Source organism: Oceaniovalibus guishaninsula JLT2003 (assembly GCF_000299575.1).
Classification (GTDB): Bacteria; Pseudomonadota; Alphaproteobacteria; order Rhodobacterales; family Rhodobacteraceae; genus Palleronia; species Palleronia guishaninsula.
In genome coordinates this window covers 1-53,379 of the sequence record NZ_AMGO01000054.1, presented here as the reverse complement: position 1 = coordinate 53,379, position 53,379 = coordinate 1, and the positions used below count along the sequence as shown (strand labels likewise).

At 66.9% G+C, this 53,379-nt stretch carries 64 protein-coding genes (1 of these 64 only partly in view); 18 read left to right on the top strand and 46 right to left on the bottom strand.

Features of this window, described 5'->3' with window-relative positions:
* Positions 1–564, bottom strand: the start of a protein-coding gene (locus tag OCGS_RS12645; protein ID WP_007427645.1) for an RsmB/NOP family class I SAM-dependent RNA methyltransferase. It extends 702 nt beyond the left edge of the window; 564 of the gene's 1,266 nt are visible here — the first part of the coding sequence; its start codon is at positions 562–564; its stop codon lies off the left edge, out of view.
* A gap of 84 nt (positions 565–648) precedes the next feature.
* On the opposite strand from OCGS_RS12645, the gene OCGS_RS12640 reads away from it, so the two are divergent.
* Complete coding sequence (locus OCGS_RS12640) at positions 649–825, top strand: DUF1674 domain-containing protein (protein WP_007427644.1); 177 nt, start codon at positions 649–651, stop codon at positions 823–825.
* Positions 826–832: 7 nt separating this feature from the next.
* On the opposite strand, the gene OCGS_RS12635 is transcribed toward OCGS_RS12640, so the two are convergent.
* Together OCGS_RS12635 and OCGS_RS12630 are read right to left on the bottom strand one after the other, a co-directional pair.
* Positions 833–1,840: a YcjF family protein gene (locus OCGS_RS12635; protein ID WP_007427643.1), complete on the bottom strand. Its 1,008-nt coding sequence runs from the start codon at positions 1,838–1,840 to the stop codon at positions 833–835.
* Positions 1,841–1,882: 42 nt separating this feature from the next.
* Complete coding sequence (locus OCGS_RS12630; protein WP_007427642.1) at positions 1,883–3,292, bottom strand: YcjX family GTP-binding protein; 1,410 nt, start codon at positions 3,290–3,292, stop codon at positions 1,883–1,885.
* A gap of 78 nt (positions 3,293–3,370) precedes the next feature.
* On the opposite strand from OCGS_RS12630, the gene truA reads away from it, so the two are divergent.
* On the top strand, positions 3,371–4,132 hold the full coding sequence (truA, locus tag OCGS_RS12625; protein ID WP_007427641.1) for a tRNA pseudouridine(38-40) synthase TruA: 762 nt from the start codon (positions 3,371–3,373) through the stop codon (positions 4,130–4,132).
* Here the strand turns inward: truA and OCGS_RS12620 are convergent.
* On the bottom strand, positions 4,102–5,487 hold the full coding sequence (locus OCGS_RS12620) for an MATE family efflux transporter (RefSeq protein WP_007427640.1): 1,386 nt from the start codon (positions 5,485–5,487) through the stop codon (positions 4,102–4,104). The two genes, truA and OCGS_RS12620, sit on opposite strands and share 31 nt — an antisense overlap.
* Positions 5,488–5,611: 124 nt before the next feature.
* Here OCGS_RS12620 and parE point away from each other — a divergent pair, with 124 nt between their 5' ends.
* The 4 genes from parE (at position 5,612) to OCGS_RS12600 (ending at position 13,156) form a co-directional block, all read left to right on the top strand.
* Complete coding sequence (gene parE / locus OCGS_RS12615) at positions 5,612–7,561, top strand: DNA topoisomerase IV subunit B (RefSeq protein WP_007427639.1); 1,950 nt, start codon at positions 5,612–5,614, stop codon at positions 7,559–7,561.
* 237 nt (positions 7,562–7,798) lie between these two features.
* Positions 7,799–8,365 (top strand): hypothetical protein, encoded by a 567-nt coding sequence (locus OCGS_RS12610; RefSeq protein ID WP_238538259.1) that lies wholly within the window; start codon positions 7,799–7,801, stop codon positions 8,363–8,365.
* The gene (locus OCGS_RS12605; RefSeq protein WP_238538258.1) at positions 8,283–9,809 is read left to right on the top strand and encodes a Y-family DNA polymerase; all 1,527 of its coding nucleotides are present in this window, start codon (positions 8,283–8,285) and stop codon (positions 9,807–9,809) included. Before OCGS_RS12610 ends, OCGS_RS12605 begins: the two co-directional genes overlap by 83 nt.
* Positions 9,809–13,156, top strand: a complete 3,348-nt coding sequence (locus OCGS_RS12600; protein ID WP_007427636.1) for an error-prone DNA polymerase — start codon at positions 9,809–9,811, stop codon at positions 13,154–13,156. The genes OCGS_RS12605 and OCGS_RS12600 overlap by 1 nt, the downstream gene beginning before the upstream one ends.
* A 6-nt stretch (positions 13,157–13,162) precedes the next feature.
* Here OCGS_RS12600 and OCGS_RS12595 read toward each other — a convergent pair whose 3' ends face one another.
* Positions 13,163–14,395 carry a lytic murein transglycosylase gene (locus OCGS_RS12595; RefSeq protein ID WP_007427635.1) on the bottom strand — a complete coding sequence of 411 codons (1,233 nt, stop codon included), beginning with the start codon at positions 14,393–14,395 and terminating at the stop codon, positions 13,163–13,165.
* Positions 14,396–14,461: 66 nt separating this feature from the next.
* On the opposite strand from OCGS_RS12595, the gene OCGS_RS12590 reads away from it, so the two are divergent.
* On the top strand, positions 14,462–14,956 hold the full coding sequence (locus tag OCGS_RS12590; RefSeq protein ID WP_007427634.1) for a CIA30 family protein: 495 nt from the start codon (positions 14,462–14,464) through the stop codon (positions 14,954–14,956).
* A 3-nt stretch (positions 14,957–14,959) separates the two neighbouring features.
* Here the strand turns inward: OCGS_RS12590 and OCGS_RS12585 are convergent, their stop codons facing one another.
* The 4 genes from OCGS_RS12585 to OCGS_RS12570 form a co-directional block, all read right to left on the bottom strand.
* The gene (locus OCGS_RS12585; protein ID WP_007427633.1) at positions 14,960–16,171 is read right to left on the bottom strand and encodes an acyl-CoA dehydrogenase; all 1,212 of its coding nucleotides are present in this window, start codon (positions 16,169–16,171) and stop codon (positions 14,960–14,962) included.
* 87 nt (positions 16,172–16,258) lie between these two features.
* On the bottom strand, positions 16,259–17,653 hold the full coding sequence (locus OCGS_RS12580; protein ID WP_040611021.1) for a sensor histidine kinase: 1,395 nt from the start codon (positions 17,651–17,653) through the stop codon (positions 16,259–16,261).
* Between the two features lie 15 nt (positions 17,654–17,668).
* A complete protein-coding gene (locus tag OCGS_RS12575) occupies positions 17,669–19,081 on the bottom strand; it encodes a dihydrolipoyl dehydrogenase family protein (protein WP_007427631.1) in 1,413 nt (470 codons plus the stop codon).
* Entirely contained in the window at positions 19,081–19,836 is a 756-nt protein-coding gene (locus tag OCGS_RS12570) for a TVP38/TMEM64 family protein (RefSeq protein WP_007427630.1), read from the bottom strand. Before OCGS_RS12570 ends, OCGS_RS12575 begins: the two co-directional genes overlap by 1 nt.
* Positions 19,837–20,025: 189 nt before the next feature.
* On the opposite strand from OCGS_RS12570, the gene rpmH reads away from it, so the two are divergent.
* From rpmH to OCGS_RS12530, 8 genes are all read left to right on the top strand, one after another.
* Entirely contained in the window at positions 20,026–20,163 is a 138-nt protein-coding gene (gene rpmH, locus OCGS_RS12565) for a 50S ribosomal protein L34 (RefSeq protein WP_007427629.1), read from the top strand.
* A 10-nt stretch (positions 20,164–20,173) separates the two neighbouring features.
* Entirely contained in the window at positions 20,174–20,551 is a 378-nt protein-coding gene (rnpA, locus tag OCGS_RS12560) for a ribonuclease P protein component (RefSeq protein WP_007427628.1), read from the top strand.
* Entirely contained in the window at positions 20,548–20,772 is a 225-nt protein-coding gene (gene yidD, locus OCGS_RS12555) for a membrane protein insertion efficiency factor YidD (protein WP_007427627.1), read from the top strand. Before rnpA ends, yidD begins: the two co-directional genes overlap by 4 nt.
* A 69-nt stretch (positions 20,773–20,841) precedes the next feature.
* A complete protein-coding gene (ttcA, locus tag OCGS_RS12550) occupies positions 20,842–21,687 on the top strand; it encodes a tRNA 2-thiocytidine(32) synthetase TtcA (protein ID WP_007427626.1) in 846 nt (281 codons plus the stop codon).
* Positions 21,688–21,747: 60 nt separating this feature from the next.
* Positions 21,748–23,541, top strand: coding sequence for a membrane protein insertase YidC (gene yidC / locus OCGS_RS12545; RefSeq protein WP_007427625.1), 1,794 nt, complete (start codon positions 21,748–21,750; stop codon positions 23,539–23,541).
* 65 nt (positions 23,542–23,606) lie between these two features.
* Complete coding sequence (gene yihA, locus OCGS_RS12540; protein WP_007427624.1) at positions 23,607–24,251, top strand: ribosome biogenesis GTP-binding protein YihA/YsxC; 645 nt, start codon at positions 23,607–23,609, stop codon at positions 24,249–24,251.
* A 57-nt stretch (positions 24,252–24,308) separates the two neighbouring features.
* Positions 24,309–25,184 carry an acetylglutamate kinase gene (argB, locus tag OCGS_RS12535; protein WP_007427623.1) on the top strand — a complete coding sequence of 292 codons (876 nt, stop codon included), beginning with the start codon at positions 24,309–24,311 and terminating at the stop codon, positions 25,182–25,184.
* On the top strand, positions 25,181–25,684 hold the full coding sequence (locus OCGS_RS12530; RefSeq protein WP_007427622.1) for a SixA phosphatase family protein: 504 nt from the start codon (positions 25,181–25,183) through the stop codon (positions 25,682–25,684). The genes argB and OCGS_RS12530 overlap by 4 nt, the downstream gene beginning before the upstream one ends.
* 3 nt (positions 25,685–25,687) lie before the next feature.
* Here OCGS_RS12530 and OCGS_RS12525 read toward each other — a convergent pair whose 3' ends face one another.
* From OCGS_RS12525 to rplO, 17 genes are all read right to left on the bottom strand, one after another.
* Positions 25,688–26,476: an amino acid ABC transporter ATP-binding protein gene (locus OCGS_RS12525; protein ID WP_007427621.1), complete on the bottom strand. Its 789-nt coding sequence runs from the start codon at positions 26,474–26,476 to the stop codon at positions 25,688–25,690.
* A 13-nt stretch (positions 26,477–26,489) separates the two neighbouring features.
* Positions 26,490–27,785: an amino acid ABC transporter permease gene (locus tag OCGS_RS12520; protein ID WP_007427620.1), complete on the bottom strand. Its 1,296-nt coding sequence runs from the start codon at positions 27,783–27,785 to the stop codon at positions 26,490–26,492.
* Position 27,786: 1 nt separating this feature from the next.
* On the bottom strand, positions 27,787–28,998 hold the full coding sequence (locus OCGS_RS12515; protein ID WP_007427619.1) for an amino acid ABC transporter permease: 1,212 nt from the start codon (positions 28,996–28,998) through the stop codon (positions 27,787–27,789).
* Between the two features lie 111 nt (positions 28,999–29,109).
* Positions 29,110–30,129 (bottom strand): amino acid ABC transporter substrate-binding protein, encoded by a 1,020-nt coding sequence (locus OCGS_RS12510; RefSeq protein WP_040611018.1) that lies wholly within the window; start codon positions 30,127–30,129, stop codon positions 29,110–29,112.
* 195 nt (positions 30,130–30,324) lie between these two features.
* Positions 30,325–31,032 (bottom strand): ATP12 family chaperone protein, encoded by a 708-nt coding sequence (locus OCGS_RS12505; protein WP_007427617.1) that lies wholly within the window; start codon positions 31,030–31,032, stop codon positions 30,325–30,327.
* Positions 31,029–32,081 (bottom strand): RluA family pseudouridine synthase, encoded by a 1,053-nt coding sequence (locus tag OCGS_RS12500; RefSeq protein WP_007427616.1) that lies wholly within the window; start codon positions 32,079–32,081, stop codon positions 31,029–31,031. The genes OCGS_RS12505 and OCGS_RS12500 overlap by 4 nt, the downstream gene beginning before the upstream one ends.
* Complete coding sequence (crcB, locus tag OCGS_RS12495; protein WP_007427615.1) at positions 32,078–32,455, bottom strand: fluoride efflux transporter CrcB; 378 nt, start codon at positions 32,453–32,455, stop codon at positions 32,078–32,080. Before crcB ends, OCGS_RS12500 begins: the two co-directional genes overlap by 4 nt.
* Positions 32,456–32,486: 31 nt before the next feature.
* Complete coding sequence (locus tag OCGS_RS12490; RefSeq protein ID WP_007427614.1) at positions 32,487–33,809, bottom strand: replication-associated recombination protein A; 1,323 nt, start codon at positions 33,807–33,809, stop codon at positions 32,487–32,489.
* A 76-nt stretch (positions 33,810–33,885) separates the two neighbouring features.
* Positions 33,886–34,476, bottom strand: a complete 591-nt coding sequence (locus OCGS_RS12485) for an acyl-homoserine-lactone synthase (RefSeq protein ID WP_007427613.1) — start codon at positions 34,474–34,476, stop codon at positions 33,886–33,888.
* 97 nt (positions 34,477–34,573) lie between these two features.
* Complete coding sequence (locus tag OCGS_RS12480; protein WP_007427612.1) at positions 34,574–35,185, bottom strand: autoinducer binding domain-containing protein; 612 nt, start codon at positions 35,183–35,185, stop codon at positions 34,574–34,576.
* A gap of 132 nt (positions 35,186–35,317) precedes the next feature.
* Positions 35,318–35,737, bottom strand: coding sequence for a 50S ribosomal protein L17 (gene rplQ / locus OCGS_RS12475; protein WP_007427611.1), 420 nt, complete (start codon positions 35,735–35,737; stop codon positions 35,318–35,320).
* Positions 35,738–35,877: 140 nt separating this feature from the next.
* Positions 35,878–36,894 (bottom strand): DNA-directed RNA polymerase subunit alpha, encoded by a 1,017-nt coding sequence (locus tag OCGS_RS12470; protein WP_007427610.1) that lies wholly within the window; start codon positions 36,892–36,894, stop codon positions 35,878–35,880.
* 119 nt (positions 36,895–37,013) lie between these two features.
* Complete coding sequence (gene rpsK / locus OCGS_RS12465; protein WP_007427609.1) at positions 37,014–37,403, bottom strand: 30S ribosomal protein S11; 390 nt, start codon at positions 37,401–37,403, stop codon at positions 37,014–37,016.
* A 15-nt stretch (positions 37,404–37,418) separates the two neighbouring features.
* A complete protein-coding gene (gene rpsM / locus OCGS_RS12460; RefSeq protein WP_007427608.1) occupies positions 37,419–37,787 on the bottom strand; it encodes a 30S ribosomal protein S13 in 369 nt (122 codons plus the stop codon).
* 172 nt (positions 37,788–37,959) lie between these two features.
* Positions 37,960–38,625 (bottom strand): adenylate kinase, encoded by a 666-nt coding sequence (locus OCGS_RS12455; protein WP_007427607.1) that lies wholly within the window; start codon positions 38,623–38,625, stop codon positions 37,960–37,962.
* Positions 38,622–40,010 carry a preprotein translocase subunit SecY gene (gene secY / locus OCGS_RS12450; protein ID WP_007427606.1) on the bottom strand — a complete coding sequence of 463 codons (1,389 nt, stop codon included), beginning with the start codon at positions 40,008–40,010 and terminating at the stop codon, positions 38,622–38,624. The genes OCGS_RS12455 and secY overlap by 4 nt, the downstream gene beginning before the upstream one ends.
* 106 nt (positions 40,011–40,116) lie before the next feature.
* Positions 40,117–40,593 carry a 50S ribosomal protein L15 gene (gene rplO / locus OCGS_RS12445; RefSeq protein WP_007427605.1) on the bottom strand — a complete coding sequence of 159 codons (477 nt, stop codon included), beginning with the start codon at positions 40,591–40,593 and terminating at the stop codon, positions 40,117–40,119.
* A 267-nt stretch (positions 40,594–40,860) separates the two neighbouring features.
* Here rplO and OCGS_RS12440 point away from each other — a divergent pair, with 267 nt between their 5' ends.
* Both OCGS_RS12440 and OCGS_RS12435 read left to right on the top strand, forming a co-directional pair.
* Entirely contained in the window at positions 40,861–41,610 is a 750-nt protein-coding gene (locus tag OCGS_RS12440; protein ID WP_007427604.1) for a TylF/MycF/NovP-related O-methyltransferase, read from the top strand.
* Between the two features lie 108 nt (positions 41,611–41,718).
* Positions 41,719–42,777 (top strand): glycosyltransferase 61 family protein, encoded by a 1,059-nt coding sequence (locus OCGS_RS12435; protein ID WP_007427603.1) that lies wholly within the window; start codon positions 41,719–41,721, stop codon positions 42,775–42,777.
* Between the two features lie 54 nt (positions 42,778–42,831).
* On the opposite strand, the gene rpmD is transcribed toward OCGS_RS12435, so the two are convergent.
* From rpmD to rpmC, 11 genes are all read right to left on the bottom strand, one after another.
* Positions 42,832–43,017: a 50S ribosomal protein L30 gene (rpmD, locus tag OCGS_RS12430; protein ID WP_007427602.1), complete on the bottom strand. Its 186-nt coding sequence runs from the start codon at positions 43,015–43,017 to the stop codon at positions 42,832–42,834.
* 4 nt (positions 43,018–43,021) lie between these two features.
* Positions 43,022–43,600 carry a 30S ribosomal protein S5 gene (gene rpsE / locus OCGS_RS12425; protein ID WP_007427601.1) on the bottom strand — a complete coding sequence of 193 codons (579 nt, stop codon included), beginning with the start codon at positions 43,598–43,600 and terminating at the stop codon, positions 43,022–43,024.
* 141 nt (positions 43,601–43,741) lie between these two features.
* Complete coding sequence (gene rplR / locus OCGS_RS12420) at positions 43,742–44,101, bottom strand: 50S ribosomal protein L18 (protein WP_007427600.1); 360 nt, start codon at positions 44,099–44,101, stop codon at positions 43,742–43,744.
* A gap of 9 nt (positions 44,102–44,110) precedes the next feature.
* Positions 44,111–44,644 (bottom strand): 50S ribosomal protein L6, encoded by a 534-nt coding sequence (gene rplF / locus OCGS_RS12415; RefSeq protein ID WP_007427599.1) that lies wholly within the window; start codon positions 44,642–44,644, stop codon positions 44,111–44,113.
* A gap of 10 nt (positions 44,645–44,654) precedes the next feature.
* Positions 44,655–45,047, bottom strand: coding sequence for a 30S ribosomal protein S8 (gene rpsH, locus OCGS_RS12410; RefSeq protein ID WP_040611015.1), 393 nt, complete (start codon positions 45,045–45,047; stop codon positions 44,655–44,657).
* A 14-nt stretch (positions 45,048–45,061) separates the two neighbouring features.
* A complete protein-coding gene (gene rpsN, locus OCGS_RS12405) occupies positions 45,062–45,367 on the bottom strand; it encodes a 30S ribosomal protein S14 (RefSeq protein WP_007427597.1) in 306 nt (101 codons plus the stop codon).
* 13 nt (positions 45,368–45,380) lie between these two features.
* Complete coding sequence (gene rplE, locus OCGS_RS12400) at positions 45,381–45,944, bottom strand: 50S ribosomal protein L5 (RefSeq protein WP_007427596.1); 564 nt, start codon at positions 45,942–45,944, stop codon at positions 45,381–45,383.
* Positions 45,944–46,249 carry a 50S ribosomal protein L24 gene (gene rplX, locus OCGS_RS12395; RefSeq protein ID WP_007427595.1) on the bottom strand — a complete coding sequence of 102 codons (306 nt, stop codon included), beginning with the start codon at positions 46,247–46,249 and terminating at the stop codon, positions 45,944–45,946. The genes rplE and rplX overlap by 1 nt, the downstream gene beginning before the upstream one ends.
* A gap of 1 nt (position 46,250) precedes the next feature.
* Positions 46,251–46,619, bottom strand: a complete 369-nt coding sequence (gene rplN / locus OCGS_RS12390) for a 50S ribosomal protein L14 (protein ID WP_007427594.1) — start codon at positions 46,617–46,619, stop codon at positions 46,251–46,253.
* Between the two features lie 75 nt (positions 46,620–46,694).
* Entirely contained in the window at positions 46,695–46,925 is a 231-nt protein-coding gene (gene rpsQ, locus OCGS_RS12385; RefSeq protein ID WP_007427593.1) for a 30S ribosomal protein S17, read from the bottom strand.
* A gap of 3 nt (positions 46,926–46,928) precedes the next feature.
* Positions 46,929–47,141, bottom strand: a complete 213-nt coding sequence (gene rpmC, locus OCGS_RS12380) for a 50S ribosomal protein L29 (protein WP_007427592.1) — start codon at positions 47,139–47,141, stop codon at positions 46,929–46,931.
* A 217-nt stretch (positions 47,142–47,358) separates the two neighbouring features.
* Here rpmC and OCGS_RS12375 point away from each other — a divergent pair, with 217 nt between their 5' ends.
* Complete coding sequence (locus OCGS_RS12375) at positions 47,359–48,285, top strand: class I SAM-dependent methyltransferase (protein ID WP_007427591.1); 927 nt, start codon at positions 47,359–47,361, stop codon at positions 48,283–48,285.
* 67 nt (positions 48,286–48,352) lie between these two features.
* Here OCGS_RS12375 and rplP read toward each other — a convergent pair whose 3' ends face one another.
* The 9 genes from rplP to rpsJ form a co-directional block, all read right to left on the bottom strand.
* Positions 48,353–48,766, bottom strand: a complete 414-nt coding sequence (gene rplP, locus OCGS_RS12370; RefSeq protein ID WP_007427590.1) for a 50S ribosomal protein L16 — start codon at positions 48,764–48,766, stop codon at positions 48,353–48,355.
* A 12-nt stretch (positions 48,767–48,778) separates the two neighbouring features.
* Positions 48,779–49,501: a 30S ribosomal protein S3 gene (gene rpsC / locus OCGS_RS12365; RefSeq protein WP_007427589.1), complete on the bottom strand. Its 723-nt coding sequence runs from the start codon at positions 49,499–49,501 to the stop codon at positions 48,779–48,781.
* Positions 49,501–49,890: a 50S ribosomal protein L22 gene (gene rplV / locus OCGS_RS12360; protein WP_007427588.1), complete on the bottom strand. Its 390-nt coding sequence runs from the start codon at positions 49,888–49,890 to the stop codon at positions 49,501–49,503. The genes rpsC and rplV overlap by 1 nt, the downstream gene beginning before the upstream one ends.
* Positions 49,887–50,165: a 30S ribosomal protein S19 gene (gene rpsS, locus OCGS_RS12355; protein WP_007427587.1), complete on the bottom strand. Its 279-nt coding sequence runs from the start codon at positions 50,163–50,165 to the stop codon at positions 49,887–49,889. Before rpsS ends, rplV begins: the two co-directional genes overlap by 4 nt.
* A gap of 1 nt (position 50,166) precedes the next feature.
* Positions 50,167–51,009, bottom strand: a complete 843-nt coding sequence (rplB, locus tag OCGS_RS12350) for a 50S ribosomal protein L2 (RefSeq protein WP_007427586.1) — start codon at positions 51,007–51,009, stop codon at positions 50,167–50,169.
* Between the two features lie 123 nt (positions 51,010–51,132).
* Positions 51,133–51,429 (bottom strand): 50S ribosomal protein L23, encoded by a 297-nt coding sequence (locus OCGS_RS12345; protein WP_007427585.1) that lies wholly within the window; start codon positions 51,427–51,429, stop codon positions 51,133–51,135.
* A complete protein-coding gene (rplD, locus tag OCGS_RS12340) occupies positions 51,426–52,046 on the bottom strand; it encodes a 50S ribosomal protein L4 (protein WP_007427584.1) in 621 nt (206 codons plus the stop codon). The genes OCGS_RS12345 and rplD overlap by 4 nt, the downstream gene beginning before the upstream one ends.
* On the bottom strand, positions 52,043–52,918 hold the full coding sequence (rplC, locus tag OCGS_RS12335) for a 50S ribosomal protein L3 (protein WP_007427583.1): 876 nt from the start codon (positions 52,916–52,918) through the stop codon (positions 52,043–52,045). Before rplC ends, rplD begins: the two co-directional genes overlap by 4 nt.
* A gap of 4 nt (positions 52,919–52,922) precedes the next feature.
* Positions 52,923–53,243 (bottom strand): 30S ribosomal protein S10, encoded by a 321-nt coding sequence (gene rpsJ, locus OCGS_RS12330; RefSeq protein ID WP_007427582.1) that lies wholly within the window; start codon positions 53,241–53,243, stop codon positions 52,923–52,925.
* Between the last annotated feature and the right edge of the window lie 136 nt (positions 53,244–53,379).

The following is a 53,379-nucleotide window of genomic DNA, read 5'->3' as shown; positions in this document are numbered from 1 at the left end:
CGGCAAGACCGTGCCGCCAAGTCGCGCAGCCCAGCCGGCGGCATCCCGCCGCACCGTCAGATCGAGGGGCGCGCCCGCCGCGAACGCCGATTCCATATCGGCGACGACGCTTTTGCCGAAATCCGCGATCAGTGGCTTTCGCAGCCATTTGGGCAGTCGCGGCACCGGCAGCGTTTCCCATCCGTCCTGCCGCGCCACATTGCGCAGCACGGCATTGGTCAACCCTGCCTGCCCCTGCCCGCGCTCCATCCCGCGCACAAGGGTCACGGCCGCGTCCACCGCTCCGTAATGCGGCGTGCCTTCCACGAACATTTCATAGATTGCCAGACGCATCGCGTCATGCACACCGGGCCAAGGTTTCATCCGCAGATGCGGCCCCAATGCGCGGTCGGCGCGGTCCGCCCAGCGCAGCGTTCCCGTGGCCAGACGGAGCGCGCGCGCCCGGTCGGCCGCCCCCAGCGGCGCCAGAACGCGGTCTGCCACCTCGGACAACAGACGCCGTCCCTGCGTAACGAGGCCAATCAGATGCAGGGCGGCGGCGCGGGCGGGATCGGGATCGGCCACTGGCGGCTCCTGCGGACTAGCGGGGTTGAGCGGGACGGACGGCCGCATATATCAACCCCGTCAAGACCCGCAAGGACCGCTCCGATGACCGAACCCGCGACAGACCTGCCGCCCGCCGCCCGACGCGCCCTTGCCGAGGCCGAGGAACGGCGCGCCGCAGCCCGGCAAGCCGACCTTCCCGTCGAACTGGGCGGGCGTGACGGACCCGAACCCGTGCGTTTCGGCGATTGGGAACGCAAGGGCATCGCCATCGACTTCTGATGGGCGGTCAGCCGTCGCGTTTGGATTGCGGAAAAAGCCCGGTCAGCGCCCGTCCCACCAGCTTGTGAACCTGCGGTCGCGTCCCGCCCGCGAAGGGCAACGGGCGGCACACCTCGATCGCGGCGACGCCCACCCGCGCCGTTAGCGCGCCATTGACCACGCCTTCGCCGAAGCGCCGGCTGACGCGCGACAGCATGCTGCCGCCGGCGACGGATCCGATCAGATCGTCCCCCACCGCCACCGCGCCGGTCGCGACCAGATGCGTCAGCACCGCGCGCGTCAACCGCCAGGATCCCAGCGTCCCGGCCCGCCCGCCATAGATTTCGGCGATGCGGCGGATCATCCGCAAGTTGCCGGCCAGGGCCACCGCGACATCGGCGAAAGCCAGCGGCACGACCGCAGTGACAGCCGCAACCTGCCGCGCAGCGGCCTCCACCTCGATCCGCGCGGCGGCGTCGAGCGGCGCCAGAAGCTCGGCCTCGGTCAGACGGAAAAGCGCATCGGCATCCATCACGTCCTCGCGCCGCGCGGTCAGCCGCTCCAGATAAGGGTCCATCCCCGGCCTGCCCGCATAGATCGTCGTCAGCCGATCCGTCACGCTACGCGCCGCCCCGAGGTCGTCCGATGCCAACGCCTCGGCCGCCTCGCGGTGCAGCCGGCCCATCCGGTTCAGCCGCGCCAGCGCCGCCAGTTCGCGCAGGCAGATGCCGAACAGCGTCGCCGCGAATACCGCCAGCAGCACCGACGCAATCGTGCCCAGCAGCGCCGAGCGTTCCAGAAGCCCCGCCAGCGCCGACCACGCCATCAGGCCCAGCGTGAACGTCCCCAGCGCCGCGGCCGACCGCCAGAACCATCTGCCCAAAAAGGTCGGCGGGCGCGCGGCCAGTGCCGCGATCGTCTGCATCGCCTGTCCGCCGGTGCCGCCGGCATCGGCAACGGGCGGCGCGTCCGCGGGCGACAGGACCTGCGCCGCCACCGCGTCTTCTTCGATCAGGACGGGACCGCGGCGGCTCATGGGCCCGTTCCTTTCATCTTTCTCCAAATACCCATCCTGTCCCTACAACCTGTCGCCCAACAGAAATTGCGCGGCCCGGTCCAGGCGGATATGCGGCGGTCCGCTGCCCGGACGCAGGCTGCCCGCCTGCGGGGCGAAGCGCATGACATCCCAATCACCGTCCAGCCAGCGCGCCTGCCCCGCGCGCGCGGGCGCCAGCAATAGCGCCGGATCGTCCGGCAGATCGCCCGCATGCAGGGCGGCGCGGCGACCGCTGTCCTGAAGGACGCCCCTGACGACAGGCAAGGGCGCGCCGCCGTGTTCGACGGTATCCTCGGTCGTGGCGCGCAGGGAGGCGATGGCCATCGCCGTCGTCTTCGCCCCCGCGAAATCCGCCCGCCGGCGCGCGTCGTCCAGCAGCGCGGCGGTGATGGCCGCAAGCCGGGAATGCTGGGTGTGATGCAGGTGATCGGCCCGCGTCGCGGCGAATAGGATCCGCTCCACCTTTCTTCCGGGCAAAAGGCGCGTCAGCCATGCATTGCGGCCCGGACGGAACGCACCCAGTATCTCGGCCATCGCGCGGCGCATATCCTCGACCGCGGGGGGGCCGGCATGGATGGCGCCCAGAACATCGACTAGCACCGCCTGCCGTTCGATGCGGGAAAAGTGATCGCGAAAGAACGGCGTCACGACCTGCCGCTTGTAGGCGTCAAAGCGGCGGGCCATCTCGCGCCCCAGGGATCCGCGGCTGAAATCCGTGCCCGGCACCGGCGCGAAGGTCAGCACCGGCGATCCGGCCAGATCGCCGGGCAGCAGGAACCGCCCCGGCGTGCAATCCGACCAGCCCGCCGCGCGCGCCGCTTGCAGGTAGGCGGTGAAAGCCTCGGCCAGCGCCTGAGCGCGCCGTTCGTCCAGGCGCTGTGCCGGATCGGTCTGCTCCAGCAGCGCGCCATAGGCGGCCGCTTCGGGACGGTCGCGGATACGCGCCAGCGTGTCGCCGGCCCAGGTTGCATAGTCCCGCCCCATCAGACCCAGATCCAGCAACCATTCGCCGGGGTAATCGACGATATCGACATGCACCGTCCGCAAGCCGCGCAGACCGCCGATCAGCCCGGCGGACTGCACGCGCAACGACACGCGCAGTTCGGATATGGCGCGCGTGCTTTCGGGCCAGCGGGGATCGGGGCCGGTCATGGCGGCCAGATGATCCTCGAATGCGAAGCGCGGCAGCGTGTCGTCGGGCTGCGGTTGGAGCCAGGCGGCCCTGATGCTTCCGTCGGCGGCCGCGGCCAGCCCCGGCATGCGTCCGCGATCCAGCAGATTGGCCACAAGCGAGGTGATGAACACGGTCTTGCCCGCGCGGCTGAGGCCCGTCACGCCCAGCCGCACCGAAGGTTCGGCCAGGCCCGTGACGGCCGCGCCCACACGTTCGGCGCGTCGCAGCACCCCGTCGGCAATATCCCCGATGATCACGCTGGCGCCCCCTTGCTGGCGGCAACATAGGCGGGGGCGGCCGTTGCTTCCACCCCGTCCGGCGGCTAAGTGCGGCGCATGCCCCGCTATGCCCTTCGCGTCGAATACGACGGCACCCCGTTTTCCGGCTGGCAGCGGCAAAGGGACCGGCCATCGGTGCAGGCGACGGTCGAAGCGGCGCTGCGGCGCTTGCAGCCCGATTGTCCCGGTATCGCCGCGGCGGGGCGCACCGATGCGGGGGTGCATGCGCTGGGGCAGGTCGCGCAGGCCGACATGGCCCGCGACTGGGATCCGTTCCGCCTGTCCGAAGCGCTGAACCACCACCTGCGGCCCGATCCGGTGGCGATCACCGCCTGCGCGCGTGTCGACGATGGCTGGCATGCCCGCTTTTCGGCGGTCGAGCGGCGCTATACCTATCGCCTGCTGGTGCGACGCGCGCCGCCGGTCCTGGCGCGCGGACAGGTCTGGCATATCCGGTTTCCGCTGGATGCGGGCGCGATGGCGGATGCGGCGCGGCATCTGGTGGGGCGGCACGATTTCACCACGTTCCGGTCCACGATGTGCCAGGCGAACTCGCCGCTGCGGACGCTGGACGAACTGCGGATTGAACGGACGGACGCCGAGATCCGTGTTCATGCCCGCGCACGGTCGTTCCTGCACAATCAGGTCCGCAGCATCGTCGGCACTTTGGAACGGGTCGGTGCGGGGGCATGGTCGCCCGCGGATGTCGCCGCCGCATTGCAGGCCCGCGACCGCACGGCCTGCGGTCCGGTGGCCCCGGCGCAGGGCCTCTGCCTGACGGGCGTGCGCTATCCCGACTGTCCGTTCTCGACCGCATAGGCGGCCTGCCGCCAGAACCGCCAGGACAGTGCGGCGCCCGCCAGTCCCAGCCCCGCGCCCATGCCCAGCCAGATGCCGGCCCCGCCCAACCCCAGCGGGAAGCCCAGCACATAGGCCAGCGGCATGCCGACGATCCAGTAGCTGACTGCGGCCACGATCATCGGCACCCGCGTATCCTGCACGCCGCGCAGCAATCCCAGCGCCACCACCTGCGCGGAATCGGCCACGTTGAACAGCGCGGCCGCCGCCAGCAACCCGACGCCGATGGCCATGACCTGCGGCAGATCGGGATCGGCGGGGTCGAGGAACGCGGCGATCAGCAGACGCGGCGCGCTTAACAGCAGCACGACGGAAAAGGCGGCGAACCCCAGCGACAGCGCCACGACCACCGCCGCGCCGCGCCGCAGGTCGGTCCCGTCGGCGCGGCCATAGGCGTTGCCTGCGCGGATGGTCGCCACATTGCTCAGCCCGATCTGCACCATGAACAGCACGCTGATGATCTGCATCGCGATGCCGTGCGCGGCCAGCGGCACGGCGCCCAGCCACCCGATCATCACCGCCGATCCGGCGAACAGCCCCACCTCGGCCAGCGATGTCAGGCCGATCGGCCAGCCCAGCCGGAAGACGCGGGCGAACGCGCCGCCGTCGAACTTCCACAGCCGGAAGAAGATCGCGTGCTCGGGCGTCGCCCGCCATGAATAGAGGATCAGTCCGATCGCCGCGACCAGCGTGGATCCCAGCGACGCCAGCGCCGCACCGACGATGCCCAGCTCCGGCGCGCCCAGATTGCCGAAGATGAAGACCCAGTTGAACAGCGCGTTCGCCGCCGCCGATGCGACCGTCACCCACAGCACCACCTGCGTGCGCTCCAGCGCGGCCAGATAGCTTTTCAGCACCATGACGATCAGCGCCGGGAAGATCGACCAACCCTGGATCACAAGATACAGCGCCGCCAGACGCGCGACCTCGGGATCCTGGCCCATCGCCACCAGGATCGGCCGCGCGAACAGAAAGAGCGGCATCGCCAGCGCCGCGAAGATCGTCACCAGCCACATCGCCATGCGCGTCACGCGCCGCACCTCGCGCTCTTGCCCCGACGCGGCGGCACTGGCGACGATGGGCATCACGGCCCAGGCAAATCCCGACCCCATCAGGAACAGCACGAAGAAGATCGTGCCGCCCAGCACCTGACCGGCCAGCACGGTCACGTCGTACCAGCCCAGCATGATCGTATCGGTCAACTGGATCGCGAACTGCGCCAGATGACTGCCCACCAGCGGCAGCCCCAGCACCGCGATACGGCGGACATGCTGGCCTATCGGGGGGCTGGCCTCTATATGGACGGTCTGGGTCATCCCCTTCCCCTATCCGGGCGGCGATGACCGGGCAAGCGCGCGCCGCAGGGTCGCGTCTTGTCCCCGCCCGCCTTTGCCGCCAGACTGTCCTGCCCGCGACAAGGCCCGACCGATGGAAAGACCGATGCCCGACGATCTGCTGACCGGAACCGCCGCACCCGCCTATGACGCCTCGTCGATCGAGGTGCTGGAGGGGCTGGAGCCGGTGCGCAAGCGGCCGGGCATGTATATCGGCGGCACCGACGAACGCGCGCTGCATCATCTGGTGGCCGAGGTTCTGGACAATTCCATGGACGAGGCCGTGGCGGGCCATGCCAGCCGGATCGAGGTCGAGCTGCACGATGACGGCGCCTGCACGGTGCGCGACAACGGCCGCGGCATCCCCGTCGATCCGCATCCAAAGTTTCCGGGCAAATCCGCGCTGGAAGTCATCCTCTGCACGCTGCATGCGGGCGGCAAGTTCGGCGGCAAGGCGTATCAGACCAGCGGCGGTCTGCACGGGGTCGGCGCGTCGGTCGTCAACGCCTTGTCAGACAGCATGGTCGTTCAGGTCGCCCGCGACCGCCAGCTTTGGGAGCAGCGGTTCGCGCGCGGCATCCCGCAGGGCCCCGCCGCCCGCATCGGCGCCGCCCCCAACCGGCGCGGCACCACCGTCACCTTCCACCCCGACGCGCAGATCTTCGGGGCGCTGACGCTGAAGCCCGCGCGACTGATGAAGATGGTGCGGTCCAAGGCCTATTTGTTCTCGGGGGTCGAGATTCGCTGGAAGACAGCCATCGACGACGGCGAGACGCCGGCCGAGGCGGTGTTCCACTTTCCCGGCGGTCTGGCCGACTATCTGGCCGAGACGCTGGGCACCGCCCCCGTCTATGCCGACCGCCCCTTTGCCGGCACGGTCGATTTCCGCGACGTGCCCGGCAAGGTGGAATGGGCGATCAACTGGACGCCCGCGCGCGACGGCTTCACTCAGTCCTATTGCAACACCGTTCCCACCCCCGAGGGCGGCACGCACGAGGCGGGGTTCTGGGCGGCGATCCTCAAGGGCATCCGCGCGCATGGCGAGCGTTCGGGCATCCGCAAGGCCCGCGACATCACCGGCGAGGATCTGCGCGCGGGCGGCTGCGCGCTGGTCAGCTGCTTCATCGCCGAACCTGAATTCGTCGGCCAGACCAAGGACCGTCTGGCCACCACCGCCGCGCAGAAGCTGGTGGAAAACGCCGTGCGCGACCATTTCGACAACTGGCTGGCGGCGGATACCAAGGCGGCGGGCGCCATCCTCGATTATCTTGTGCTGCGGGCCGAGGAACGGATGCGCCGCCGCGCCGAGAAGGAAACGCAACGCAAGTCCGCGACCAAGAAGCTGCGCCTTCCCGGCAAGCTGGTCGATTGTTCGGCCACCGCCCGCGACGGGACCGAGCTGTTCATCGTCGAGGGCGACAGCGCCGGCGGCAGCGCCAAGATGGCGCGCGAACGGCGCAGCCAGGCCCTGTTGCCCCTGCGCGGCAAGATCCTGAACGTGCTGGGGGCCGCCAGCGCCAAACTGGGCAGCAACGCCGAGATCTCGGATCTCTGCCAGGCGCTCGGCACCGGGATGGGAACGAAGTTCAACCTGGACGATCTGCGCTACGACAAGATCATCATCATGACCGACGCCGATGTGGACGGCGCACATATCGCGTCGCTGCTGATGACGTTCTTCTTCACCCAGATGCGCCCGATGATCGACGCGGGCCATCTCTATCTGGCTTGCCCGCCGCTGTTCCGGCTGACGCAGGGGGCAAGGCGCGTCTATTGTCTGGACGAGGCGGAAAAGGACGCGTGGCTTGCCCGCGGGCTGGGCGGCAAGGGCAAGATCGACGTCAGCCGCTTCAAGGGCCTGGGCGAGATGGACGCCAAGGATCTCAAGGACACGACGATGAACCCCGAGACGCGCAAGCTGATCCGCGTGCGCATCGACGACGACGTGCCCGGCGAAACCGGCGATCTGGTCGAGCGGTTGATGGGCAAGAAGCCCGAACTGCGGTTCGAATATATCACCGCCAATGCGCAATTCGTGGAAGAACTGGACGTCTGATTTCGCGCGTGTCGGCCCGAAAGACCGGGGATGACAACCGGAACATAACGTGAACAAATGGTGTCGTGCATGTCTGTCGATTCGACATATGGACGGGTCATCCGCCTGCCGGGAAACCGGAAATCCCCTGCTTCGGGGGGTGCGGAACCGGCTGCATCCTTTCCCGCCAACAACAGGCCGACCCTGCGCGAAGCCTTGCCGCAAAGGGCGTTCGACCCTTCGGCGACGGCCCTAGTCGTGTCGTTGCTGGCGGGTCGCGCGCGTCCTGTCCTGTGGGTGCAGGACCGCAGGTCGATCCGCGAGAACGGTCGGCTTCACCTTCAGGGCGCAACGCTGACGAAGACCCCCCTGTCCATCCTGCGGGTCGAGGTCGGCCATCCGCGCGACGTGCTCTGGGCGATGGAGGAAGGGGCGTCCTGCGCGGGTCTGGCCGCCGTGGTGGGCGAGATCCACGGCGCCCCGGCGGTTCTGGATTTCACCGCCACCAAGCGGCTTGCCATACGGTCCGAAGCGTCGGGCGTTCCCGTCTGGCTGATCCGTTCGGGCGATCCCGGAACGCTGAGTGCCGCGCGGGAACGATGGCGCATCGGCGTCCGCCCATCGCGGACGAACCCCGACGATACCGGCGCACCGGGAACGCCGCTATGGGAGGCGGACCTGTTTCGCGCGCGGGGCCGTGCGCCCGGCCGATGGGTGATCGCCCATGACCCGGACGCGGCGCATGGTTTCCGTCTGGTTTCCCCATCTGGCGATGGATCGGTGGCGCGCGACGGCGCGCCGCACAAGGACGCTGCCGGGCGCTGAGGTGCCCGTGGTGCTGGCGCGGAACGGAACGCACGGTCCTGTCGTCCATGCCATGTCGGCCGCCGCCGCCGCCCTCGGCATATCGGAAGGACGGCGCGTCGTGGATATCCGCGCCGTCCATCCCGACCTGCATGTCGAACCCGCCGACCCCGAAGGCGATACCGAAATGCTGGATCGCCTTGCCTTCTGGGCAAGGCGCTGGTGCCCCTGGACCGTGCGCGACGGAACGGACGGGATCGTGCTGGACGCGACCGGTGCCACGCATCTTTTCGGCGGCGAAACCGCGCTGCTGGCCGATATCCGCGAACGGTTCGCCATGCAGGGGATGGCGGCGCGGCCGGCGATGGCCCCGACCCGCGGGACGGCGCAGGCCCTGGCCCGATACGGGCCGCCCGACACGATCTGCGACATTGCCGACCTGTCTGACCGTCTTTCGCCGCTTCCCGTCGCCGCCTTGCGGCTTGAGCCTGAAACGGTGGGCCTGCTCGGCCGTCTTGGCCTCGGGACGATCGGCGCGCTGTCGGCGATGCCGCGCGCGGCGCTGATGCGGCGCTTCGCGGCCATGGCCCCCGACGCCAATCCGCTGATCCTTCTGGACAGGGCGACGGGGCGGCTGGCCGACCCCCTCGACGCGCCGCCCGACCCCCGGCGGCTTGTCGTCAGGTCGTGTCTGGCAGAGCCGGTGATGGATCCCGCGCCGCATCTGGCCGACCTTGCCGCGCGCCTTTGCGCCGATCTGGCGGGGGCCGGCCTTGGCGCGCGGCATCTGCGGCTGACGGTCTATCGCATCGACGGGGATTGGCGATCCGTCGATCTGGCGACGGCACGGGCGACAGGCGATCCGGCGCATATCGTCCGGCTTCTGCGCGGCAAGACCGACCGGATCGACCCCGGTTTCGGTTTCGACCTGCTGACGCTGGAATCGGTGCGCTCCGAACCGCTGGGGCCTGTGCAGGCGGATCTGGGCGGCGGGCGGGACCCGGATGCGGACGTGGCGCGGCTGATCGACCGGCTGACCGCCCGGCTGGGGCGCGACCGGGTGCGCCGGTCCGGCTGGCGCGAAAGCCATATGCCCGAACGCGTCGAGGTTCTCGTGCCGGCCATGACCGACGGGGCCGCCAAACCCGTGAAACTGCCCGCCGCCCCGCATGAAAGGCCGATCCGCCTGCTCGACCGGCCCGAAGAGGTGCAGGTGATCTATGCCGTTCCCGAAGGGCCGCCCGCCCGGTTCCGCTGGCGCGGCGTCGAACACCGCACCGCCCGTCATGCCGGCCCCGAACGGATCGCCCCGGAATGGTGGCGCGACAGGCCCGGCACGCGGGTGCGCGACTACTACAAGGTCGAGGTTCAGGATGGCCGCCGCTTCTGGCTTTACCGCGAAGGCATCGGCGGGGACGGCCGCGGGGGCGCGCCACGCTGGTTCCTGCACGGGTTCTTCGCCTGATGCCCTTGCAGGAAGGACATGCCCGCCGCACCCTGTCTGACGGCAACGGGTTTCGCTGGAACGATCCCGCCCCCTATGTCGAGCTTGGTCTGGCCAGTTGCTTTTCCTTCCTGCACGCCGCGTCCGATGCGTGCGATCTGATGGGGACGGCGAACCTTCTAGGCTATCGCAGCATCGGCATCGCCGACCGCAACACGCTGGCGGGCGTCGTGCGCATCCATACCGAAGCGGCGACCGCCTGTGTGCATCCCCTGATCGGCGCGCGGCTGGTCCTGGCCTGCGGGGCGGAACTGCTGGCCTATCCGCGCGACCGCCCGGCCTATGCGCGCCTGTCCACGCTTCTGTCCAAGGGCAAGATGGCCGATGCGGCGGGGGGTTGGCAGGCGAAGGGCGAAACGCATCTGACGCTCGACATGCTTGCCGACCATGCGCAGGGCCTGCATCTGATAGCGATGCCCGGCGACGATCTGGATGCGTTCGCGGCCGCCTTGCCGCGGCTGGCGCGCGCCTTGCCGGGCATGCGCCATATCGGGGCAAGCTGTCTTTATCGCGGCGACGACCGGGCGCGGATCAACCGGCTGGACCGCATGGCCCGGACGCATGGACGCGCGATCATGGCCACGAACGACGTGCTCTATCACGTGCCGGATCGCCGCCCGCTCCAGGATGTGATGACCTGCATCCGCAATGGCGTGACTGTCGCAAAGGCGGGATTCCGGCTGTTGCCCAATGCGGAACGGCATCTGAAATCCCCCGACGAGATGTGCCGCCTGTTCGCCGACTGGCCCCATGCCATCGCCGCCACCCGCACCATCGCCGACGACATCGTCTTTTCCCTGACCGATCTGAAATACGAATACCCGCACGAGATCGTCCCCGACGGATGCACCGCGCAGCAGGAACTGGAACGTCTGACATGGGACGGCGCGGCGCGGCGGTATCCCGGCGGCGTGCCCGACGGGGTCCGCGCCACCATCGCCAAGGAATTCGCGCTGATCGCGTCGAAGAAGATCGCGCGGTATTTCCTGACCATCCACGACATCGTCCGCTTCGCCCGCGAGGACGCGCAGCCGCCGATCCTGTGCCAGGGACGCGGGTCGGCGGCCAATTCGGCCGTCTGCTTCTGCCTTGGCATCACGTCGGTGGATCCCAACGTGCACGACCTTCTGTTCGAGCGTTTCTTGAGCGAGGAGCGCGACGAGCCGCCCGACATCGACGTGGATTTCGAGCACGAGCGGCGCGAGGAGGTGATCCAGTATATCTACCGAAAATACGGCCGCGAGCGGGCGGGTCTTTGCGCCACGGTCATCCATTACCGCCCCCGCTCGGCCATCCGCGAGGTCGGCAAGGCGATGGGCCTGTCCGAGGATGTCACGTCGAAACTGGCCGGAACGATCTGGGGCAGCTTCGAGGGCGAACTGGCCGAGGATCGCACGCGCGAGGCGGGTCTGGACCTGTCGGATCCCTATCTACGCATGGTTCTGAAACTGGCCGGACAGATGATCGGAATGCCGCGGCACCTGTCGCAGCATGTGGGCGGCTTCATCCTGACCGAACGGCCGCTGACCGAGATGGTCCCCATAGGCAACGGCGCCATGCCCGACCGCAGCTTCATCGAATGGGACAAGGACGACATCGACGCGCTGGGGATCTTCAAGGTGGACATCCTGGCGCTGGGGATGCTGACCTGCATCGCCAAATGCCTTGCGCTGATCGAGGTGCATCATGGCCGGGCGCTGGATCTCGCCACCGTCCCGGTCGAGGACGACGAACCGGACGACCGGCGCCCGACCTACGACATGCTGTGCCGCGGCGACAGCCTGGGGGTGTTCCAGGTCGAAAGCCGCGCGCAGATGGCCATGCTGCCCAAGCTGCGGCCAAGGCGGTTCTACGATCTGGTGATCGAGGTCGCCATCGTCCGGCCCGGTCCGATCCAGGGCGACATGGTGCATCCCTATCTGCGCCGCAGGCAAGGGATCGAACCCGTCGTCTACCCCGCGCCCGGACCGGAACATCCGCAGGACGAATTGCTGAAGATCCTGGGGCGGACGCTGGGCGTGCCGATCTTTCAGGAACAGGCGATGAAGATCGCGATGGATGCCGCGCGGTTCACGTCTGCCGAAAGCAACGAGCTGCGGCGCGCCATGGCGACCTTCCGGTCGCGCGGCACCATCGAGAAGTTGCAGGAAAAGATGGTCGGACGGATGACCGAACGGGGTTACGATCCGGTCTTCGCGCAACGCTGCTTCGATCAGATCAAGGGGTTCGGCGAATACGGCTTTCCCGAAAGCCATGCCGCCAGCTTTGCCAAGCTGGTCTATGTGTCGTCCTGGATGAAGTGCCACTATCCGGCGGCATTCGCCTGTGCGCTGCTCAATTCGCAGCCGATGGGGTTCTATGCCCCGGCCCAGATCGTGCGCGATGCGCGCGATCACGGGGTCGCGGTGCGGCCTGCGGATGTGAACCTGTCGGATCGCGACTGCACGCTGGAACCCGACGGGATGGGGGCGGACGGGCGGCCGCGTTACGCGCTGCGTCTGGGGTTGCGGCTGATCGACGGTCTGGGCGACGCGCCCGCCGATCGCATCGGCGCGGCACGCGACCGGCCCTTCGTCGACATGGCCGATCTGAAGGCGCGGGCCGGCCTGGATGCACGGACGCTGAGCCGCCTTGCCGCCGCGGATGCCTTGCGCTCGATGAAGCTGGACCGGCGCAAGGCGCTGTGGCAGGCGCAGGCGTTGAAGGACGCGCCCGTCCTGCCGATCTTCCAGCACGCCTCGGCACCCGCAACCGCGCCCGAGGCAGAGGTCGCCCTTCCCCCGATGCGCCGGGCCGAGAATGTCGTGGCCGACTACCAGACGCTACGCCTTTCGCTTAGGGCGCATCCGATGTCGTTCTTTCGCGCCAGCCTTCAGGCGCAGGGGTTCGTGGCGACATCCGACCTGCCCCGTCTGCGTTTCGGCGCGGCGGTGTCGCTGGCGGGGCTGGTGCTGGTGCGGCAGAAGCCCGGCAGCGCCAAGGGCGTCTGCTTCATCACCATCGAGGACGAGGCGGGCGTCGCCAATCTGGTTGTTTGGCCGGCTTTGTTCAAAGCGTTCCGGCCCGTCATCATGGCCGCGCGGCTGATGGTCGTGCATGGACGGGTGCAGACCGACGGGCGGGTGATCCATGTGGTCGCCGACCGGTTGGAGGATCGCAGCGACCGGCTGGACCTTTTGTCGGCGGGGCGTCTGCCCGCGCAGACGACGCGGGGCGACCATCCGACCCATCCCATTCCGGGCCAGGTCGCCAGCCGAAGTCACCCCCGCGATGCGCGTATCGTCTTGAAGTCACGTGACTTTCATTGAGGCTGCCTATCCCCGCAGCCGTTGCAGCAGCGTCAGCGAAGGCTCGCCCGTGGCAGGCAGGCCCGATGCCGTCTGATAGGCGGCGATGGCGCGGCGGCTGGCCGGACCGATCACGCCGTCGGTGCCTTCGGTGTCGAACCCGGCGCGGGTCAGGCGGGCCTGCAATTCGCGTCGGTCGGCAATCGTCAGCCCGGCCGCATCTGGCGGAAACGCCGCCCGGATCGGCCCGCCACCGGCGATGCGGTCGGCCAGATGCCCCACGCCGATGACATAGTTTTCCGAGTTGTTGTAACGGGTTATCACCGTGAAGTTGCGGAACACCATGAAGGCCGGACCGCTCGCCCCCTGCGGCGCCACGATCGAGGCGGGGCCGTGATCGGGCACGATCCGGCCGTCCATGTCGCGCACGCCGGCGGCGGCCCAGGCCGAGGGACTGCGGGTGGTGCCGCGTCCGAAGGGGCCGTTGAAACCGGCGGGCAGCCGCACCTCGACCCCCCAGGGCTGGCCGCGCACCCAGCCCGAGCGTTGCAGGTAGGCCGCCGTCGAAGCGAGCGCGTCGGTCGGGTCGTCCGACCAGATGTCGCGGCGCCCGTCGCCGGTGAAATCGACCGCAAAAATTTCGTAAGAACTCGGTATGAATTGCGTATGACCCATGGCGCCCGCCCAACTGCCGACCATGCGGTCGGGCGTGATGTCGCCGCGTTGCAGAATCCGCAGCGCGGCCAGAAGCTGCGCCTCGAAGAACGCGCCGCGCCGCCCGTCATAGGCCAGCGTCGAGAGCGACGACACGACCGGGATCACGCCGCGCCTGTCGCCATAGCTGCTTTCCAGCCCCCAGATCGCCGCAACGATGTGCGGCTCGACCCCGTAGCGCGCGGAAATGCGGCCCAACGTGTCCTGCTGGCGGGCATAGGCGGCGCGCCCGTTGCTTACCCGTTCGTCCGAAGCGGCGATGGCAAGGTAATCTTCGAGGGTGCGGGTGAACTCGGTCTGGTTGCGGTCCCGCTCGATCACGCCGGGCAGATAGCCCGCTTGCGCGAAGGCCCGGTCGAACACCCCCGCATCGACGCCCCGCGACAGCGCGCGGCCGCGAAAGGCGGCGACCCAGGCATCCCAGCCCGCGTTGGGCACCGCGATCATGGGCGTTTCGGCGCGGCGGGATACGGGCAATCCCGCGCCGCCGCAGGCCGTCAGCAGCGCCAGCGCGCCCCATCCCAGCATGGTCCGTCTTGCAATCATCCGCCTGTTCCCTTTCCGGGGGTTCGCGCCATGTTATCCATCGCCCGTCCCGACCGAAAGCCCGCCATGACCCGGACCATCGACGATTTCGACCGCGCCGCCGACCCTGCCGAGGTCGGCACGGACTGGGAACTGATCGCCGACCGGGTGATGGGCGGACGGTCGCTGGGCACGCTGGAGCGCGGCATCGTGCAAGGCCGCATGGCGTTGCGGATGATCGGCGATGTCAGTCTGGAGAATGACGGCGGCTTCGTGCAATTCGCCCGCGACGTGGCGCCGCCGCCCGAGGGCGCCGAAGGGCTGGAACTGGACGTGATCGGCAACGGCGAAACCTATAACGTCCACCTGCGTACCGGCGACGTGACGCGGCCCTGGCAAAGCTATCGGCAGAGCTTCGACGCCCCGCCGGACTGGCGCACGATCCGTCTGCCCTTCGCGGGGTTCCAGGCGCACCGCATCGACGCGCCGCTGGATCTGACGACGCTGCGGCGCATCGGGATCGTCGCCATCGGCCGGGCCTTCCGGGCCGATGTGGCGCTGGCGGCGATCCGGTATGTCTGAGCGTCAGAAGAACGCCTGCAACCCGGTCTGCGCGCGCCCCAGGATCAGCGCATGCACATCGTGCGTGCCTTCGTAGGTGTTGACGGTCTCCAGATTGATCATATGGCGCATCACCGGGAACGCGTCCGAGATGCCGTTGCCGCCATGCATGTCGCGGGCCAGCCGCGCGATGTCCAGCGCCTTGCCGCAATTGTTGCGCTTCATCAGGCTGATAAGCTCGGGCGAGGCGGTGCCTTCATCCATCATGCGGCCCAGCCGCAGCGAACCCTGAAGGCCCAGCGCGATTTCGGTCTGCATGTCGGCCAGTTTCTTCTGGAAAAGCTGGGTCTGCGCCAGCGGGCGCTTGAACTGCTTGCGGTCGAGACCATAGCTGCGCGCGGCGTGCCAGCAGCATTCGGCCGCCCCCATCACGCCCCAGGAAATGCCATAGCGCGCGCGGTTCAGACACCCGAACGGACCCTTGAGGCCCTGCACATCGGGCAGCAGCGCATCTTCGCCCACCTCGACATCCTGCATCACGATTTCGCCCGTGGTCGAGGCGCGCAAGCTGAGCTTGCCGGCGATCTTGGGGGCGCTGAGGCCCTTCATGCCCTTGTCCAGAACGAAGCCGCGGATCTTGCCGTCATGCGCGTCCGACTTGGCCCAGACGACGAACACATCGGCGAAGGGCGCGTTGCTGATCCACATCTTCGATCCGTTAAGCACATAGCCGCCATCGGTCTTGCGGGCGACGGTCTTCATGCCGGCGGGATCGGATCCGGCATCGGGTTCGGTCAGGCCGAAGCACCCGATCAGTTCGCCGCTGGCCAGCCCCGGCAGGTATTTACGGCGCTGATCCTCGGACCCGTAGGCATGGATCGGATACATCACCAGGCTGGATTGCACCGACATCATGCTGCGATAGCCCGAATCGATCCTCTCGACCTCGCGCGCGACAAGGCCGTAGGTGACATAGCTGGCGTCGAGGCCGCCATATTGTTCGGGAATGGTGACGCCCAGAAGCCCCGCCTGCCCCATCAGCGGGAAAAGGCCGGGATCGACGGTTTCCTCGCGATAGGCGTTCTGGACGCGGGGGGCCAGAACCTCGTCCGCAAAGGCGCGGGCGGCGTCGCGCAGCATGCGCTCGTCCTCGTCGAGCTGGCGTTCCAGCAGCATGGGATCGTCCCATTCGAACGTGCCGAGTTCGGGGCCGTGTCCGGCTGTGTCCTTGGGCATATCCATCTCCGTTACAGGGCCGCGGGCATCTGGGTGTCGCGGCGATCATAGCAGCGCGGCCGCCGGGCGCGACAGGGCAAAAGCGCGTCAGGCGGCATCGAGCCGCATGATCGTCTTGGGCAGCAGGATGCGGAACGCGGTGCCCCGCGCATCCGTGCGGGCCAGCGTCAGCGTGCCGCCGTGGCCGCGCACCAGTTCGGAGGCGATGGACAGGCCCAGCCCGGTGCCGCCCTTGCGCCCCGCGCCCTGGAACGGCTGGAACAGGTGTTCGCGCGCCTTGGGCGGCAGGCCGGGGCCGGTATCGGTGACGGTCACGATCCAGTCCTCGTCGGTTTCGGTGCCGGCGATGGCGATCTCGCCGGGGCGGCCGGTGGCGACGATGGCCTGGCGGGCGTTGCGGACGAGGTTCGACAGGACACGGTGCAATTGTTCGCCGTCCGCGCGCAGGGTCATGCCGGGCGGCACGTCTTCGGCAAAGCTGATGTCGTGGTCGCCGGCGGCCAGCCTTTCGCCGTCGATGACGTCCTGCACCAGATCGGCCAGCGCGATCCAGGCGAGGGCGGGCGGCGGTTCCTCGGCGCGACCGAAGGCCAGCGTGCCTTCGCAGATGCTGATGGCGCGGCGCAGCGATCCCAGCAGCTTGGGCAGGATGCGGGCGACGGCAGGATCGGTGCTGGTCTCGATCCGGTCGCCGAAAAGCTGGGCGGTGGTCAGCACGTTGCGCAGATCGTGGCTGATCTTGGCCACGGCGGCGCCGAGCTGCGCCAGACGTTCCTTCTGCCGCAGCGCCGCGGTCAACTGCATCTGCATGGATTGCAGGGCCAGTTCGGCGTTGCGCAGTTCACGAAGGCCGGCGGACGGTTCGATGATGCGGCGGGCATCCTCGGGGGCGGAGGCATAGCTGCGCATCGCATCGACGACGCCCTGGATGGGCACGACCAGAAACCGCCGCACGGCCAGAAAGAGCAGCAGCGCCGTGATGACCGAGATGACGGCGGACAGGATCAGCACCCGCAGCCCGTAATCGACCATCGCCGCCCGCAGGGGTGCCGTGGCCATCGTCACCTCGATCATGCGGCCTGCCTCGCGGACCGGGGTGCCGATGACGCGGATCACCCGGTCGCCGGGCCGGGCGAGGTTGGCCAGCGCACCGCGGATCAGTTCCAGCGGGGTCACGTCGCGCAGATCGTAGGTCGCGGCGATGGGGGCGGGTATGGGCGAGCTGAGGACAAGCTGGCGCACGTCGTCGCGCACCAGGACGACGTTGAAAACCTCGGCGTTCTCGAGCAGTTCGCGTTCAAGCGCGGCGTCGATGGGCGCATCGGCCAGCAGCGCCAGCGACGCGATCTGCGCGCGTTCCAGGCGGTCGTTCAGATAATCCTCGCGGAAGCGGGCGACCGAGGGCACGAAGATCAGCACCTCCGCGATGAACACGAAGATCGTCGTCAGGATCAGAAAGCGCCCCGACAGGGTATTCAGCATCATCCGCCCCGGCTTTCAGGGCAGGTATCGTTGGACCAGCCCCACCACACGCTTGACAATAGGGCTGTCGAACAGCTTTGGCGAGAAATAGGCGCCGGCGGCCTTCTTGTTCAGCTCGGACAGGGTCGGATAGGGCAGGACCGTGCCGGTCAGCGCAGTCATCCGCCGGCCGTCGGCAATGGCCATCGCCCACATGCCGATCAGTTCGCCCGCCTGCGCGCCGGCGATGGTGGCGCCCACGGGCTTGCCGCGCGCGACCATGACCTTGACCAGACCGCGCGTGTCGCCCGATGCCTGCGCGCGGTCGCTGTCGGCATAGGGCACGCGGATCACCGTCAGCCTGTCGCCGTGCCGGTCGCGCGCCTGCGCTTCGGTCAGGCCGACCTGGGCCAGTTCGGGATCGGTATACGTGACCCACGGGATATGATCCTGCCGCACCCTGGCGGGCAGGCCAAGGGCGATTTCGCGCACCGCGAGGCCACCGTGATACCCCGCGACATGGGTGAACTGCATCCGGCCGGCGGCATCGCCCACGGCATAGACACGCCGGTTGCCCCTGGCGCGCAGGCGGTCGTCCACCTCGATCCCGCGGTCGTGGGCGATGCCCGCAAGGTGCAGATCCAGCCCGTCGATATTGAGGCTGCGGCCCAGCGCCACCAGCAGATGCGTGCCCGAAAAGCTGGCCTTCTCCGTCTCGACCGTGATGTCGCCCGCATGGCCGCGAACGCGGCGGATGGGCGCCCCTTCGACGATGCGGACGCCTTCGGCGCGCACCGCGTCCAGCACGATCGCCGCCGCTTCGGGATCGTCCTTGCCCAGCGCCTGCGCGCCTTCGATCACGGTCACGTCGCAGCCCAGACGCCGATGCGCCTGCGCCATTTCCAGCCCGATGGGCCCGCCGCCGGCGATCAGCAGGTGCCGGGGCCTTTCGCGCAGATCGAACAGCGTCTCGTTGGTCAGATGGGGCACGTCCTTCAGCCCGTCGATATCGGGCACCAGCGGCGACGATCCGGTGGCGATCACGAACCGCCGGGCCGCGATGACGGTATTGCCGGCCTGCACCTCGGTCGGGGAAACGAAGCGGCCGTGTTCGCGGATGACATGGACGCCCAGCCCCTCGAACCGCTGCTGGCTGTCGATCGGGGCGATGGCGGCGATCACCTGGCGGACGTGATCCATGACGGCGGCGTAATCGACCTGCGGCTCGACCGGGGCGATGCCGAGGCCGGGTTCGCGCATGGTCTGCGCGCGATGCGCGGCGGCCAGCAGGGATTTCGACGGAACGCAGCCGTAATTCAGGCAATCGCCGCCCATCAGGCCGGATTCCAGCAGAACGGTGCGCGCGCCCATCTGCGCGCAGCCCGCCGCCACCGACAATCCGCCCGAGCCCGCGCCGATGATGCAGACATCCGTTTCGATCCGCCGCATCACAATCCCTTTCCGCCGCGCACGGCCTTCAATATCAGCGGAAGCGCCGCCAGCAAACAAAGCCCCAGGATCGGCAACAGGAAACGCGGCTGGAACATGACGCCAAGGTCGGGCGTGCCGCCCTGCGCGAAGACGGCCCCCAGCCCCGCCCCCACCGATGTCAGGATCACCGTTCCGGGGATGATCCCCAGAAAGGTGGTGATCGCGAACCGCGACAGCGGCACGCCGACCAGCGCCGGCACCAGGTTGGCCACGAAGAACGGCACGGCGGGCACCAGACGGATCAGGAACAGCATCGACCACTGGTTGTCGTCGATGCCGTCCTTGATGCGCCGCACCAGACCCTCGCCCGCCTTCATCCTTGCGGCCAGCCGTTCGCCCAGGCCCCAGCGCGCGGCCTGGAAGATGCCGATGCTGCCCAGAGTGGCGGCGCAGACGTTGAAGGCGGCGCCAGGAAAGGTGGAGAACAGAAAGCCCCCGGTCAGCGTCGCCACCGCGGCACCCGGCAGGGAAAAGACGACGATGGCGACATAGGCCGCCATGAACGCCGCCACGGTCGCGGCGTAATTGGCATCGCGGAAGGCGATCAGGCGGTCGCGGTTTTCGGCAAGGGTCTGGAACGACAGCGTGTCGCGGAAGGCGAAGATGCCGATGGCGGCGACCAGCGCGATGGCGATCAGGGGCAGCCGCCGCAGCCACGGCGATCGTGGCTGCGCGGCGGCATCGTCTGTCATCGGCTTGCCGGGCGGGATCATGCGCGACACCCTGATGCGGCGCGAAGCGGGCCGCCAGCCCCTTCACGCCGGGTTGACCGGCGCGACGATCCTGAAACACGACCCGCCCGCCCGGTTGACAGGTGCGGCGGCAGGCCATAAGCCCCGGACTTCAGACGCGACAGATTCCCGCCCGCAGACCTTGTGGCGCCGACCGACGGAGACGAGCACGTGACCAAGCGCACCTTCCAACCCTCGAACCTGGTTCGCAAGCACCGGCACGGCTTTCGCGCGCGAATGGCGACGAAGGCGGGACGCAAGATCCTGAATGCCCGCCGTGCCAAGGGCCGCAAGTCCCTCTGCGCCTGACGAACCGGCGATGACCGATGCGATGCCCGCCGTGGACCCCACGCGCGGGCCGATTGCGTTGGAGCGGTTGACGCAACGGTCCGATTTCGTGGCGATGTCGCGGGCCAAGGCCCGCCGCATGCCCGCCTTCGTCCTGCAAGGACGCAGGCGCGGCGACGACGGCAGCGATGCGGTGCGCGTGGGGTTCACCTGTTCGCGCAAGGTCGGCAACGCGGTCGCCCGCAACCGCGCCAAGCGGCGATTGCGCGAGGCCGCGCGCCTGACAATGCCCGAGGCGGGGCGGCCCGGTTGGGATTACGTTCTGATCGGGCGGCGCGACGCGACCGCAACGCGGCCCTTCGCAGCGTTGCTGGACGATCTGCGGCAGGCGCTGGATGCGCTGGAATGACGCCCGCGGCGCAAATCGCCGCGTTGCCGGTGCGGGCCTATCGGCTGATCTTCTCACCCTGGGTCGGGTTCAACTGCCGCTATCAGCCCACCTGTTCCGCCTATGCGCTGGAGGCGCTGGCCATCCACGGCGCGTTGCGCGGCGGATGGCTGGCGATGCGGCGGATCCTGCGCTGTCATCCGTGGGGCGGGGCGGGCATCGACAACGTGCCGCCGGGTTGAGGCGGAGCACCGTTGCCGCCGCCGGCGCCGGCGGGCATAGACGCGGCCTGCGACATATCGGGACATGCCATGCTTGACCGGACCGACATCCATCCGCTTTTCGACGGCGCGCCCGACAGCGTCAGTTTCCGCAAGCTGCGCAAGCGCATCGTGCGCGACACCCGCGCGGCCATCGCGGATTTCGGGATGGCGCGGAAGGGCGACCGCTGGCTGGTCTGCCTGTCGGGCGGCAAGGACAGCTATACGCTGCTGGCGGCGCTGACCGAGTTGCGGTGGCGCGGGCTGCTGCCGGTCGATCTGCTGGCGTGCAACCTCGACCAGGGGCAGCCGGGCTTTCCGGCGACGGTGCTGCCGGATTTCCTGTCGCGGATGGGGGTGCCGCACCGGATCGACTATCGCGACACCTATTCGGTCGTGATGGACAAGGTCCCGCAGGGGGCGACGATGTGCGCGCTGTGTTCGCGGCTGCGGCGCGGCAACCTCTATCGCATCGCGCGCGAGGAAGGATGCAGCACGGTTGTGCTGGGCCATCACCGCGACGACATCCTCGAGACGTTCTTTCTGAACCTCTTTCACGGCGGACGCCTGGCCGCGATGCCGCCCCGGCTGCTGAACGACGAGGGCGACCTGTTTGTCGCGCGGCCGCTGGCCTATATCTCCGAGGACGATTGCGGGCGGTTCGCGCAGGCCCTGGGCTATCCGATCATCCCGTGCGATCTGTGCGGATCGCAGGACGGTTTGCAGCGCCAGCAGGTCAAGCGGATGCTCGACCAGTGGGAGGCGGCGGATCCGGGACGGCGGCAACGGATGTTCCGGGCACTGACCTGCGCGGACCCGTCGCATCTGCTGGACGGGCGGAAATTCGACTTTGCGGGCCTGGCGGCCGGCGCGGCCCGCGGGGGCGATATGCCTTGACCTTTGCGGTCCCGCCCTGTTGAACCCCACCTGATTCCGAACAGACAGGGCGCAGTCCGCATGGACGATCAGAACAAGAATCTCATTCTTGCCACCGCGTTGAGCTTCCTTGTGATCCTGGGATGGTTTCTGCTGTTCCCGCCGGAGACGACCGACACCGATCCGAACGCGCCCGCCGTCATCGCGACGACGCCCGACGCCGTGCAGGCCGTGCCGCCGCCGACGGCCACCGGACCCATCGCCGAACCCGCCCCCGAGGTCATCCCCGTCGAGGTGCCGCGCGTCGCCATCGACACGCCGGCGCTGCGCGGCTCGATCTCGCTTGTCGGGGGGCGGATCGACGAATTGCTGCTGAAACGCTATCGCGATACCATCGCACCCGACAGCCCCATCGTCGATCTGCTGGCGCCCGTGGGCAGCGCGCAGGCCTATTATGCGCTGTTCGGCTGGGCGCCGGGCGGCGATCTGGACTATGACGACGTGCCGGGAGCCAACACGCCCTGGCAGATCGAGGAGGGCGGCACGCTGACCCCGCAAAGCCCGGTGACGCTGCGCTGGGACAACGGCGAGGGGCTGATCTTCCGCCAGCGCATCTCGGTCGACGACGATTACCTGTTTACGGTCGAGCAATCGGTCGAGAACGCCACCGGCGCCGATTTGCGGATGGCGCCCTATGGCACCATAGCCCGGCACGGCGAACCGGATGTCAGCGGCTTTTTCATCCTGCACGAAGGTGTGGTGCGGATGGCCGACGGCGAACTGGCCGAGATCGACTATGACGACATGCCCGATTTCGAGGCGGTGCCGCGCGAGGGCGCGCGCGCCGATGTGCTGGAGGTCGCGCAGGACGGATGGATCGGGTTCACCGATCACTACTGGATGACGGCGCTGGTCCCGCCAGCGGGGCAGGCCTTCACCTCGGTCGCCAAATACGTCGAAAGCGCGGACATCTATCAGACCGAGATCCGCCAGCCTGCCGTCACGATCCCCGCGGGCGGGACCGCCGCCGCCACCACGCGCCTTTTCGCCGGCGCGAAGGAGTGGGAGACGATCCGCGCCTACGAGGCGCAGGGCATCGACCGCTTCATCGACAGCATCGACTGGGGCTGGTTCTTCTTCCTGACCAAGCCGATCTTCGCCGTGCTGCACTGGCTGAACGCGCAGATCGGCAATATGGGATGGTCGATCATCGCGCTGACCTTCCTGCTGAAGGCGCTGCTGTTCCCGCTGGCCTACAAATCCTACATCTCGATGGCGCGGATGAAGGAACTTCAGCCCGAGATGGAGAAGCTGAAGGAGCGCGCCGGCGACGACCGGCAGAAGATGCAGCAGGGCATGATGAAGCTCTACAAGGACAACAAGGTGAACCCGGCTTCGGGCTGCCTGCCGATCCTGCTGCAAATCCCGATCTTCTTCTCGCTCTACAAGGTGATCTTCGTCACGATCGAACTGCGCCATGCGGAATGGTTCGGCTGGATCCGCGACCTGTCGGCGCCCGATCCGTCGTCGATCCTGAACCTGTTCGGCCTGCTGCCCTGGGGCACACCCGAACCGGGGTCGATCTTCTTCATCCTGTCGCTGGGTGTGCTGCCGATCCTGCTGGGCATATCCATGTGGTTGCAGCAGAAGCTGAACCCGGCGCCCGCCGACAAGACGCAGGCGATGATCTTTGCCTGGATGCCGTGGGTGTTCATGTTCATGCTGGGCACCTTCGCCAGCGGCCTGGTGCTTTACTGGATCACGAACAACACCATCACGTTCACGCAGCAATACATCATCATGCGCTCGCAGGGATACAAACCGGACGTGTTCGGCAACATCACCGGCGGGTTCAGGCGCAAGAAGAAAAGCTGACACCACGCCCGGCGGGTCGGGACGGCAATCGCCGGTGCCGCCCGCCCTGCCCGGACCGGACGCCCATGCCCCTGCCCTTCCCCGAAGCCGAGATCGAAGCGGACGCGCGCGAGGCGGGCCGGCTGCTGTTCGCCGGGCAGACAGAGTTCCTGAAAGGCGTGGTCGCCATGTCCGGCCTGCCGCCCGCCGACCGGGCCGAGGTCTGTTTTGCCGGACGGTCGAATGTCGGCAAATCCAGCCTCATCAACGCGCTGACGGGCCGCAGGGGGCTGGCGCGCGCGTCCAACACCCCCGGCCGCACGCAAGAGGTCAATTTCTTCACCGCCGGGGACATCTATCTGGTGGACCTGCCCGGTTACGGGTTCGCCAATGCGCCGGTGAAGGTGGTGCAGACCTGGCAGCGGCTGATGAAGGATTATCTGTCGGGCCGCTCGACCCTGCGGCGGGCGTTCCTGCTGATCGACGCGCGGCACGGCGCCAAGGCGGTGGACGAGGAGATCATGGCGCTGCTCGACCGGTCGGCGGTGACGTTCCAGGCGGTGATGACCAAGATCGACAAGCCGCGCGGGGACGATCTGCGGCGCGCGCTGGACGTGACCCGCGCCGCGCTGGCCCGCCATCCCGCCGCCTTTCCCGAGATCGTGCTGACATCGTCCGAGACGGGACAGGGCATCGACACGCTGCGCGGGCTGATCGCGACGCTGGAGTGACCCCTTGAGAGGGCGCGGCGACGGCCTTACCACTGGCCGGGCAACAGGGACAACGCCATGACAGACGACGACCAGCCGCCAAGCGCCGAAGACTGGCTATCGACCGCGCGCACGCTCAGCCAGGCGCTGCCGCTGTTCCAGCGCTATGCCGGGGCGACCGTCGTCATCAAGCTGGGCGGTCACGCCATGGGCAGCGATGCGGCGATGGCCAGCTTCGCGCGCGATGTCGTGCTGATGAGCCATGTCGGCGTCAACCCGGTGGTCGTTCATGGCGGCGGGCCGATGATCAACGCGATGCTGCGGAAACTGGGCGTCGAGTCCGAATTCGTGGGCGGCAAGCGCGTGACCGACGGCGCGACCATCGAGGTGGTCGAGATGGTGCTTTCGGGCCTCGTCGGCAAGCGGATCGTGCAGGCCATCAACGCGCAGGGCGGCCGGGCTGTCGGCGTGTCGGGCAAGGACGCGCGGCTGATGATCTGCGAACAGACCGACCCCGCCCTGGGGTTCGTCGGCACGCCGGTCGAATGCAACGTGGACTTCCTGCGCAACCTGCAAGGCACCAGAACGATCCCGGTGGTTGCGCCGATCGGCACCGGCCGGCGGGGCGAAACCTATAACGTCAACGGCGACACGGCGGCGGGCGCGCTGGCGGCGGCGCTGCGGGCGGACCGGCTGCTGCTGCTGACGGATGTGGCTGGCGTCAAGGGCGACGATGGCGAGGTTAGGGGCGAGCTGACGCCGGACGAAATCCGCCGGATGACCCGCGACGGCATTATTTCGGGCGGCATGATCCCCAAGACCGAGACGGCACTGGACGCCATCGACGGCGGCGTGCGGGCGGTGGTGATCCTGGACGGCCGCGCGCCGCACGCCTGTTTGCTGGAGCTTTACACCGATCACGGGGCGGGAACGCTGATCAGGACGCCGCGATGACGCTGCGCCTGATCTTGACGCGGCACGCCAAGTCGGGCTGGGACGATCCGATGCTGGGCGATCATGACCGCCCGCTGAACGCGCGGGGCCGCGAGGCCGCCCCGCGGATCGGCCGATGGCTGGACCGCAACGGCCACCGCCCCGATACCGCGCTGATCTCGACGGCGGTGCGCGCGATCGAGACCTGGGACGGGATCGCTGGGGCGCTGACGGATGCGCCCGCCGCAACGTTGCTGGACCGGCTTTATCTGGCCGCGCCGCCGACGATGCTGGACACGCTGGCGCGGGTCGAGGGGCGTTGCGTGATCATCGTGGCGCATAATCCGGGCATCGCGGCCTTCGCGGCGCGGCTGCTGGCGGAACGGCCCGGACATGCCGGGTTCGGTCCCTATCCCACCGGAGCGACGACGGTGATCGAGTTCGACATCGACGCCTGGAAGGACGCCGCGCCGCAGACCGGCCGGCTGGCCGGCTTCGTCGTCCCGCGGGAACTGGAGTGACGCCTAATGCCCGAGGATCTGGCTGAGAAACAGCTTGGTCCGGTCGGATTGGGGATTGCGGAAGAATTCCTCGGGTTCGTTCTGTTCGACGATCTGGCCCTGATCCATGAAGATGACGCGGTTGGCGACCTGACGGGCGAAGCCCATTTCATGCGTGACGCAGATCATCGTCATGCCCTCCTCGGCCAGCTCGATCATCGTGTCGAGGACTTCCTTGATCATCTCGGGGTCGAGGGCGCTGGTCGGTTCGTCGAACAGCATGATCCGCGGTTTCATGCACAGGCTGCGGGCGATGGCGACGCGCTGCTGCTGACCGCCCGAAAGCTGACCGGGATACTTGTCGGCCTGTTCGGGGATCTTGACCTTGGTCAGGAAGTGCATCGCCGTCTCCTCGGCCTCGCGCTTGGGCGTCTTGCGGACCCAGATCGGGGCGAGGGTGCAGTTTTCGAGGATCGTCAGATGCGGGAACAGGTTGAAGTGCTGAAAGCACATGCCGACCTCGGACCGGATGCGGTCGATATTCTTCAGGTCGGACGACAGGACCGTGCCGTCGACGGTGATGCGGCCCTTCTGATGTTCCTCCAGCGCGTTGATGCAGCGGATCAGCGTCGATTTGCCCGAACCGGAAGGGCCGCAGATGACGATGCGTTCGCCGCGCATCACCGTCAGGTCGATGTCGCGCAGGACGTGGAACGTGCCGTACCACTTGTTCATGTTGACGATCTCGATCGCGATCTCGTCGGAAACGCTGAGGCGGTTCCGGGCCGTGGCGGCGTCGTCGGTCATGGTCATGTCGGAACCCCTTTCAGCGGTGATCGGTGGCAAGCCTGCGTTCCAGCCATTGCGAATATTGCGAGATGCCGTAGCAGACGACGAAGAACAGCAGCGCGGCGAAGCCGAACAATTCCCAATAGACCCCGCCCCAATCGGTCGAGGCGAGGATGGGACCGCGGATCATGCCGACCAGATCGAACATCGAGATGATCGACACCAGCGTCGTGTCCTTGAACAGCCCGACCGCGACATTGACGATGCCGGGGATCGAGATTTTCAGCGCCTGCGGCAGGATCACCAGCCGCATCGCCTGCGCATAGTCCAGCCCGAGGCTGTCGGCCGCCTCGTACTGACCGCGGGGCAGCGCCGCCAGACCGCCGCGGATCACCTCAGCGATATAGGCGCTGGCGAACATCGTAATCATGATGATGACGCGCAGGATCAGGTCGAACGTGGTGCCGGGCGGCAGGAAATAGGCCAGCACCACATTCGCCACGAACAGCAGCGTGATCAGTGGCACACCGCGCACGAACTCGATGAAGACGACGCAGATCCACTTGATGATCGGCAGCGACGATTGCCGCCCCAGCGCCAGCAGGATGCCGATGGGCAGCGACAGCGACACGCAGATCACCCCCAGCAGCATGTTCAGCATGAAGCCGCCCATGTCGCGCGACTGGACCGGCAGCAGCGACAGGAAGCGCGGCTGGTCGGCCACGACGAACCCGCCCAGCCACATAATCGCCGCCGCCGCGACGATGCCGCCCAGCAGGCCATAGGCGAAGCTGCGGTCGATCAGCCGCCGGTAGACCAGATAGCCGCCGATGACGCCCAATAGCCCGACCAGCGGCGCCAGGATCGTGCCGCCCCAGAGCAGCCAGTAGGCGGCGAAGGGATAAAGCAGCGTGGCGACCAGCAGGATGCGGGGGACCGACGTGAACAGGACGGGGGCCGCGGCGACGAACAGCAGCGCGAAGGCCAGGGTCGGACGCCAGTAAGCTTCGGTCGGGTAGGAGAACCCGAACAGAAGCTGGTTCCACCGTTCGGTCAGAACCGCGAAGCAGCCGCCGCGTTCCCCCGCAAGGATCTCGCGGCATTGCTGAATGCTGTCGGCGTTCCAGACGCCGTTTAGAAGCCACGGCAGCACGCCCGCCAGGATGACATAGATCACATAGAGCGCCGCGATGGTCAGCAGCGCATAGGCCCAGGTCGAAAAAAGGTTCTTGCGCAGCCACGCCACGACGCCCGTGTCGGTCTCGGGCGGCGGCGCCTCGGGGATGAAGCTTTCGCGGACGAAGGGAACGGATTGGGCGTGCGTGTCGCTCATCTTACCGCTCCTTCAGGGCGACGGAGGAATTGTAGAGGTTCATCACCGCCGAAATCGCCAGGCTGATGATCAGGTAGAACAGCATCAGCAGCAGCACCGTCTCGATCGCGCGGCCGGTCTGGTTCAGGGTGATGCCGCCCAGCGTCGCGGTGATGTCGGCATAGCCCACCGCGATGGCGAGGCTGCTGTTCTTGGTGATGTTGAGGTATTGCGAGATCAGTGGCGGGATGATGACGCGCAGGGCCTGCGGCAGGATCACCAGGTTCATGATGCGGCGCGGACGCAGGCCCAAGGACGCCGCCGCCTCGGTCTGGCCGCGATTGACCGCCAGAATGCCGGCGCGCACATTCTCGGCGATGAAGGCGCCGGTATAGACCGACAGCGCCAGCCACAGCGCGATCAGCGGCACCCCGATCTGCACGCCGCCGCCAAAATTGAAGCCGCGCAACACCGGATAATCCAGCGTGACGGGTCTGCCCAGGATGAAGAAGGCCAACACCGACGGCACCAGCAGGATCAGCAGCGACGGCCAGACCAGCGGCAGGATACGGCCCGTATCGTAAAGCCGTTTCAGCGCGAAGCGGCGATAGGCCACGACCCCCGCGACCGACAGCAGAGCCACCACCAGCAGGATCGTCCATCCCGCGCCGAAGACCGGGCCGGGAATGTAGATGCCGCGATTGGTCAGCGCGACCGCATCGAACAGCATCGAGGCCGAGGCGTTTTCGCCCCGGAAGGCGTTGGGCTGCGGAAGCTGCTGGACCATCGTGCCGATGATGAGGATCCAGATCAACACCGGCACGTTGCGGAACGCCTCGACGTAGATGCTCATCAGGCGGGAGACGAGCCAGTTCTTCGACAAGCGCAGGATGCCCGCGATCACGCCCAGCAGCGTCGCGGTGATGCAGGCCAGAAACGCGACCAGCAGCGTGTTGAGAAGCCCCACCATCGCGGCGCGCAGATGGGTGGACTGGCTGTCATAGGGGATCAGGCGCTGGTTGATGTCGTAACCGGCCGATTCGCCCAGAAAGTCATAGCTGATGTTCAGCCCCGCCGCCGCAAGGTTGCCGAACAGGTTGCTGACGAGATAGGCGATCGCGAAGATCAGCAGCACCAGCGCGATGAACTGGAAGGTCAGCCCGCGATAGCGCGTGTCGTTGATCAGCATGGACGGCCGGAAACCGCTGGCCGGCGGGTCAGTGTGGATCGCCATAGATGTCATCCCTGCGATGCCGGCGGCTTGGGTCCGGCCAGCGGGGGCCGGATCGCCGCTCTGGTCTTGAATGCCGGGGGCGCGTGGTTCGCGCCCCCCGCCGTGTCGGGCCTAGCGGAAGGGCGGCGAGTAGAGCAGGCCGCCATCCGTCCACTGGGCGTTCAGGCCGCGCGCCAGACCGATCGGGGTATTCTCGCCGATGGTCTTTTCGAAGATCTCGCCGTAATTGCCGCCCGCGCCGATGGCCTTGACGGCCCAATCGTTCGACAGGCCGATCATCTCGCCCAGATTGCCTTCGTTGCCCAGAAGGCGGTTCATCTCGGGGTTGTCGCCGGCGGACGCGGCCAGTTCGGTCACGTTGGCGCTGGTGATGCCCATTTCCTCGGCGGCGATCAGGGCGTTGAGCGTCCAGCGCACGATGTCGGCCCAGTCGTTGTCGCCGTGGCGCACCAGCGGGGCCAGCGGTTCTTTCGAGATGATCTCGGGCAGGATGACATGATCGCCCGGATTCTCGAACGTCGCGCGGGTGGCGGCAAGGCCCGACGCGTCGGTGGTATAGGTGTCGCAGGCGCCGGCCAGATATTGCTGCTGGCCTTCGGCCTGCGTTTCCACCGGGACGGGTTCATAGCTGATGTTGTTCTTGCGGAAGAAATCCGCGAGGTTCAGCTCGGTCGTGGTGCCGGTCTGGATGCAGACGGTCGCGCCGTCCAGATCCTTGGCCGAGGTCACGCCCAGCGCCTTGGGCACCAGAAAACCCTGACCGTCGTAATAGTTGACCCCGATGAAGTCGAACTTGAGGTCGGTATCGCGGCTGAACGTCCAGGTCGTGTTGCGCGCCAGCATGTCAATTTCGCCCGACGCAAGCGCGGTGAAGCGGGTCTTGCCAGTGGTCGGCACGAACTGCACCGCCGTCGGATCGCCCAGCACCGCCGCGGCGACCGCGCGGCACATCGACACGTCGAAGCCTTCCCATTCGCCGTTGGCGTTCGGCGCGCCGAAGCCGGGCAGCCCCGTCACCACGCCGCAATTCAGCGTGCCGCGCTGCTTGACATCGTCGAGCGTGGCGGCACCCGCGGCACCGGCCAGCAGACCGACACCGGCCAGCGCGCCGAGAACTACAGTTTTCGTCATCTTCACCTCTTCCTGAGCGACCGTCCGTTCATCGGGCGGTCTTGTTGCGGGCCTGTCGGCCCGGTGAACATCGGGACGGGGCAATGCCCCGAACGCGGAAAAGTCTGCCGGGATTCATCTGCCGCCGTCAAGGCGAACATCAGCGTCCGTGATCGAACGCCTTGTCCGGCCTGGGACAATCGGGGCAAAGCATCGTCACGACGCTGCGTAATGGAAGCGGGCCGCATCCATGAAGGCCTGCCGCCGGATCGCCACCTGACGAGCGGCCTCGTCATCGACGCCCCATTGTTCGGACTGCCACGTCTCGTCGATACGCGAGGCGTCCCAGGCGGTTTCGGGGTCCAGATGGCGGGCGGATACGGCAAGCGCCAGCACGAGCGAGCCGGTCAGGCTGACCAGATCGTAAAAGCCGGCCAGCGCGAAGGGATCCATCGCCTCGACCGGCGGGGACAGGCGGGCGATGTCGGCCGCGTCCTGCGCCACGGGCATGACGCCCACCGTCGTCCGAAGCCGCGCGCCGAAGGTCGCCGCCGCCCAGTCCAGCAGCGGATCCCACGCCGCGGCCTGCCGCGCCACCAGCGTCGGCGGCCCGTCGGCGCGATAGCATAAAAGATCGGTCGCGCCATATTCCAGCAACGCGGCGACGACGGCGGCGCGCTGCGGCGTCACCTTGTCGATGGCCGAATTGGCGCTGCGCGTGGCTGGCATCGTCAGCGGATCGACGCGTTCCGTCTGTGCGTCCCATTCCTCGGCCACCATACGGGCCAGGGTGTCGGCAGGCAGCGCCAATGGCGCACCGGCCGGCGTGCGAAGCGGGCGATCGTCGAGGAAGACGGCATGCCCATCCTCGGTCCGCACGATGCGGGCGGCGGTCCAGAACCGCTTGGGCGCCCATTCGGTCATGGCCATTCCTCGGGGTCGAACGGATCGGTGGGCACGTCGGCGGCGCGCCATTCGAGGTCGGCCCAAGTCCGCGCCATGTGGTCGGGCAAGGGCGCTGTCAGGGTCAGGTCGGCCCCGGTGACGGGGTGCCGGAACGCCAGCGACCGGGCATGCAGATGCAGCTTGCGGCTCAGCTCGCCACCCAACTGCGCGCCCCAGCCGTCGCCGGCGTTTTCCTGCCCCGACCCGCCGTATTTGCCGTCGCCGATCACGGGATGCCCGAGTTCGGCCATATGCGCGCGCAACTGGTGCGTCCGGCCCGTCACCGGAACCAGCGCCACCCAGGACATCCGTCCGCCCAGCGCCGACAGGACGGCGTAGTCGGTATGCGCGCGCTTGGCACCGTCCGTCGCCGTCACGGCGTCGGGATGGATGCACAGCATCTTTTCGCCCTCGCCCCCGGCACCGCGTCCGGGCGCCTTGACCAGACCGTATTTCACCGACCCCATCCGCGGCGACGGCACCCCGGCCAGCGCGGCCCAATAGATCTTGCGCGTCGCGCGGTGGCGCAGCGTCTCGGTCAGCCCCTTGGCGGCGATGCGTGTGCGCGCCAGCAGCAGAATGCCCGACGTATCGCGGTCCAGCCGATGGACGAGGCGGGGCTTGTCCTCCAGCCCGAAGCGCAGCGCTTCGGCAAGGTTGTCCACGTGCCGCGTCTGCTTGCTGCCGCCTTGGCTGGCCAGTCCGGGGGGCTTGTTCAGCGCGATCAGATGGTCGTCGCGGTAGATCACCGCGGCCCGCATCATCGCCGCGTCGGCATCGCTGACGAAGGCGGCGCTGCGATGCACCTGCGGCGCGGGCGTCTGCGGCAAGGGCGGAATGCGCACCTGCTGGCCCTCGGCGACGCGGCTCGACGCCTTGACACGGCCGCCATCGACGCGGATCTCGCCCTTGCGGCACATCTTTTCGATGCGGCCCTGCGGGATCTGCGGAAAACGGGCGCGGAACCAGCGGTCGAGCCTTTGATCCCCCTCGTCCGGGCCGACGGTCAGGGTTTGCACATTGCTCATGCGACCGCCCGCGCCACGATCATGCCTAGCCACAGCCCCGTCAGCGATAGCGCCACCGACAAGCCGATATAAAGCGCGGCCAGTCCCGCCTCGCCGCGTTCCAGCAGGCCGACGCTTTCCAGCGAGAATGCCGAGAATGTCGTGAACCCGCCCAGCAATCCCGTCATCACGAAGGGCGACAGAAACATCAGGTCGCGTTGGGCGGCCAGCACGACGAAGGCGCCCATCGCGGCGGACCCGACCACGTTCACGGTCAGCGTCGCGGCCGGCAACGGCAGCGGTCCCGCCGCGCGCAGCCATGCCGTTCCGACCAGCAGGCGCAGGACCGACCCCAGCGCCCCGCCCAGCGCCACCTGAAGAACCGTGTTCGTCATGCGCGCCTCTTGTCGCCCTGCCCTGCCGGTGTCAATCGCCGCGCGCCTTTTCGCGCTTGACCCGCTGCGCCGCGAACCAGTCCAGCCGCTTTTTCAATTCGCGTTCATGTCCGCGATCGTGCGGCAGGTAATAGACCCCGCGCTTCATCGTGTCGGGGAAATAGTTCTGACCGGAAAACGCATCGGCGGCGTCGTGATCGTAGATATAGCCCTCGCCATATCCCTGATCCTTCATCATGCCCGTCGGTGCGTTCAGGATATGCTTGGGCGGCATCGCGCTGCCATTCTTGCGCGCGGCGGCGCGGGATGCCTTGAAGGCGGCATAGCCGGCATTCGATTTGGGCGCGAGCGCCAGATAGATGACCGCCTGCGCCAGCGCCAGCTCGCCCTCGGGGGATCCCAGACGTTCGAAGGTTTCCCACGCATCAAGACAGAACCGCTGCGCCTGCGGATCGGCCAGGCCGATATCTTCGACCGCCATGCGCGTGACGCGGCGCGCGATATAGCGCGGATCCTCGCCCCCTTCCAGCATGCGCGACAGCCAGTAAAGGGCGGCATCGGGATCGGAGCCGCGAACGGATTTGTGCAGCGCCGAAATCAAATTGTAATGCGCATCGCCGGTCTTGTCGTATTGCGCCGCCCGCCGCGACAGCCGCTGCGACAGCGTGGCGATGTCGAGGGTGCCCGACGGCTTCCAGACGGCGATCTGTTCGATCAGGTTCAACAGCGTCCGCCCGTCGCCATCGGCCATTTCCAGCAGCGCCGACCGGGCAGCGGGTTGCAGCGGCAAGGCAGCGCCCAACAGGGATTCGGCACGGCGGGCCAGAAGCTCCATCTCGTCGGGGCCGAGGCGGTGCAGCACCAGCACCTGCGCGCGGCTTAGAAGCGCGGCGTTCAGTTCGAAACTGGGGTTTTCGGTGGTCGCGCCGACCAGCAGGATCGTCCCATCCTCCATATAAGGCAGAAAGCCGTCCTGCTGCGCCTTGTTGAAGCGATGAATCTCGTCCACGAAAAGCAGCGTGCCCCGACCGTTCGCATGCCGCAGCCGCGCGGCGTCGAAGACCCGGCGCAGGTCGGGAATACCGGTGAAGATCGCGCTGATCTGGACGAAATGCAGATCGGTCTCGTCCGCCAGAAGCCGCGCGATGGTGGTCTTGCCGACCCCCGGCGGCCCCCAGAAGACCAGCGACGACAGCGCCCGCGCGTCAAGCATCGTGCGAAGCGCGCCGTCCGGTCCCAGCAGATGCGCCTGGCCGATGACGTCGGCCAGGCGAGAGGGCCGCAGCCGGTCGGCAAGCGGCCGCGGCGCGCTCGTTTCCGGCTGGGAGGGCGCCGTGTCGAAAAGGTCAGGCATGACCTGCTATATATTGCCTTCAGAATGAAAAAGAAGGCAATTCGACGGCGCCCTCAGCCGCCGGGGAACGGAGCGCCTAGTGCCGGGTTTCGCCGAAACGCATGGCGACGACCTGATTGTTGACGCCCTCGATTTCCATGACTGGACCCATGGCGGTCATGTCCACGCCGACCCGGCCCGCCCATCGCGGCCAGTTCGCGTTGAGCAGCGTCAGGCAGGACGTGGCACCCAGACCCCGCGCGGAATTGGCCAGTTCCTTGACCAGCCAGGCATGGACGCTGCGCCTGCGGTTGGCGGGAACGTCGTGGGACACGAAAAGCCGCGAGCTTTCCCAGACATCGGGGGCGACCGGCGCCTCGTCATACAGCAGATCCTCGGGGATGGTGGCCAGAAGGCCGCGCTGCGCGTCGCGGATCATGTAGCTGTAGATTCCGCAGCTTGCCGTCGTGGGCGTCAACCGGTTGCCGGCAAGAACCTTGCCGTCCTCGTCGTGAACGACCACCCAGCGGCTGGCGGGGGTGTCGTACTGGTCGTATTCCATTCCCATCGCATGGGGCAAATCCCAATGATTGTGCTCGATGAAAAGCTGATGCCGCGCGCGCAGCATGTTTGCGAACAGTTCGCCGTGATTGTGAAGATTGGCGAAGGAAAGAGTCGTGGTGAGCATGATGTGCCTCCGATGATTGCAAGCAGGGAGAATCCCCGCAATTGAATCTATCTACAGGCGAGCGATACGCGAGACTCCTTAACAAAACGTCGCTAATTCAAAGCAGATTATAGTCCTTGGCGCGCTGGATAGCCTCGGCCGTGGTGCGCGCGCTCAGCCTTTCACGGGCCCCGGCAAGACGCAGCTTCAGCGCGCTTTCGGAGATCCCCAGCATGTCCGCGGCGGCGGCATGGCGATTGCCGTCGGCCACGATTTTCAGCGCCTCGATCTGCGCCTTGGTCAGCCGCGCCGTGGGTTCGGCCAGATCGTGCAGGGCGGCCACAACGGCGGACATGGCCTTCATCTCGGCATCGGTGAATTCGCGGTCCGACCGCGCCAGGCTGGCCACGGTCCGCGACATGATGGGACCAAGCGAGACTGTCGCGCCATAGCGCAAGCCAAAGCGGCGCGCCTCGTCGAAGATGCCGAACGGATCGGGGATGCGGCTGTCGGACCAGCGGGTCGTTCCGGTCTTGGTGAACGACCACGCGGTCATGGGGTCGCGCAGCACATAGCCGTTGGCCGCGTAGTGGTCGGACCAGTCCCGATTGTAGGTTTGGTAAAGCAGCACCGGCGTCGTGAAGCGGATGTGCAGCGCGAGGAAATAACCGGCTTCGGCGAGGTCGCCGAGACGGTCCAATTCACGGTCGAATTGTTCGCGATCCAACATGGCGCAATTTGCGCGGAACGGCCGAATTAGTTCAACAACCCATAATGGTTTATGACGCTACGGCATCCGGCGCACGCTGGCGGAACCGTGCGAATATCCGCCGAAAAAGGGCGGATATTCGCAGATTGTGGCCTATTCGGCGTAGGATTCTTCCTGTTCCAGACGGGCGCGGTCGGCGGCGCCCTTGGCGTCGCGGTCGCGGTCGACCAGTTCGACAATGGCCATCGGAGCCATGTCGCCATAGCGGAAACCGGCCTTCAGGACACGGACATAGCCGCCCTGGCGTTCGGCATAGCGGGGGCCCAGAACCTCGAACAGCTTGGCCACGTGGATGTCCTGCTTGAGACGCGCGGCGGCCTGGCGACGGGCGTGAAGATCGCCGCGTTTTCCGAGGGTTATGATCTTGTCGATGATCCGCTTGAGCTCTTTCGCCTTGGGCAGCGTGGTCTTGATCTGCTCGTGTTCGATCAGCGATCCGGCCATGTTGGCGAACATGGCCTTGCGGTGTTCGTGGGTGCGGTTGAGGCGGCGATAGCCACGGGCATGACGCATTTTCACAGTCCTTCTTTTGTGCTTTGTCCGGCGGTCAGATGCGTGTCTGCCGCTTCATTGGGGCGGGATTGCCCATATTCAAACCGTAAGACTTCCGTAAGAGTCCCGTAGGAGGGGCGGTGCCCCCCTGCGGGAGAGGGTCAGAAGCTGTCCTCGAACTTCTTGGCCAGATCCTCGATATTCTCGGGGGGCCATTCTTCCACGTCCATGCCGAGGTGCAGCCCCATGCCCGACAGCACTTCCTTGATCTCGTTCAGGGACTTGCGGCCGAAGTTCGGCGTGCGCAGCATCTCGGCCTCGGTCTTCTGGATCAGATCGCCGATATAGACGATGTTGTCGTTCTTGAGGCAGTTGGCCGACCGGACCGAAAGCTCCAGCTCGTCCACCTTCTTGAGCAGAAGCGGGTTGAATTCGAGGCCGCTGTCTTCGTCCGAGCGGCTGGCGCTTTCGGGTTCGTCGAAGTTGACGAAGATCGAGAGCTGGTCCTGGATGATCCGCGCGGCATAGGCCACGGCATCGTCGGGGGTGATCGAGCCGTCGGTTTCCAGCTTGAGCGTCAGCTTGTCGTAATCCAGAACCTGCCCCTCGCGGGTGGGCTGCACGTCATAGCTGACCTTGCGCACCGGCGAATAGATGGCGTCGATGGGCATGAGGCCGATCGGCGCATCCTCGGGGCGGTTCTTGTCGGCGCTGACATAGCCCTTGCCGCTGTTGACGGTCAGTTCCATGAACAGATCCGCGCCCTCGTCGAGGTGGCAGATCACATGGGCCTTGTTCAGAACCTCGATCCCGTTGGTGACGGAAATGTCGCCGGCGGTCACGACGGCCGGCCCCTTGGCGGAAATCGAGATGCGCTTGGGCCCGTCCACATCCATCCGCAGCGCCACGCCCTTGAGGTTCAGGACGATGTCGGTCACGTCCTCGCGGACGCCGGCGACCGAGCTGAATTCGTGCAGGACGTTGTCGATCTGGACGGCGGTGATGGCGGCGCCCTGAAGCGACGACATCAGCACCCGGCGCAGCGCGTTGCCGAGCGTCAGGCCGAAGCCGCGTTCCAGCGGTTCGGCGATGACCGTCGCCTGACGCTGGCGGTCGTTGCCGGGCTTGACCACCAGTTGCGTCGGCTTGATCAGTTCCTGCCAGTTCTTGTGAAGCATGTGTGTCTCCTCAATTCCTGCGGACGGCCCATGCCGACGATCCGCACCCGAGGTTGAAAACGACAAGGGCGGGCCGCGCCTGACCAGCGGTCGGCACGGCCCGTCCAGGAACAGGAACGTCAGACGCGGCGGCGCTTGGGCGGGCGGCAGCCGTTATGCGCCATCGGCGTCACGTCGCGGATCGACGTGATGTTGAACCCGGCAGCAGCCAGCGCGCGCAGGGCGCTTTCGCGGCCCGAACCCGGCCCCTGAACCTCGACCTCGAGGGTGCGGACACCGTGTTCCTGCGCCTTGCGGCCGGCATCCTCGGCCGCCATCTGGGCGGCATAGGGGGTGGATTTACGCGATCCCTTGAAACCGCAGGTGCCGGCGGACGACCAGGAAATGGCGTTGCCCTGCACATCGGAAATCAGGATCTTGGTGTTGTTGAACGAGGAATTCACATGAGCAACGCCGGCGGCGATGTTCTTGGAGACCTTCTTCTTGGTGCGGCGCGTATCGCGTGCCATGTCGAAAGCCCTCCTCTATTTCTTCTTGCCGGCGATGGCCTTCGCGGGGCCCTTGCGCGTGCGTGCGTTGGTATGGGTGCGCTGGCCGCGAACCGGCAGGTTGCGGCGATGACGCAGACCCCGGTAGCAGCCCAGATCCATCAGGCGCTTGATGTTCATCTGGGTCTCGCGGCGCAGATCGCCCTCGACCGTCAGGTTTTCGTCGATATATTCGCGAACCTTCAGAACCTCGGCATCGCTGAGTTCGTTCACCCGGCGCGACTGGTCGATACCGGTCGCGTCGCAGATCGTGCGCGCGGCGCTGGGACCGATACCGGTGATGTAGGTCAGGGCCACGGGGACCCGTTTTGCGGTGGGGATGTTGACCCCGGCGATACGTGCCAAGAGGTATCTTCCTTTCGTTGCGGGCCCGTGATGCCAGGCCCTTTTTTCACAACGCAGGCCCGAGGCGGTCGCCACGGGCCGGTGCTGGTTCGAGATGCGGCGGCGGGGCGCGACCCCTGCATTCACCATTCCCTAACGGGATGGTGGCCATTAGAGGAGATTCGCCCGGGCGTCAAGCGGATGCGGGCTGCCGGGTTTCGTCAAGAATCGCCGCGATCCTCTCGGCGACGTCGGCCATCGGGGCGAGGCCGTCGATGGGGCGCAGGGTGCCCTTGCAGTGGTAATAGCCGATCAGGGTCGATGTCTTCTTGTAATACTCCATCAGCCGGGTTTTCAGCGCCTCTTCGGTGTCGTCGGCGCGGCGGCGGAAATCGGAGGCGCCGCAATTGATGCACTTGCCGTCGGCGGGCTGGGGGCGGGTGATGTCGTTATAGACCTCGCCGCACTGGCCGCAGGTGGACCGGGCGGTGATGCGCTGGACGAGGGCGGAATCGTCGACTTCCATCGCGATGACGGCGTCGAGATGGTTTCCGGTGCGATCCAGCAGCGCCTCGAGCGCGTCGGCCTGCGCCAGCGTGCGCGGAAAGCCGTCGAAGATGAAGCCGCCGCCCTGATCGTCGCGCATCCGTTCCTCGATCAGGCCGATGACGATCTCGTCGGTGACGAGCTGGCCCGAATCCATGATCGCGGCGACGCGGTGGCCCATTTCAGTGCCCGATGTCCGCGCCTCGCGCAGCATGTCGCCGGTGGAAAGCTGCGTCATGCCGCGCTGTTCGACCAGGATGCGCGCCTGCGTTCCCTTGCCCGCCCCCGGCGGTCCAAGAAGGATGATGTTCATTTGCGGGTGCCCCCTCTGACGGGGCGTGACGTGCCCCTGCCCCCTTTGGTGGACGTCCGGCGCTTGCCGCGCAACTGCGATTTCTCGATCAGGCCCTCGTATTGGTGGGCCAGCATGTGCGACTGGATCTGCTGGATCGTGTCCATCGTGACGCTGACGACGATCAGCACCGAGGTGCCGCCGAAATAGAACGGGATGGCGAATTCGGCGCGCAGGAATTCGGGCAGAAGGCACACGGCGGTGAGATAGGCGCTGCCCAGCACGAGGATGCGCGCGACGACATAGTCGAGATAATCCTGCGTGCGCTTGCCGGGACGGATGCCGGGGATGAAGCCGTTCTGGTTCTTGAGGTTCTCGGCCACATCCTCGGATTTGAAGGCGACGTTGGCGGTGTAGAAGTATGTGAAGAACACGATCATCGCGCCGAAGAACAGCAGGTAGAGCGGCTGGCCCGGCCCGAAATAGGCGAGGATCGTGGACATCACGGGGCCGGTCTGCCCGCCGCTGAAGGTGGCAAGCGTGGTGGGCAGCAGCAGCAGCGACGAGGCGAAGATGGCGGGGATGACGCCGGCGGGGTTGACCTTGATCGGCAGATGCGAGGAGCCGCCGTCATAAACCTTCATCCCGACCTGGCGGCGCGGATACTGGATGTGGATCTTGCGCAAGGAGCGTTCCATGAACACCACGAAGGCGATCACAGCCACGACCATGACGATGACGGCGACGATGATGGCCGGGCTGATCGCGCCCGAGCGGCCGGAGGCGAAGAACTGCGCCAGGGCGGCGGGAACTTCGGCGATGATGCCGACGAAGATGATGAGGCTGATGCCGTTGCCGATGCCGCGCTGGGTGATCTGTTCGCCCAGCCACATCAGGAACATGGTGCCGCCGACCAGCGTGATGACGCAGGCCACGCGGAAGAACCAGCCCGGATCGGTGACGAGGCCCCCCGCCTCGAGCGACACGGCGAGGCCGTAGGCCTGGAACGTCGCCAGGAACACGGTGCCGTAACGGGTATACTGGTTGATCTTCTTGCGACCCGCCTCGCCCTCTTTCTTGAGCGATTCGAGCTGCGGGACCATCGCGGTCATCAACTGCACGATGATCGACGCGGAGATGTAGGGCATGATCCCCAGCGCGAAGATCCCCATGCGCGAAATCGCGCCGCCGGTGAACATGTTGAGGATGCCGCCGATGCCGGTGGCCGCCTGATCCATGAACTGACGCAGTTCCAGCCCGTCGATGCCGGGCACGGGGATGTAGGTGCCGAGGCGGTAGACGCAGAGCAGGCCCAGGGTGAAGAGGATGCGCGCCCGAAGCTCGGTCGCCTTGCCGAAGGCGCCCCAGCTCATGTTCGCGGCCATCTGTTCGGCGGCTGATGCCATTATCGGTCTCTTTCAAGCAGGACGCCGCGCCATCCCCCGGAGGGACGCGCGGCGTGTGAAAACCCGTAAGACGAAGGCGGGCGGACGTGTCGCCGCCCGCCGCCCGTCACTCGGCGGCCGCCGCGCTGGCCGGGGCCGTGACGGTCAGGGTGCCGCCCGCCTTTTCCACGGCCTCGATCGCCGACTTGCTGGCGCCGGTGACGGTCAGCGTGACGGCGGTGGTCAGGTCGCCCTTGGACAGCACGCGGATACCGTCGCGGCGCCGGCGGATCAGGCCGCTATCGACAAGCTCGGTCTCGGTGATTTCGGCGCCCAGCTTGCCGGCGTCGATGAATTTCTGGATCAGGCCCAGATTGACGACGGCGTATTGCTTGCGGTTGGGCTTGTTGAAGCCGCGCTTGGGCAGACGCTGATAAAGCGGCATCTGGCCGCCCTCGTAGCCGTTGATCGCCACGCCCGAGCGGGATTTCTGGCCCTTGACGCCGCGACCGGCAGTCTTGCCCTTGCCCGAACCGGGGCCGCGGCCGACGCGCATCCGCTTCTTGGCGGCGCCGGGATTGTCGTGAAGTTCGTTCAGTTTCATCGTCGCTCTCCTGTGGGCCGGACGCGCCCCGCGAGCGGGATGGGGCGGACGCGGCATGATACGAGTCCGTGCGGACCCGCGGCGTATAGACCGCAAGGCGGAACGTGACAAGGCGGTGCCGAAGGGCGCCCGCCACGGGATCGGCAGGGACAGCGGCGCTTGCCAGACGGGACGCGCCCGTGCTGGTATCGAACACATTCCGGTTATCGACAGAATCCCCCTGCCCGCCGACCGCATACACATTCACGCACCGAGCGGAGATTTCCTTTGGACGACCGCAATTTCGACAAGGTTTCGGGCGATGCCCCGGCGCAATCCTACAGGCTGCTGCGACGCATGCTTCCCAAGGCCCTGCACCCCTATGCGCGGGGGGTGCGCAAGCGGCTTCTGCGGGGCAAGGCCCGCAAGGAGGAGCCGTTCCAGACGGTTTGGCCCTATACGCAGGTCTCGCAGAAGCGGCAGGATTCCATCCTCGACCGCACGACGGCCCTGATCGCCGAAGGCGTCCCCGGCGATTTCGTGGAATGCGGCGTTCTGGACGGCGGCACCGCCGCGATCATGGCCTATGCCGCGCGCCACGACGAAAGCCGCCGGGTGCATCTGTTCGATGCCTGGGAAGGATTGCCGCAGGCGACCGACGAGGATGGCGAGGGCGCGGCGGTCTGGGTGGGCGATGTGGTCGGCAGCCCCCGCCGGGTGATGGCGGTGCTGCGCAAGGTCGGCGCGGCGATGGATCGCGTCACGGTGCATCGCGGCTGGTTCGACGACACGCTGCCCGTGGCGGATGTTCGGCAGATCGCCTTCCTGCATGTCGATTGCGACTTCTATGCGCCGGTCAAGCTGGTGCTGAACACGTTCGTGCCGCGTATGGCGCCGGGGGGTTGGGTTCAGATCGACGATTACCAATCCTTCGAGGGGTGTCGCCTTGCCGTGAACGAATTTCTGGCCGACCGGCCGGACATCGCGTTAATCGACGACCGCCGCGCCGGCGGGGCGACGGTGTTCCGCATCCCCTGACGGTTTGCGCGCTGTTAACCGATTGACTCCGAACCGCTTGATCCGCGCCCCAATTCGATTGATCTAGACCGGCAAGGCTGCGACGCGGCGCCTTTACCGGAGAGAGTCATGAACCGCTGCCTGCCGATTCTGGGTCAGGTCGCCAAGCGGCTGCGGCCCATGCGGGGGCTGGACGCCGCCGCCGTCGAGGTGATCGAGGAACATCCCGCCGAGCGGCGGCACACGGGGGCGGTGCTGACGCTGCCCGAGGATCGCGCGCTGCCGACCGGCGCCGACGAGGGCCGGAGCGTCGCCGAAGAATGGCAGCGGGTGGACGGGGGCGCGGTGACGCATCAGGCGACGATCCGCTATGTGCTGAAGGATGTGCTGGCCACCCCTTTCGGGTTCTTCAGCGGGCTGGACGCCTTCGCGCGCTATGGGCCGATCCGCTATCGCGACCTTCTGACGGCCAGGATCGAGCGGCGCGAAAAGGGGTTTTTCGCCGCGATCCCGGTGGCGCAGCGGTATTTCGGTCACTGGGTGACGGATGCGCTGACTACCCGGCTGCTGCGGCGGCCGGACGAGGATCTGTATCTACCGGTGAACCCCGGCTGGCCGCATGCAAGGCAATATGTCGAGTTGCTGGGCATCGATCGGGTTCAGGCGGATTTCGTGCAATTCGACACGCTGTCCTATTGCCGCGATATCGGGCAGAATACCGGGCGCGCGGCACGGCTTGCACGGCTGCGGGCGGAAGTCCGGGCGATCGCGGGCGATGCCGGGGTCGCGGGGGTGTTCCTGCGGCGCGGGCGGACGGGAACCGACAGGGTTCTGCTGAACGAGGACGCGCTGGCCGATGCGCTGGCGGCACGCGGTTTCGCAATCACCGACACGAGCGACGATCTGCGCGGCATCTGGGCGGCGGCGGGCAATGCGCCGGTGACGGTATCGATGGAAGGAAGCCACTGGATGAACGTCTTCCTCGCCTCGCGCGAGGATGCGGTGCACGTCATCGTCAACCCCGCCGACCGTTTCAACAACGTCGCCGCCGATTACGTCAACGGCACGCCCGGCCTGATGGCCACGACCGTCGCCGTCAAGCGCGACGGCGGCTATGTCGCCGATATCGACAAGGTGCTGCGGCTGATCGAGATGGGAATGGCGCGGCAGCGGGAAACGCGGGCCTGAACGAAAATACCCCGCCGAAGCGGGGTATGTCCGTGACTGCGCGAAGGGCCGGTGTCAGCCCTTTTCCTCGACGATCGTGACGAGGTGGGGGATGGAGTTGACCATGCCGCGGACGCTGGGCGTGTCTTCCAGTTCGCGCGTGCGGTGCATCTTGTTCAGGCCCAGACCCTTCAGCGTGGCGCGCTGGATCTTCGGACGGCGGATCGGGCTGCCGATCTGCTTGACGACGATTGTTGCCATGGGATCAGGCCTCCTCGGCTACCTGGTCGGACGAATGGGTGGCATCCTCGCGCTTGGGCAGGATGTCGGCGACCTTCTTGCCGCGGCGCTGGGCGACGGAACGGGGGCTGGCCTCGTTCACCAAACCGTCGAGCGTGGCGCGGATCATGTTGTAGGGGTTCTGCGACCCGATGGATTTCGCCACCACGTCCTGAACGCCCAGCATCTCGAACACGGCGCGCATCGGGCCGCCGGCGATGATGCCGGTGCCCTGCGGAGCGGTGCGCATGAACACCTTGCCGGCACCGTGGCGGCCGTGGGTGTCGTGGTGCAGCGTGCGGCCGTCGCGCAGCGGCACGCGGATCATGTTGCGCTTGGCGGCTTCGCCGGCCTTGCGGATCGCCTCGGGGACTTCCTTGGCCTTGCCCTTGCCGAAGCCGACGCGGCCGCGCTGATCGCCCACGACGACCAGCGCCGCGAAGCCGAAGCGCTTGCCGCCCTTGACGGTCTTGCTGACGCGGTTGATCGCGACCAGGCGGTCGGCGAATTCGGGCGTCTCGTCGCGGCGGCCGCGACCGCCGCCTCTGTTGTCGTCTCTGGCCATGTCGGCTCCTGATCTGTGCCCGTCGGGCGGTGTGGTCTCGATCCTTGGTGGGCGGATGCCCCCGGATCATCGAGGCGGCAGCGTGCCGCCTGCATCTTCGGTTCGTCCCCGGCGATCCGGCCGATCCCCAGGGCCCTGTCCTTACAGCTTGAGCCCGCCCTCGCGCGCGGCTTCGGCAAGGGCCTTGACCTTGCCGTGGAACAGGAAGCCGCCGCGGTCGAAATAGGCGGCTTCGACGCCTGCGGCCCTAGCACGTTCGGCGATGGCCTGACCGACCTTCGCCGCGGCTTCGACGTTGTTCTTGCCGACGATGCCCAGTTCCTTCTCGAGCGAGGAGGCCGAGGCGAGCGTCACGCCGTTCACGTCGTCGATCAGCTGGACGCTGATGTTCTTGTTGCTGCGGTGCACGCTGAGGCGCGGACGCCCGGCATTCACCTTGCGCAGCTTGTTCCGGACGCGCAGACGGCGCTTCAGGAACAGATCCCGTTTACTGTTGGCCATGTCCGGTCCTTACTTCTTCTTGCCTTCCTTGCGGAAGATGGATTCGCCCTTATAGCGGATGCCCTTGCCCTTGTAGGGTTCGGGACGGCGCCAGTCGCGGATGTTGGCGGCGACCTGGCCGACGCGCTGTTCGTCGATGCCCTCGACCACGATCTCGGTCTGCTTGGGGGCGGTGACGGTCACGTCCGACGGCACTTCGAAGTTGACGTCGTGCGACAGGCCGATGTTCAGGCGCAGGACATTGCCCTGCATCTGCGCGCGATAGCCGACGCCCTGGATTTCCAGTTCCTTGCGAAAGCCGGTCGAGACGCCGGTGACGAGGTTGTTCACGACGGTGCGCGACAGGCCCCATTGTTCGCGCGCGCGCTTGGACTTGCCGCGCGGCGTGACCGACACGGCGCCGTCCTGCATGGCGAGCGTCACATCGTCGGTCGCGGTGAAGCTGCGGGTGCCCTTGGGGCCCTTCACCTCGACCGTCTGGCCGCTGATCTTCGCTTCGACACCCGACGGAAGCGGGACGGGGCGTTTTCCGATACGAGACATCCTGCCCTCCTCAGAACACGGTGCAGAGCACTTCGCCACCGACATTCGCGGTGCGTGCCGAAGCGTCGGACATGACGCCCTTGGACGTCGAGATGATGGATACGCCAAGACCCTGACGCACCGACGGCACGTCGCGGGTCGCCATGTAGACGCGGCGACCGGGCTTGGAGACGCGCTTGATCTCGCGGATGACCGGCGCGCCGTCGTAGTATTTCAGGCTGATCTCGATTGCCGGATGGCCGTCGGCCCCGGTGACTTTCTCGTAGCCGCGGATATAGCCTTCGTCGGCCAGCACGTCGAGCACCCAGGCCCGCAGCTTGGACGCGGGCGTGACCACCGTGGATTTGCCGCGCATCTGCGCGTTGCGGATCCGGGTCAGCATATCGCCAAGAGGATCGTTCATAATCTATACCCCCCTTACCAGCTCGACTTGACCATGCCGGGTATCTGGCCGTCAGAGCCGAGATCCCGCAGCGCGATCCGTGACATTTTCAGCTTGCGGTAATAGGCGTGGGGCCGTCCCGTCAGCTGGCAGCGGTTGTGCAGCCGCGTCGCGCTGGAATTGCGCGGCAGCTTGGCCAGCTTGAGCTGCGCCTTGAACCGTTCGTCCATCGGGCGGCTTTCGTCGCGGGCCACGTCCTTGAGCGCCTTGCGCTTGGCGGCATATTGCTCGACCAGCGCCTGACGCTTCTTTTCGCGTTCGATCATGGATTTCTTCGCCATGTGTCCGGTCCTCTTAAGCTGTGAAGGGCATGTTGAACTGCTTCAACAGCGCCCTGGCCTGAGCGTCGTCGGACGCGGTTGTGCAAATCACGATGTCCAGACCCCAGACCTCGTCGACCTTGTCGAAATTGATCTCGGGGAAGACCAGATGTTCCTTGAGCCCCATCGCGTAGTTGCCGCGCCCGTCGAAGGATTTGGGCGACACGCCGCGGAAGTCGCGGATGCGGGGCATCGCCACGGTGATGAGACGGTCGAGGAATTCGTACATGCGGTCGCCCCGCAGCGTGACCTTGGCCCCCAGCGGCATGTCCTCGCGGACGCGGAATCCGGCGATGGATTTCTTGGCCTTGGTGATGACGGCCTTCTGGCCGGCGATGGTGGTCAGGTCGTCGGCGGCCGTCTTGGCCTTCTTACTGTCGCGGACGGCCTCGGACCCGGCGCCGATATTCAGGACGATCTTGTCCAGGCGCGGGATCTGCATGTCGTTGGTGAAGCCGAATTCCTGCTTCATCGCGGGACGGACCGTTTCGCGGTAGAAGGTCTTGAGGCGCGGGGTATAAGTGGCGGTGTCGAGCATCAGATCGTGTCCCCCGTGGTCTTGGCGAAGCGGACCTTCTTGCCCTCTTCAAAGCGGAAGCCGACGCGCGTGGGCTTGCCCGCGGAATCGACCAGAGCGAGGTTCGACAGGTCGATGGGCATCGCCTGCGGCACACGGCCGCCCTGGCTGGTCTGGCTTTGCTTGGTGTGGCGGATCGCGACGTTGACGCCATCGACGATGGCCTTGCCGCGGGCGGGCAGAACGGTGGTGATCTCGCCCTGACGGCCCTTGTCCTTGCCGGTCAGAACGACGACCTTGTCGCCCTTTTTCAGTTTCGCAGCCATGTCACAGCACCTCCGGGGCGAGCGAGATGATCTTCATGAAGTTCTTGGCGCGCAGTTCGCGCACGACCGGCCCGAAGATACGGGTGCCCACGGGCTCGCCCGCATTGTTGAGAATGACGGCGGCATTGCGGTCGAAGCGGATGGCGGTGCCGTCCTCGCGGCGCACTTCCTTGGCGGTGCGCACGACGACGGCCTTGCGCACGTCGCCCTTCTTGACGCGGCCGCGCGGAATCGCCTCTTTCACCGACACCACGATGATGTCGCCGACAGAGGCGTATTTCCGCTTGGATCCGCCCAGAACCTTGATGCACTGAACACGGCGTGCGCCGGAATTGTCAGCGACATCCAGATTGGTCTGCATCTGGATCATTTGGTTTCTCCCGACCTTTGGAGGGCGACGCGCGCCTCATCCCCAGGGTTTCGTTCAAACCGGGTGTGACGGCCCTTAGGAGGCGATCACCTCCCAGCGCTTGGTCTTGGATTTGGGGGCGCATTCCTGGATGCGCACCTGATCGCCCACGTTGAAGGCGTTCGCCTCGTCATGGGCGCGGTACTTCTTCGACTTGCGGATCGTCTTCTTCAGCACCGGATGCGTGAAGCGACGTTCGACCGAAACGGTGACGGTCTGTTCGTTCTGGTTGCTGGTGACGGTGCCGGTCAGGATGCGTTTGGGCATGAATCAGGCCTCCGTCGTCTTGGCCGCGGCGGCGGCCTTCTGGTTGAGCACGGTCTTGACGCGCGCCACGTCGCGGCGGACGTTGCGCATCTGCGCGGTATTGTCGAGCTGGTTCGTCGCCTGGCGGAAGCGCAGGTTGAACGCCTCCTTCTTGAGGCTGGCGAGGCGATCGCGCAGCTCGTCCGGCGTCTTGGAATGAAGTTCGGTGGCGTCCATCGCCGCGGATCCTTTCAACATCACCGGAAGGCCCCGAAACAGGGTCACCTCGAATCCGGTGGAGTGGGTGGTCCGGTGCGTCTAGGGGTGTTGTGGCCCGGACGCAACCGGAATCTCGACCGATGCGCACGATCCCTTGCCGCGCGGCGCCGCGTCGGTCATCGGTAGCGCAACCGGCGGGGGAATTGGCGTGGAATGCAGAGTATGCGGCGCAAGGATGCGTCCCTGGTTCGACGTGCCCGGCGACTGGCGCAAGCCCGACAGCGACCGCAGCTTCGCGATCTGGCGCTGCGATGCGGACGGTTATGCGGGGGTGGCCCCCCTGCCCCCGCCCGACGTGCTGGCCGATCATTACCGGATCGACGATTATCACACCCATGCCCCCGCCGGCGTGACGCGCCATCGCCGCACCACGTTGGGCTTTCGGGTTCTGGAGAAGCTGGCCTGGTTCGCCGATCGGGGCGTGACGGGGCTGGAGGACCTGGCGCGCGATTTGCCGCCGGGCGCGCGGGTGCTGGATATGGGCGCGGGGGCCGGCGATGCGATGCTGGCGCTGGCGGCGATGGGGCATGACGTAACGGGGGTGGAGCCGGACCCGAATGCCGCGTCGCGCCGCGCGGATTTTCCGCTGACCGTCCATGCGGGAACGGCCGAGGCCGTGCCCGATGCCGTGCCGCGCGGCGCGTTCGATCTGGTGCTGTGCAAGCATGTGCTGGAGCACACGACCGACCCTATCGCCGCGCTGGAACAGATGCGCGGATTGCTGCGGCAAGGCGGGCGCGCCGTGGTCGAGGTGCCGAATGCCGATTGTCTGGATTTTCGCATGGCGCCGCTGAACTGGCAGCATCTGGGGGTGCCGCGCCATCTGACGCTATGGACCGGTCGCAGCCTGCGCGCGGCGTTCGACAAGGCGGGATTCGGCGCGGTCAATCTGCGCTGGCGGCATTACCGGCGGCAGGTGGCGCAAAGCTGGGCCGCGTTCGGGCGGCCGATGATCGGGTTCTATCGCGACAGGGGCGCCTATCGCATGACGCCGAAGGAACGGACGGCGCTTTACTATCCGCTGCTGCTCGCGCTGACCGTCGCTGCGCCCGCGCGGTTCAAATACGACAGCATCTGCGCGATCGCGACCCGCCGGGATTGACCGGCGACGGAACGCGAAAGGGCGAGGCATCGTGCCCCGCCCTGCATTGATTCCGATGACCGGCTGTTCACCAGTCTTCGCGGATGACCGTTCGCGTCTTGATCGGCAGCTTCATCGCGGCGAGGCGCAGCGCCTCGCGGGCGGTGGCTTCGTTCACGCCGTCAAGCTCGAACATGATGCGTCCGGGCTTGACCTTGGCGGCCCAGAAATCGACCGATCCCTTGCCCTTGCCCATCCGCACCTCGGTCGGTTTGGACGAGACGGGGGTGTCGGGGAAGATCCGGATCCAGACGCGGCCCTGACGCTTCATGTGGCGCGTCATGGCGCGGCGCGCGGCCTCGATCTGGCGCGCGGTGATCCGCTCGGGCTCGACCGCCTTGAGGCCGAACGTGCCGAAGTTCAGATCCGACCCGCCCTTCGCCTCGCCGTGGATGCGGCCCTTGTGCATCTTGCGGAATTTGGTGCGCTTTGGTTGCAGCATCTTTTCTACTCCTTACCGGTCGCGGTCGCGGCGACCGCCGCCGGCGCCACGGGGCGCGGGGCCATCCTGCAATTCCTGCGCCTTGCGGTCGCGGGCGCCCGGATCGTGCTCGAGGATCTCGCCCTTGAAGATCCAGACCTGGATGCCGATGATGCCATAGGCGGTCTTGGCCTCGACGCGGGCGAAGTCGATATCGGCGCGCAACGTGTGCAGCGGCACACGCCCCTCGCGATACCATTCGGTGCGCGCGATCTCGGCACCGCCGAGACGGCCGGCCAGGTTCACGCGGATCCCCAAGGCCCCCATGCGCATGGCGTTCTGCACCGACCGCTTCATCGCGCGGCGGAAGCTGACCCGGCGCTCGAGCTGTTGCGCGATGCTTTCGCCGACGAGATAGGCGTCAAGCTCGGGCTTGCGGACCTCGACCACGTTGAGGTGCAGTTCCGACGCGGTCATCGCGGCCAGCTTGCGGCGCAGCGTCTCGATATCCGCGCCCTTCTTGCCGATGATGACGCCGGGACGGGCCGTGTGGATCGTGACGCGGCACTTGCGGTGCGGACGTTCGATGATCACGCGGCTGATGCCGGCCTGCTTGCATTCCTCGCGGATGAATTCGCGCATACGGATGTCTTCGAGCAGAAGATTGCCGTAATCCTTGGTGTCGGCATACCAGCGGCTGTCCCAGGTCCGGTTGACCTGAAGCCGCATTCCGACGGGGTTGACCTTGTTGCCCATCAGGCATTCTCCCCATTCATTTCGACCTGCCGGACCTTGATCGTCAGTTCCGAGAACGGCTTGACGATACGGCCGAACCGTCCGCGCGCCCGCGGGCGTCCACGCTTCATGGTCAGGTTCTTGCCGACCCAGGCCTCGGCGACGATCAGTTCGTCCACGTCGAGGTTGTGGTTGTTCTCGGCGTTGGCGATGGCGGACTGAAGACACTTGCGGACATCGGCGCTGATGCGCTTCTTGTCGAAGGTCAGTTCGTTCAGCGCACGCTCGACCTTCTTGCCGCGGATCAGTTGCGCCACAAGATTCAGCTTCTGCGGGCTGGTGCGCAGCATGCGGACCTTGGCCATCGCCTCGTTCTCGGGCAGGCGGCGGGGTTGCTTTTCCTTGCTCATTTGCGCTTCGCCTTCTTGTCGGCGGCATGGCCGGTATAGGTCCGGGTCGGCGAATACTCACCGAACTTCTGACCGATCATATCCTCGGACACGTTGACCGGGATGTGCTTCTTGCCGTTGTAGACGCCGAAGGTGAGGCCCACGAACTGGGGCAGGATGGTGGACCGGCGCGACCAGATCTTTATGACCTCGTTGCGGCCGCTCTCGCGGGATTTTTCGGCCTTCTTGAGGACGTAAGCGTCGACGAAGGGGCCTTTCCAGACGGACCGGCTCATATCAGCGGCCTTTCTTCTTGGCGTGACGCGAGCGGATGATCATCGCCTGGCTCGCCTTGTTCTTGTTGCGGGTGCGCGCGCCCTTGGTGGGCTTGCCCCACGGCGTGACCGGATGACGGCCGCCCGAGGTGCGGCCCTCGCCGCCGCCATGCGGGTGGTCGATCGGGTTCATCACGACGCCGCGGACCGAAGGCCGCTTGCCGTAATGGCGGTTGCGCCCCGCCTTGCCGATATTCTGGTTGCTGTTGTCGGGGTTCGAGACCGCCCCGACCGTCGCCATGCATTCCTGGCGCACCAGCCGCAATTCGCCCGAGCTGAGGCGGATCTGCGCATAGCCGCCGTCCCGGCCGACGAACTGGGCATAGGTGCCGGCGGCACGCGCGATCTGGCCGCCCTTGCCGGGCTTCAGCTCGATGTTGTGGACGATCGTGCCGATGGGCATGCCCTGGAACGGCATCGCGTTGCCGGGCTTGATGTCGACCTTGGACCCGCTGACGATCTTGTCGCCCACGGCCAGCCGCTGGGGCGCGAGGATATAGCGCTGCTCGCCGTCCTCGTACTGGATCAGCGCGATGAACGCGGTGCGGTTGGGATCGTATTCGATACGCGCGACGACCGCGGACATATCGTGCTTGGTCCGCCGGAAATCGACGATCCGGTAGAGACGCTTCGCCCCGCCGCCCTTGCGGCGCATCGTGATCCGTCCGGTGTTGTTTCGACCGCCATGCTTGGACAGACCCTCGGTGAGGGCCTTGACCGGACGGCCTTTCCACAGCTCCGAACGGTCGATCAGCACCAGCCCGCGCTGGCCCGGCGTCGTCGGCTTGTACGACTTGAGTGCCATGCTTTCTGTCTTCCGTCTGCTTGTGCGGGCCAGGTCGGCCCGGATGTGAAGGGCCCCGCAGGTCCCCGAAGAAAAAAGGACCGGCCCCGGAACGCGCCGGGGCCGGATCGGTGCGGCCTGATATTAGAGACCGGTGGTCACGTCAATCGTGTTGCCCTCTTCGAGCATGACATACGCCTTCTTCACGTTGCGGCGGGTGCCGAGATTGCCGCGGAAGCGCTTGGTCTTGCCCTTGGCGATGGAGGTGTTCACGGCCTTGACCTTGACGTTGAACAAAGCCTCGACCGCTTCCTTGATCTGCGGCTTGGCGGCATCCATCGCCACCTCGAAGACGACGGCGCCGTTTTCGGACGCCATGGTCGCCTTCTCGGTGATGATCGGCTTGCGGATCACGTCGTAATGTTCGGGTTTCGCGCTCATTTCAGCCTCGCTTCCAGAGCTTCGACGCCGGCCTTGGTGATGACCAGCGTGTCGCGCTTGAGGATGTCGTAGACGTTGGCGCCCATGCTGGGCAGAACGTCCAGACCTTCGATATTGGCCGCGGCCCGCGCGAAGTTCTCGTTCACCGCGGCACCGTCGATGATCAGCGCGCGCTTCCAGCCCATCTTGGCGATGCTTTTCGCCAGCGCGCCGGTCTTGGCTTCCGCCATGTCGATACTGTCGAGAACGACGAGATTGCCGGTCGCCGCCTTGGACGACAGCGCGTGCCTGAGCCCCAGCTTGCGGAACTTCTTGGTCAGGTCGTGGCCGTGGCTGCGCGGGGTCGGGCCCTTGTAGACACCGCCCTTGCGGAAGATCGGCGCGTTGCGGTCGCCGTGGCGTGCGCCGCCGGTGCCCTTCTGGCGATAGATCTTCTTGGTCGAATAGGACGTCTCGGAGCGGGTCTTGACCTTGTGCGTGCCCTGTTGCGCGTTGTTACGCTGCCAGCGCACCACGCGGTGCAGGATGTCGGCGCGCGGTTCCAGCCCGAAGATCTCGTCTCCGAGATCGACGGAACCGGCGTTGCCGCCGTCGAGGGTGATCACGTCGAGTTTCATTTGTCGTCTCCCTCGGTCGGCGTGGCGTCGGAATTGTCGGTGTCCGACTTCTCCTCGGCGATGTCGGCCTGCGCTTCCTTCAACGCGGCTTCCTCGGCTGCGGCCTGCTCGGCTGCCAGGCGCTCGGCCTCGGCGGCTTCGGCGGCGGCGGCTTCCTCGGCGGCGGCCCGTGCCAGACGTTCGGCCTCCTCGGCGGCGGATTTCAGCGCCGCGGGGTAGATCACGTTGTCGGGGACGGGCTTCTTGACCGCGTCCTTGATCGTGACCCAGCCGCCCTTGGAGCCGGGAACCGCGCCCTTGACCATGATCAGTCCCCGGTCGGCATCGGTCTTGACGACCTGAAGGTTCTGCGTGGTCACGCGGGCGGCGCCCATGTGTCCGGCCATCTTCTTGCCCTTGAACACCTTGCCCGGATCCTGGCACTGGCCGGTCGAGCCGTGCGACCGATGGCTGATCGACACGCCGTGCGACGCGCGCAGGCCGCCAAAATTGTGCCGCTTCATCGCCCCGGCAAAACCCTTGCCGATGGAGGTGCCGCTGACATCGACGAACTGGCCCTCGAAATAGTGGTTCGCGGTGATCTCCTCGCCGACGGCGATGAGGTTCTCGGGGGCGACGCGGAACTCGGCGATCTTGCGCTTGGGCGCCACGTTGGCCACCGCGAAATGGCCGCGCATGGCCTTCGAGGTGTTCTTGGCCTTGGCGGTGCCGGCACCGAGTTGCACGGCGGCATAGCCATGCGCCTCGGGGGTGCGCTGGGCGACCACCTGAAGCGTGTCGAGTTGCAGAACGGTGACCGGGATCTGGCGACCGTCCTCCTGGAAGATGCGGGTCATGCCCACCTTCTTCGCGATTACGCCGGAACGCAGCATCGGATCAGGCCCCCATCACTTTGATATCGACGGCGACGCCGGCCGCAAGATCGAGCTTCATCAGCGCATCGACGGTCTGCGGGGTCGGGTCGACGATATCCAGCATGCGCTTGTGCGTGCGGATCTCGAACTGGTCGCGCGACTTCTTGTCCACATGCGGCCCGCGCAGGACGGTGAACTTCTCGATCTTGTTGGGCAGCGGGATCGGTCCGCGCACCGATGCGCCGGTCCGCTTGGCGGTCGAGACGATTTCCTGCGTGCTGCTGTCGAGCACGCGGTAATCGAACGCCTTCAGGCGGATGCGAATGTTCTGGCTACCTGCCATGGTCGTATCCCTTCCAGGGGTATCGGTCGAGAGGTGGGGAGGAAACCGTTTCCGCCCCACATCGGACCGTCTTCATCGTTTCGCAGGCCGCCCCCGAAGGGGCGCGTCCGCTCAGGCGAGGATCTTGCTGACGACG

Bases quoted from the DNA above. Each gene is read 5' to 3' on its own strand.
- OCGS_RS12640 (WP_007427644.1), top strand. From the start codon at position 649: ATGACCGAACCCGCGACAGACCTGCCGCCCGCCGCCCGACGCGCCCTT.
- OCGS_RS12635 (WP_007427643.1), bottom strand. From the start codon at position 1,840: ATGAGCCGCCGCGGTCCCGTCCTGATCGAAGAAGACGCGGTGGCGGCG.
- truA (WP_007427641.1), top strand. From the start codon at position 3,371: ATGCCCCGCTATGCCCTTCGCGTCGAATACGACGGCACCCCGTTTTCC.
- OCGS_RS12620 (WP_007427640.1), bottom strand. From the start codon at position 5,487: ATGACCCAGACCGTCCATATAGAGGCCAGCCCCCCGATAGGCCAGCAT.
- parE (WP_007427639.1), top strand. From the start codon at position 5,612: ATGCCCGACGATCTGCTGACCGGAACCGCCGCACCCGCCTATGACGCC.
- OCGS_RS12605 (WP_238538258.1), top strand. From the start codon at position 8,283: ATGGTTTCCGTCTGGTTTCCCCATCTGGCGATGGATCGGTGGCGCGCG.
- OCGS_RS12600 (WP_007427636.1), top strand. From the start codon at position 9,809: ATGCCCTTGCAGGAAGGACATGCCCGCCGCACCCTGTCTGACGGCAAC.
- OCGS_RS12595 (WP_007427635.1), bottom strand. From the start codon at position 14,395: ATGATTGCAAGACGGACCATGCTGGGATGGGGCGCGCTGGCGCTGCTG.
- OCGS_RS12590 (WP_007427634.1), top strand. From the start codon at position 14,462: ATGACCCGGACCATCGACGATTTCGACCGCGCCGCCGACCCTGCCGAG.
- OCGS_RS12585 (WP_007427633.1), bottom strand. From the start codon at position 16,171: ATGCCCAAGGACACAGCCGGACACGGCCCCGAACTCGGCACGTTCGAA.
- OCGS_RS12580 (WP_040611021.1), bottom strand. From the start codon at position 17,653: ATGCTGAATACCCTGTCGGGGCGCTTTCTGATCCTGACGACGATCTTC.
- OCGS_RS12575 (WP_007427631.1), bottom strand. From the start codon at position 19,081: ATGCGGCGGATCGAAACGGATGTCTGCATCATCGGCGCGGGCTCGGGC.
- OCGS_RS12570 (WP_007427630.1), bottom strand. From the start codon at position 19,836: ATGATCCCGCCCGGCAAGCCGATGACAGACGATGCCGCCGCGCAGCCA.
- rnpA (WP_007427628.1), top strand. From the start codon at position 20,174: ATGACCGATGCGATGCCCGCCGTGGACCCCACGCGCGGGCCGATTGCG.
- yidD (WP_007427627.1), top strand. From the start codon at position 20,548: ATGACGCCCGCGGCGCAAATCGCCGCGTTGCCGGTGCGGGCCTATCGG.
- ttcA (WP_007427626.1), top strand. From the start codon at position 20,842: ATGCTTGACCGGACCGACATCCATCCGCTTTTCGACGGCGCGCCCGAC.
- yidC (WP_007427625.1), top strand. From the start codon at position 21,748: ATGGACGATCAGAACAAGAATCTCATTCTTGCCACCGCGTTGAGCTTC.
- yihA (WP_007427624.1), top strand. From the start codon at position 23,607: ATGCCCCTGCCCTTCCCCGAAGCCGAGATCGAAGCGGACGCGCGCGAG.
- argB (WP_007427623.1), top strand. From the start codon at position 24,309: ATGACAGACGACGACCAGCCGCCAAGCGCCGAAGACTGGCTATCGACC.
- OCGS_RS12530 (WP_007427622.1), top strand. From the start codon at position 25,181: ATGACGCTGCGCCTGATCTTGACGCGGCACGCCAAGTCGGGCTGGGAC.
- OCGS_RS12525 (WP_007427621.1), bottom strand. From the start codon at position 26,476: ATGACCATGACCGACGACGCCGCCACGGCCCGGAACCGCCTCAGCGTT.
- OCGS_RS12520 (WP_007427620.1), bottom strand. From the start codon at position 27,785: ATGAGCGACACGCACGCCCAATCCGTTCCCTTCGTCCGCGAAAGCTTC.
- OCGS_RS12515 (WP_007427619.1), bottom strand. From the start codon at position 28,998: ATGGCGATCCACACTGACCCGCCGGCCAGCGGTTTCCGGCCGTCCATG.
- OCGS_RS12510 (WP_040611018.1), bottom strand. From the start codon at position 30,129: ATGACGAAAACTGTAGTTCTCGGCGCGCTGGCCGGTGTCGGTCTGCTG.
- OCGS_RS12505 (WP_007427617.1), bottom strand. From the start codon at position 31,032: ATGACCGAATGGGCGCCCAAGCGGTTCTGGACCGCCGCCCGCATCGTG.
- OCGS_RS12500 (WP_007427616.1), bottom strand. From the start codon at position 32,081: ATGAGCAATGTGCAAACCCTGACCGTCGGCCCGGACGAGGGGGATCAA.
- crcB (WP_007427615.1), bottom strand. From the start codon at position 32,455: ATGACGAACACGGTTCTTCAGGTGGCGCTGGGCGGGGCGCTGGGGTCG.
- OCGS_RS12490 (WP_007427614.1), bottom strand. From the start codon at position 33,809: ATGCCTGACCTTTTCGACACGGCGCCCTCCCAGCCGGAAACGAGCGCG.
- OCGS_RS12485 (WP_007427613.1), bottom strand. From the start codon at position 34,476: ATGCTCACCACGACTCTTTCCTTCGCCAATCTTCACAATCACGGCGAA.
- OCGS_RS12480 (WP_007427612.1), bottom strand. From the start codon at position 35,185: ATGTTGGATCGCGAACAATTCGACCGTGAATTGGACCGTCTCGGCGAC.
- rplQ (WP_007427611.1), bottom strand. From the start codon at position 35,737: ATGCGTCATGCCCGTGGCTATCGCCGCCTCAACCGCACCCACGAACAC.
- OCGS_RS12470 (WP_007427610.1), bottom strand. From the start codon at position 36,894: ATGCTTCACAAGAACTGGCAGGAACTGATCAAGCCGACGCAACTGGTG.
- rpsK (WP_007427609.1), bottom strand. From the start codon at position 37,403: ATGGCACGCGATACGCGCCGCACCAAGAAGAAGGTCTCCAAGAACATC.
- OCGS_RS12455 (WP_007427607.1), bottom strand. From the start codon at position 38,625: ATGAACATCATCCTTCTTGGACCGCCGGGGGCGGGCAAGGGAACGCAG.
- secY (WP_007427606.1), bottom strand. From the start codon at position 40,010: ATGGCATCAGCCGCCGAACAGATGGCCGCGAACATGAGCTGGGGCGCC.
- rplO (WP_007427605.1), bottom strand. From the start codon at position 40,593: ATGAAACTGAACGAACTTCACGACAATCCCGGCGCCGCCAAGAAGCGG.
- OCGS_RS12435 (WP_007427603.1), top strand. From the start codon at position 41,719: ATGAACCGCTGCCTGCCGATTCTGGGTCAGGTCGCCAAGCGGCTGCGG.
- rpmD (WP_007427602.1), bottom strand. From the start codon at position 43,017: ATGGCAACAATCGTCGTCAAGCAGATCGGCAGCCCGATCCGCCGTCCG.
- rpsE (WP_007427601.1), bottom strand. From the start codon at position 43,600: ATGGCCAGAGACGACAACAGAGGCGGCGGTCGCGGCCGCCGCGACGAG.
- rplR (WP_007427600.1), bottom strand. From the start codon at position 44,101: ATGGCCAACAGTAAACGGGATCTGTTCCTGAAGCGCCGTCTGCGCGTC.
- rplF (WP_007427599.1), bottom strand. From the start codon at position 44,644: ATGTCTCGTATCGGAAAACGCCCCGTCCCGCTTCCGTCGGGTGTCGAA.
- rpsH (WP_040611015.1), bottom strand. From the start codon at position 45,047: ATGAACGATCCTCTTGGCGATATGCTGACCCGGATCCGCAACGCGCAG.
- rpsN (WP_007427597.1), bottom strand. From the start codon at position 45,367: ATGGCGAAGAAATCCATGATCGAACGCGAAAAGAAGCGTCAGGCGCTG.
- rplE (WP_007427596.1), bottom strand. From the start codon at position 45,944: ATGCTCGACACCGCCACTTATACCCCGCGCCTCAAGACCTTCTACCGC.
- rplX (WP_007427595.1), bottom strand. From the start codon at position 46,249: ATGGCTGCGAAACTGAAAAAGGGCGACAAGGTCGTCGTTCTGACCGGC.
- rplN (WP_007427594.1), bottom strand. From the start codon at position 46,619: ATGATCCAGATGCAGACCAATCTGGATGTCGCTGACAATTCCGGCGCA.
- rpsQ (WP_007427593.1), bottom strand. From the start codon at position 46,925: ATGCCCAAACGCATCCTGACCGGCACCGTCACCAGCAACCAGAACGAA.
- rpmC (WP_007427592.1), bottom strand. From the start codon at position 47,141: ATGGACGCCACCGAACTTCATTCCAAGACGCCGGACGAGCTGCGCGAT.
- OCGS_RS12375 (WP_007427591.1), top strand. From the start codon at position 47,359: ATGCGTCCCTGGTTCGACGTGCCCGGCGACTGGCGCAAGCCCGACAGC.
- rplP (WP_007427590.1), bottom strand. From the start codon at position 48,766: ATGCTGCAACCAAAGCGCACCAAATTCCGCAAGATGCACAAGGGCCGC.
- rpsC (WP_007427589.1), bottom strand. From the start codon at position 49,501: ATGGGCAACAAGGTCAACCCCGTCGGAATGCGGCTTCAGGTCAACCGG.
- rplV (WP_007427588.1), bottom strand. From the start codon at position 49,890: ATGAGCAAGGAAAAGCAACCCCGCCGCCTGCCCGAGAACGAGGCGATG.
- rpsS (WP_007427587.1), bottom strand. From the start codon at position 50,165: ATGAGCCGGTCCGTCTGGAAAGGCCCCTTCGTCGACGCTTACGTCCTC.
- rplB (WP_007427586.1), bottom strand. From the start codon at position 51,009: ATGGCACTCAAGTCGTACAAGCCGACGACGCCGGGCCAGCGCGGGCTG.
- OCGS_RS12345 (WP_007427585.1), bottom strand. From the start codon at position 51,429: ATGAGCGCGAAACCCGAACATTACGACGTGATCCGCAAGCCGATCATC.
- rplD (WP_007427584.1), bottom strand. From the start codon at position 52,046: ATGAAACTCGACGTGATCACCCTCGACGGCGGCAACGCCGGTTCCGTC.
- rplC (WP_007427583.1), bottom strand. From the start codon at position 52,918: ATGCTGCGTTCCGGCGTAATCGCGAAGAAGGTGGGCATGACCCGCATC.
- rpsJ (WP_007427582.1), bottom strand. From the start codon at position 53,243: ATGGCAGGTAGCCAGAACATTCGCATCCGCCTGAAGGCGTTCGATTAC.